The organism is Cryobacterium sp. TMB1-7 (genome assembly GCF_004402435.1).
Taxonomy (GTDB): domain Bacteria; phylum Actinomycetota; class Actinomycetes; order Actinomycetales; family Microbacteriaceae; genus Cryobacterium; species Cryobacterium zongtaii.
The window spans coordinates 226,718-282,748 of sequence record NZ_SOFZ01000022.1; the positions used below are offsets into that span (position 1 = coordinate 226,718).

The following is a 56,031-nucleotide window of genomic DNA, read 5'->3' on the forward strand; positions in this document are numbered from 1 at the left end:
TTTCCGGCGGCCTCGGCGCCGGTCTTCACGACGTCCCAAAACGCGTCGCCGGGAACCGAGTGCACCACGAGAGCGTACGTGCGGCCGGAGTCGTCGGCCGGGGCTGCGCCGGCTCCCGAGCCGGCTCCGGCGACGGGCTGGCCGGTGCAGGCGGTGAGGGCGAGCAGGGCGAAGCCGGCGCTCGCGCCCAGGAGGGTCCGGCGGGCAGAGATTCTCGACACGAGTGGCATCGTCCTTCGGGTTCGGGCGTGTAAACAGCTTGGCCTTTTCAGGCGCAGTCCACTTTAGGCGTCCGAACGGCGAACACCGCAGTCGGGCTGCAGCCCGACGGCCTCAGGCCGTGCGGGCGGCCTGCTCCACCCGGTCCCGGTAGCCGACCCACCAGCCGGCCTCTCCCGACGGCAGGTTCTCGTTTCCGGCCCGCAGCCCGGCAGCCCCGTCGATCAGTTCGCGCACGATATCGGCGTGGCCGGCATGCCGGTGGGTTTCGGCGATCAGGTGCAGCAGGATGCGGTGGAGCGTGACCACATTGCGGTCGGCGGGCCACCAGGCCACCCGGCCGGTGGCATCCAGCGGCACCTCGGTGATCGTGGTCTCCGAGTGCGCCCAGACCCGCCGGTACAGGTCGACGATCGCGTCACGGGACTCCTCCGGGGTCGCCCACATGTCGGCGTTGTCCTCGGCGGCGTCGCCCATCCAGGACAGCTCTTCCGGGAAGGTGCGGCCGAAGGTCTCACCGAGGTACCCGGCCTCGACCCCGGCCATGTGCTTGATCAGGCCCAGCAGGTTGGTGCCGGTGGGCACCACGGGCCGGCGAATGTCGTACTCGCCGAGACCCTCGAGCTTCCAGACCAGGGCTTCCCGGGCCTCCTGCAGGTAGCGGCGGAGATCTGCGGTCATGTCGGCGTCGGTCATGCCGACCAGCCTTGCAGATCGGCGAGAATGGAGCCATGAGTGCTGCCGGCGAGTTCATCAACGCCACCCTGCAGCGGGAGAGCTCCTGGGAGCGCGCCGACGCCGATCGGGCCCGGCTGGGCGGCAGCCTCACCTTCTATGGCGCATCCGTCGGCGCGATACGCGGCACGATCCGCGATGCCGGGCGGCGCTACCCCGGCCTTGGCCACGACGAGATCACGGCCCTGAGCTCCGAACTGTGGGCGGTGCCGGTCTACGAGCGCCGGCTGGCGGCCGTGGTGCTGCTGCAATCCCACGTGCGAATGCTGCGCGCCTCCGACCTCACCCGCATCGAGGGTTTCCTGCGGACCGCACAGCTGCCCGCTCTCCTGGACCCGCTCACAGCGGATGTGGTGCGGCCGCTGGTCGATGCCCTTACCGGTCCGGCGCGCAGCCGGGCGCAGATCGTGCTCGACCGGTGGGCGCAGGATCCCAGCGCCGAACTGCGCCGTGCCGCCGGCCTGCTCGGCGTCTGCGGCGGCGCGGCCCAGCGTCAGGAGTACTAGTCATCAGGAGCGCGCGCGTCAGGGTATGACGACGACCTTGCCCCGGATGCTGCCATCGGTGAGACGGCGCATGGCTGTCGCGGCCTCGGCGAGCGGATAAACCCGATCGATGACGGGCCTGATCGCGCCGCTCTCGAGAAGGCCCGCGAGGGTGTGCAGGTCATCCTGACGCACGACCGAGACCAGACCGGTGAGCTTCTGGGATACGAACGGCGACAGCAGCAGGGCCCGCAGGGCCCTCTCGAAACCGCCGGTCACCCGGCCGCCGCCTTCGCCGCCGACGAGTACCAGGGTGCCGCGGGGCGCGAGCAGTTTGCGCAGCGAGGAGACCGACCGGTTGCCGCCGGTTTCGAGCACGAGGTCGTAGCGCTCGCCCGACCGGGTGATGTCCCCGCGGGTGTAGTCGACGGCCGCATCCGCCCCGAGCGAGAGAACGTAGTCGAGCTTCGCGGTGCTGGCGATGCCCGTCACGTGCGCCCCGAAGGTCTTGGCCAGCTGCACGGCATAGCCGCCGACGGCGCCGGAGGCCCCGATTACGAGCACCCGCTCCCCCGGGCCGGCGTCCCGCAGCGGGGCGAGGGCCTGCAGGGCGGTGACGGCCGAGGTCGGCACGGCCGCGGCCTGCTCGAAGCTCAGGGCCGCCGGCTTGGGCTCGAGTTTGTCGGCCCGGGCGGTCGTGTATTCGGCCAAGGAGCCCTCACCGACACCGAACACCTCATCGCCCGGTGTGAACCGGGTGACGTTGGCGCCGACGGCCTCGACGCGACCCGCGACATCCATGCCCCGCACCCGGCTTTTCGGGGCGCGCAGGCCGACGGCGGGCCGCACGAGGTAGGGAAGCCCCGCCATCAGGTGCCAGTCACCGATATTGAGGCTCGCGGCCTCGACGCGCAGGAGAACGTCGTCGGCGCCGACGGCCGGCCGCTCGATCTCGGCGGGGTGTAGAACGTCGGCCGAGCCGTAGCTGTCGTGGACGATGGCCCTCATGATGTGCCTCCAGGTCGAGTGAGGATGGGAGTTGCCGGGTACTGGAACACGTCGTCGAGTGGTCGATTGAACACCCGGGCGATCTGGAACGCCACCTCGAGAGAGGGCGAATAGCGGCCCTGCTCGATGGCGATGATGGTCTGCCGGGTCACGCCCACCAGGTCGGCCAGCGCGGCCTGAGTCATCTCTCCGTGCGCGAAGCGGAGCCCGCGGATGTTGTTGGTCACGCTCGTCGCCTTCACCATGACTGGAATCCCCGGCGGTAGGCGATGATCTTGGCGATGGAGGCCAGGATCGACGAGAGCACGAAGGCCAGGTAGATCACGTTGGCGATCCAGAACGCGTCCAGCCCGGTGATGGCGAAGACCAGCGCGAGTACGGCCCCGAGAATCACGAAGGACTGGCCGATGTGTTCGCCGAGCCGGTTGATCTCCTTGTCGCGCTGGTCCTTCCGGCCGGCCTCGTGGGGCGACAGGATGGCCGCGATGATGTTCAGCAGGATCCCCGCGACGATCGAGCCGACGATCGTCCACAGCATCGCGGGAATGTAAGCCGCCTGCTCGAGAGGGGCGCCGTCTGCGCCACCCAGCACCAGAACCAGATAGATGCCGTACGCCACTATCGCGACGACGACCATGATCCAGGCGCGTTGTTCTTCGCGTGCCATCTGCGGCTCCCTGCCTCGATGCCGGTCCGTGCCGGCGTGTAAAAAATTGTTGACACGATGAATGTATGCCCGACCAGACACCGTGTCAAGTATTTTTTACTTACCTTTTCGCGACTTGCCGAGAAATGCCCCTTGCCGGGTCGTGAAGGAGTCTTGTGCGGCAAGTCGGTGAGCTGAGCGGCTGGTGGTGGTGCCGGCGGCTACGGCGAGCCGCGCTAGAGCCGGCGGGCCCAGTCGACGATCAGGCGGATGCCCGCGGCGAAGTCCGGTGACTTCGGCCGGTTGAGAAAGGCGTGGGCGGCATCCGTCAGTACGTGGTACTCGACGGGAACCCGGGCCGCGGCGAGTTCCTTGGCGAACTGCTCGCCGGAGGCCCGCATCGAATCGCTGTCGGCGTCGATGAGTAGCGCGGGGGGAAAGTCGGGCAGCGAGTGGCCGCCGGGGAACGCATACGGATCGGCCAGTGCGGCCCGGGTCCCGGCGTAGATGCGGTTCACCGCGTTGAGCAGCAGGGGGGTGTGTGTGAATCTGCGCCGGCCGCGCAGTCGGCTGCGCAGCTCGCGCGAGCGCTCGGGCAGGCTCGCGTGGAAGAGGCCGTAGGCGAAGAAGACCCCGCGCAGGGGCTCGGCGCCACCGTGGGCCAGCCGGAGCACGGCTCCCGCCGACAGGCAGGCGCCCGCGCTCGCTCCGCCCAGGATCACCCCGTCGCCGAACTCGCCCTGTACCGCCCGCACCACCGCGACAACGTCATCGACCGGCACCGGAAAGTGGATGCGTCCGGTCGACGCTGCCGTCCGCCCGAATCTACTCAGCCCCGGGATCGACGTGAGCCTGTAGTCGACGGTGATCACGGTGAATCCGGCGGCGGCCAGTGCCAGGGCCACCTCGTGGGTTTCCGGCAGGTCGAGGCCGCCCTTGACGAAGGCGCCACCATGCACCCAGACGATCGGCGCCGGCTCGAGCGACACCGATCCGACCAGCGCCGTGCCGACCGGCACCGCGCCGACCAGCGCCGTACCGACCGGCGGGGCATACCGGCGCACCGGAACGGGGCCGTGCGGGCCCTGAATGACAGCGTCAACACCGACATCCGCGTTCTCGGTCTCAGATGCACCGCGAGTTCTCCCGATCATCTGCACAGGCTACGGCCTGTGGACCCGCGCCGGGCTCAGGAGTGCGCGAGCAGCCAGTCCAGCGCCGGCGCGCACTCGGTGAGGATCGAGATGTGGCCGTCATCGGCACAATCCCAGAGCTCGGCGTTCGGGATGGCGTGGGCCAGCCAGGCCCCGTGCGCGGGCGGCACCACCCGGTCGCGGCCGCCCTGCGCGATGAGCACGGGCACCGAGATCGCCGTCACGTCGAATCCCCACGGCACCACGAACGCCATATCGTCGTCGATGAGCCCGTCGGGGCCGGCCGCCGAGGCCTCCCCCACGTCCGCTCCCAGCGGCGCCCAGTCACCCTTCAGGGCGGCGTAGTCCCGCTCGACGAAGCTCGCCGGATCGAACTCCGCGGTCGCCTGGTAGTGCTCGCGGGCGGGCCGGCCGGAGCAGGCGGCGCGCAACGCGCCATCCGACGCCATGCCGGCGAAGAAGTCGAGGCCGTCGGCATCGAAGGGCGCGATCGCGGCCAGGCACGCGGCGGCGGTCACCCGCTCGGGCAGCAGTGCTGCGCAGGCCAGGGCGTGCGGGCCGCCGCCGGAGGCGCCCATCACCGCGAACCGGTCCAGCTGCAGGGCGTCGGCGATGGCCGCCACATCCGTCGCCGCCGACCCGACGGTGCGGCTGGGCAGCGGCGTCGACCCGCCGTAGCTGGGCCGTCCGTACGAGATCAGCCGGATGCGCCGCTGGGCCGCCGCCGCGAGCAACGGTTCGAGCAGTGCCCCGGTCTGTGGCGAACCGTGGTGCCACAGAACGGTGAGCCGGGCCGGGCCAGGTTCGCCGACGGGGTCGTAACCGTCCAGACCGCCGTATTCAGCCGTCGCAGCGGACTCCCCGGCGAGGCCGGTACTCCCAGCACTGTCGTGCACCCTGAGCGCACGTCCGTCGGAGCGCCGCAGATACTGCACTGACACCATCGGGCCAGCGTAAGCCGGATTCATGCGCCCGGCCGGCACGGCGCGCGGGTCAGGCCACGCTTCGGTCAGATACCGCCTGGTCCGGTTCGGCGTGCTCGGCGTCCCTCGGTTCCGGCGACATCAGCGGGGTGATGTAGGAGAAGCCCGTCGCGGTGTTCTTGGTCATCGACAGGACGAGGTCCATGTACGGTTCGAGCGCGGTGACCTTGTCGAGCGGCGATCCCACGATGAGCTGGAAGCCGAGGCCCTTCCAGGCCGCGACGGCCCGGCCGGCGAACTCGGAGTCCGACTTCACGAAGCCCTCGTCGAGGAAGACCGGGGCGAACCGTGGCCGGGTGCGGCTTTCATCGCCGAGCTGGAACCGCAGGGCGGCGCCGACGACGAACGCGACGAGCTCCTGAGATTCGCCACCGCTCTTGCCGCCGAGCGACGAATAGGTGCTCACTTCCACCCCGTCCGGTGTGGTGCGCACGGCGGTGATCTCCACGTGCCTGCGCACGTCCAGGAGCAGGTCGCGGTCCGAGTCGGCCCTGGCGGCGTGGCGGGCGGCGCCGGCACGCCCCGGGCCGGCGATGTCGAGCTCGTCCGGCCGGCGGATGAGATTCATGAACGCCTGCAGCCTGGTGAACCGGCTTTCGGTCTGCTCGTCGGTGAATTCCTCGGTCGACCCCGATGAGAGCAGCTTGAGCTCCTTGCGGAACGCCGAGGCATCGTCACGGTGCAGCCGGCGCAGGGAGATCTGCAGCCGGTCGCGGCCGGCGCCGAACGGCAGCGTCCGCAGGATGTCGTTGATCGGCCGCAACCGGTCTTCGATCTCCTCGATCGAGGTGGTGAAGGCGCCGACGAGAGGAACGAGGTCCTGTCCGCTCCACGCGGAGAGGCGCCGCTTCCATTCCTGTCGGCGCTCGTAGAGGCCGAGCGTGTAGACGGCGTCGAGGATGTCGCTGTAGCTGGAGTATGACTCCATCGCCACGCCGATGTTGGGGTCGGGCCAGCGACTCTGGAAGGTCTCGAAGATGCCGATCAGGGTGTCCCTGGCACTGCGGGCGGTGTCACGGTCCTGGCTGGACTGCTCGGTGAGCCGCTCGCGGAGGCGCTTCACGCCGTTGGCGAAGGTGGCCAGCTCGGCGCTGTCGCTCACGGCGGCGAACTGCGCGTCGAGGACGGCGGCGTGTTCGTCCGGCAGACTGACCGCTTCGTCGGCGGTGAGGCGCTCGAGTCTGTCGTTCACGATGTCCTGGCGGTCCACGATCGCGGCGTGCTCCTCACCGAGCACCGCGGCCTCCCGCTCGGTCTCGTGCTTGTGCTTCTGGGCGGTCTCCAGTTCGGCGGACAGCCGCGCCTGTTCGTCCTGGAGCCCGCGCAGCACGTCGCTGCCGGCGAGCAGACGTTCCCGCTCGGCCTCCTTGGCGCCGATGCGTGCCTGGGCGCCGGCCACGTCGATGGCCGCCCACACGGTGTCGAGCACGTGCTGGTGGGCATCCTTGAGGCGCCGCAGGGCGATGATCCGGCCGGCCATGGCGGAGGCCTGCCCCGCCAGGTCGTCGGCACGTTCCTTGAGCGCGGCGAGCTCGTCGGCGATCTCGGCCAGGCGCACCCCGCTGGAGAAGCCGATGATCGAGCGCTGGTCCTTGTTCCAACCGTGTGCGCCGCGCTTGCCGTTGCGGGTCTGTCCGCTCTGGGTGACCCTGGACCCCTCACCGGCGAGGTCGGCGGGGCCGGTGACGCAGAGTGCGTCCAGGCTCGGTGTCTGCACGCGGTCCTGCACCCAGCGGCTGAACAGGGAGTCCTTGAAGACCAGCTTGCCGGAGACGTAGCGGGGGTCGGGGTGCACCTGCTGGTGCGGGTGCAGCGGCACGCCTTCGAAGTGGATGCGCACGGGAATGTGCAAAGGGTCGATGGCTGCGCCGAGGGCGGCGAGGCGCGTCTCGTCAACGAGCAGCACCCGAACGACAGAGGCGAGGGTGACCTCGGCGGCCTGTCGCCAGGCGTCCTCGCCGGGAGCGATGTCGATGAGCTCGGCCACGAACGGCAGCTCCTCGGCGGGGATCCCGGCGGCCTCGGCGATCATCAGGCGGGCGTTGTGCAGGTGCTGGGGAACCAGGCTGGCCCGGCCCTTGAGGAAGCTGTGCTCCTGCTTGAGGGTGCGGATCTGTTCCTCGAGGGGGTAGGCGGTGCGCTGCAGGCCGACCCTCTGCAGGTCGAGTTCCTGCTCGGTGGCGGTGAACCCGGCGAGGAACGACTCAGCCTGTTCTTGCGCGGCGGAGAAGGCATCCGCCGACTCGATGGGCGTGTCGATCAGCGCGATGCGCTCATCGAACCTGGCGCGTTCGGCGGCCACGTCGTCGCGCTTGCTGGCGAGCACGTCGAGGTCGTTCTGCAGGCCGGCGAGGGCGTCGCCGCCGTTGTCGCGCTGCTGGTGCACCAGGTCGGCGATCCGCACCTTCAGGTCGGTCTCGGCATCCCGGGCGGCACTGTGCTTGGCCTGGTTGTCGCGCCGGCGGGCGCGGTTGGTGTCGGCGGCGGTATCGAGCAGACCGTGCTCGGTGAGCAGCTGCCAGAGCACGAAGGGGGTGTCACCGTCGCGGTGCACGCCGAAACGGTCGATGAGGTCGGCCTTCTCGGTCGCGGTCTCGTAGTCGCGGTGCAGTTCGGGGAGGCGTTCGAGGACCTTGGCCTTCTGCGCCTCGGTGACCATGGCGCCGTAGGAGCGTTCGAGGTCTTCGAAGTGGTCGACGGCTTTGTCGGCGGCGGCGTAGGTGGCGGGCTCTTCGAGCACCATCGACTTGTACAGGCCGTCGACGGTCTTCACCTGCTGGCCGGCCTGGATGCGGGCCAGCAGTCGCAGCGCCTTGCCGCCCTCACCGTTGGCGCCGATGCCGAGCCGCGTGTACAGGGTCTGCGAGAACGCGGCATAGGTGTCGAACACGTCGAGGTCGGCAAACCGGTTTTTCAGGGCGCGCTTGTCGAAGCGGGCCTCGGTGACGTCGGCGAGGTCGCGCAGGTCGAGCCGGCCGTCTCGGGTGGCCATCTTCATGGTCACGTCGGCGAATTTGGTGGCGCCGCGCGGCACGAAGTAGGCGCGCAGCACCGTGAACCGGCGCTGGTTGTCGTCGATGAAGGTCATCGCTATCGCACCCCAGGTGGCCGAGTCGGCGCCGCGCAGCACCTGATCGTGCATCTGCCCGGTTTCGGCCTCGCGACTGGAGTCGGTCTTGCCGCGCAGGTACGTCATCAGGTTGCGCTGGTCGACGCTGCGGGCCCGCCCGGAACCGGCGTCGTTGGACGCACCGTTGAACGGGGTGTCCGAGGGCATCATCAACGCCAGGTAGGCGTCGAGCAGGCTCGACTTGCCGGTACCGGATGCGCCGGAGACCAGGGTGGCGCTGGCGGCGAAGTCCACCTCGTGGTGACCCTGGAAGCCACCCCAGTTGACCATCTGGAAGGACTCGGCACGCCACTGGGTGGTTCCCTCGGTGGCACCGTCCATGTGGAACAGCGGGGAATCGGTCATGAGACGGCCTCCAGGGCGGGGTCGGCAGGGTCGGATGTCTCGGGTTCGGGCTCACGGAATTCCTGGCCGTTCTGCTCCACCAGCCATTCCCACAGCTCGCCGAGTCGCTCGATGGGCAGCAGCACCTCGATCACGGCCGAGATGCGGAACCGGTCCGGATCGCTGGTCTTGAGCAGCACCCGCGCCTTCGCCAGGCTGTCCACGGCCGCCGCGGCGCGACGAGCGTCACCGAACCTGTCGGTGGCGTGCTCCGGCCGGAAGTGCGCGACGTTCTCGACCAGGTTGTCCCGGTCGACGATGACGATGTCGACGCCGCTGGCGCGTTCGCTGCGGAACCGCTGGCGCAACAGCACCAGCAGGATGGTCTCCTCGCGGGTGTACGCCACGTCGTGCAGCAGGGTCGGGAATCTGTCGCCGCCCTCGCCGACGGCCTGGCGCTTGAAGGCCACCTCGTAGTGCAGGTCGACGTGCAGATCGAGGAACAGATCGTTGAGCCGCGACTTGAGCAGGCTCTGCGAGGCGAGCAGGGTGCGCCACTCGGCGGGCTGCAGGGCGGCGGAGATGTAGCGGTGCTTGAGCAGCAGCACCAGGGTGCGGCGCTGCTCAACGGTCAGGCCGCCCTCGTCCCCCTCGAACAAAGAGAAGCTCGGGGCGCCGTCCTGCTCCTCGGCGGTCTCGGCGCCTTCGACAGTGTCGTCGGTCAGGTCGTCGGTCACGTCAGCGGTCACGTTGTCAGTCATGATCAGATCCATAGTTCAGGGCGGCCAGGGCCGCGGTGTCGTCGTCGGTCAAGATGATGCGCGGCACCCTGAAGGTGCGGCGGGAGCCGTCGGGCCGTACGGTTTCGAAGGCCTCGGTGTCTGACCCCGCTGTCGCGGCCGCGGCATCCGTGCGGTCGATGGCGTCGACCTGGGTGGCGATCTGCAGCAGCCCGAGGATCTCGACAGGCCGGCGCATCGCCGGGTCGAGGCTGTTGAACGCGTCACCGACGGAGGCGGCGCCGTCGATGCTGAAGGCCGTCACCATGGCATCGCGAAGCTCGGCCAGCAGCGGGCCGCCCTGGGTGCGCATCGCATCGAGGGTGGGCGGCTCCGGAGCGAACGCCGAGACGTCTTCCAGCGGCGGCGGCGCCTTGTGGGCGCCGGGGTCGTAGAACCGTTCGCGCAGGTGCTCGAGCTCCAGGGTGCCGGGCATCAGCTCGGCGGTCACCGTGGAGCGGGGCCCGGCGGTCTCCATCCAGATCGCGAGTTCCTTGTTGATCTCCCGCAGCAACCGTTCCAGTTCGCGGTCCTTGACAACGTCGTGGTTCACGATGTGCTCGCGCAGGGTGGTGGTCAGGCCGTTGCGCTGGGTGAGCACGTCGTCCACACCCTTGCGGATCAGGCTGACGGTGCCCATGAAGCTGCGCCGGTCGGCGGCGCTGAGCTGGAGGGCGAACGGGTGCAGCATGATCGACTCGAGGTCGTTCTTGAGTTCGGCAAGCAGGGCGTCGTTGCGCAACAGCACGAACGCGCCCTCGAATGCGCGGCCCTCCGCGGTCGACGACATCAGTGTGTCGGTCTTGGAGAGGTACTCGTCGAGCACCTCGCTGATCGGCCGTTCCTCGGCGCGGAAGTCGTTCACGATCTGCCGGTGCATGCCGGCGACGGACTCCTCGACACGCTTGAAATCACTGGGCAGCTGAGTGATCAGGTCGATCAGGTTGGCGTAGCCCTCGTGCATCGCATCGTTCGAGGCCGCTGCGATCTCCCCGCCGATGGCGAGTCGGTCACGTTCGGCGGTCTTCTGGGCGATCTCCAGGTCGAGCCGGCGGATGCGTTCGTCCCGGTCCGGATTCGCCTGGGTGGCGCGGTGCCGCACGGTGTCGACGATGGTGGTGAGGCGGGATTCGCTGATCAGCGCCCGGTCGCGGGAGAGCCCGTCCACGAGCAGCAGGGCCTCGAGGGCGTGTGAGGTGAGCGAGTACTGCTCCTCACCGTCCTCCCCGGTTTCGCGGTAGAGCCACTGGTCGTTCATCCACTGCACGCACAGGGCGCGACCGTTCTTGCCGGGTACATCGCTGCCCACGGAGCGGAGGTCGGCGAGGTAGGCATCCACCTGGGTGTGCAGCCTGTCGGCCTGAACACTGCGGCGGTCCCGGCTGAACGAGGACTTGAACACCGCGAGCACAAACGGCGCCCACTTGCGGTCGAGTAGCCGCAGGGTTGGTCGGTCGAAGGCGCTGTGCACCCGCGCTAATTCGGCCGCTATGTCGCTCACTCGTGCCCGATCCTTTCTCACCGGTCCGTCCCCGGACCTCCTCAACCGTAGTCGCCCCGGCGACCGCGAATCGGCGGCGTGGGTGTGCCGTGCGGTGGCCTGGCCCGGCCGGCCGAGACGCTCAGTAGTCGCTGAGGCCCTGACCGGCTGCTTCGTCGGCCTTGAGCTTGAGCAGGGCCAGATCGACGAGAACGAACATTTCGGTGCGTTCGGCCCGGCGGAGCTGATACTCGGGGTCGAGTGCGTCGATCGACAGGCGCATCAGGCGGGTGTGCATGGCGTCCTGGAGCTCATCGCTGGCCGCGTGCTGGGCGTCGCGCACGAGGCGGGCCACCTGGTCCTCGTCGTCGGCCACGGCGACCAGGGCGAGGGCGAGGAGTTTGTGCATCTTCCGGCGCAGCTTGAGCTTGTGGAGGTCCATCAGCTGGTCCTGGGTGAGGTCGTACCGCCAGGTCGACGAGGTCAGCTCCTTGCGCTGCGCGCGCACCCTCTCGCCGGACTCCTGGTTCTCCCGGGAGAGGGCGAGCATCTCCCGGCGGGCCGAATCGGCGAACCTGGCCAGGTCGTAGTCGGCATGCTCGGCCAGGCCCGCGACGATGATGTCGTTCTTGACGGCCATGCGGACCGAGGACAGCGCGATGAGCAGCCCCTCATCGACGATGCGGGATATCGGCACCCTGGCGTGCTGCGTCGCATCCGTCACAGGCCCATTTTAGTGAGTGAGAGCCACTTAGACTGCGGCCATGGGGAAAATCTGGAACGATGCTGCCGTTCGATATCTACAGGACCGGCGGATTTGCCCCCGATGTGACGCGCGACTGACCGGCGAATGGTGCCCGGGCTGCGGGGCGGACCTGAGCGGTCCGCTCGGCGGTGAGATGGTCTCGGCCACCGGACGGGTGGTCAAGGCGTTGCAGGCGCGGGACCGCCTGATCGAGCGGATACCGACGGTGGGGCCGGCAGGCACGACGGATGGCACCGCGCCGGCAGGTACAGCTCCGGCTCGTACGGCGTCGGCTGTTGCTCCGTCACAACCGAAACCGTCAGACTCGCCGCGGGTCCCCGCGGACCCGGCCCGTGCCACGGCCGTCCCGGATGCGGGCGCCCAGGTGAGCGTGCAGTCGGTGCTCGCCTTCGCCGGAGCGGCCCTGCTCGCCGTGGCCGCCCTGGTCTTCACCTTCTTCAATCCCGACCTCACGAGCTTCGCCGTGCGCACGAGTATCGTCGCCGTCATCACGGTGGTCTTCCTCGGCGGCGCCTGGCTGTTCGCCCGGCGGGGCCTGCGCTTCTCGGCCGAGTCCGTAGCGGCCCTTGGCGTGGTGTTCATCGCCCTCGATGTCTGGGCTCTCGTGCAGCTGGCGCCGGCGTCCGCGAGCGGCTGGACCTTCGCCGCGCTCGGCACCCTGCTCGGCTCCGCGCTGCTGTTCGGGCTGGGCGCCCGCTCCGGCGTGCGGGTGTGGCTGTGGGCGGCGGTCGTTGGTCTGGCCCTGTCCCCCGGGCTGTTGGGCAGCGGCGGCGGCACCTGGAGCGCGCTCCTCGGCAGCCTGGGCGTGGCCGTCGTGGCGCTCGGCCTGCACCCCGTGCTCGCGCGCCTTTCCTCCGGGCTGGGCTCCGCGCTGGGGTTCGAACGCAACACGATGACCACCCTGCAGGCGGTGGCGGTGCTCGCCGCCCTGCTGCAGTTACTGCTGCTGTCGCTGACCACGATCACCTCGCAGATCCTGGGTTATGCGGGCATCCTGGCGGTGCTGTCCGTGGTGGCGGCGCTGGGCAGTCGCAATGGGCTGCCCCGGCTCTGGAGCTTCGCGGCGGGCGCCTTCGCGGTGGCCGCGGTGGCGATCCTGCCGCTGGCCGTGCCCTTCGGCGATTCCGCCTGGTACCTGGCGTTGATCCCGGTGGCGGCCGGGGTCGCCCTGGTGGGGCTGGCCGCGTTGCGCTCGAGCCCGGTCGCCCGCCGCAGCGCCCTGACGTCCGGCGCCGTCACGGTGCTGGCGTTGGGCGCGAGCCCCGCCCTGGTGACCGCGGTCACGCAGCTGTCCGGCGCGCTGTTCGCGCCCCTGCGCTGGGCCAGCTACCGCACCGGCGGCTACCCGGGCAACGCCTCGCCCTACCCGGCCAGCGGTGACTTCGCCTTCGTCGCAGGCTCGGCCACCCCCTCTGGGTACGGGGCGGGCCTCGTCGCCCAGAACCTCGGCCTGGCCTCGATTGCCGCGCTGGCCGCCCTCGCGCTGACGGCCTGGGCGGTCGCGCTGGTGAGCCGCGAGAGCGTCGCAGCCGAGGCGTCCGTGCCCACAGCGGCCCAGACGCCGGCGCCCACGCCCGCGAGTGCGCCGTCGACGCCGATTCGACTGGCACTGTGGATGGGCGTTTTCACCCTGCTCACCGTCGCCGGTTGGGCCGGCTTCTCGCTGACCGGCCAGGCCGTCGTCGGCCTCGTTCTCGCCGGCCTGCTCATCGCAGGTCTGCTGTTCGTCCCCGCGCTCGCCGCGGCACCGGCGACGATCAGGAGTGTGCCGGTCATCGGCGCCCATCTGCTGTTGCTGCTGGCGGCGGTCACCGGCTGGCTGCAGGAGTCGACCACCGTGTGGGTCGGCGCGGCCGCCGTGCTCACCCTCGCCGCGCTCGCCCACACCCTGCCCGCACGGTGGCGCCCGGTGTACCTCGGTCTCGGCTACGCGTACGCGTTGGTGATCGTGGCCACCGCGCTCACTCTCGCCCGCGTCGACGGCATCGCGGTGCTCTGCCTCACCGCCACCCTCGGCCTGCTCTGCGCCCTCGCCGCCACCGTCACCACCTGGCTCACCCCGCGCAGCTGGTACGCGGTCCTCCTGGTGAGCGCGGTGCCGTTCGTCGCCGGGGTGGTGGGAGTACTGCTGGTGCGCAGCGGCTGGACGGCGCTGTCGACCGGCGTGGCCTTCGCCCTGGCCCTGACCCTGATGACCAGCCGGCGGCCGGGTCTGACGTTGCCGCTGCGATCCTTCGCGGCCGGCCTGCTGGTGCCCTCGCTCGCGGTCGTCGTGGTCTGTCTCGGCGCGCAGCTGTTGGCCACCAGCGGATCACCGGTGGTCCTGCCGCTGATCGCACTGATCGTCGCCGGCACCTTCGCGGCCACCGGCCCGATCACGCAGGCGCTCGAGAGGCGCGGCCTGGCGACCCTCGAAGCGGATGCCTGCCGCCGCTGGATCGAGGCCTCCGCCGCAGTCACCGGTGTGCTGGCCGTTCTACTCGCCCTCGTGCGCACCGCGGCGGGCCTGTCCACCACGGTGCTCGTGCTCGTGATCCTCGGCATTGGGGCGGCCGTCAATGCGCTGCAGACCGGCCGCCGGTCCGCCTGGTGGGCGGCCGGCGCCAGCTGGACCGGCGCCCTCTGGTGCATCTGGGCCATTCGTGGCATCGAGGTGATCGAACCGTACGTGCTGCCGCCGGCGCTCGCGATGGTGATCGTCGGCGCGATCCTCGTGACCAGGGGGCGGGCCGGCCAGACGCTGGCCACCACCGGTCTGGCCCTGGCCGTGGTGCCGAGCCTGCTGGTGCTCAGCACCAACGGGTCCGCGGGGTTCGGGGCGGCCGGTTTCGGGGCCGCCGCGTTCGGGCCGGTCACGCCGTGGCGGGCCTACGGCCTTCTGGCCGCTGCCCTGGTACTCGTGGTGATCGGGTACACGATTGTCCGCGCCACCGCAGTGAGCGGACCGGCTTCGACCACAACGACTCCGGCTGGCCAGGCACAGACCGGCCAGGCACAGACCGGCCCGGCCCCGACAGGTCTGATCGGGCTCCGCAGCCTCATCGGCGCCACTGCGGTGGTGGCCACCCTGGCCGCGGCGGCGGGCGCCGTGCAGGCCATGCGCTGGGGCCTCGGCCTCGACGACCTCACCGCCACCGCCCAGACCGGTGTCATGGTGCCCGTGCTGTTGGCCAGCGCCACGGCCACCCTGCTCGCGGTCTTCGCCGGACTCCTGGCCCAGGGAGACGCAGCACCGCACCCGAACGCCCCGTCGCGGTGGCGCTACGCCGCGGCCACGGCGTTCCTGGTCGCCGGCCCGATCACGGCTATCCGGCCCGACGCCTTCTCGATCGGCACCCTGGTGCTGCTCATGGCGATGATGCTGGGCTTCATGCTCGTGGTGTCGGCCAGGGCCCGCTCCGGTGCGATGTCGTTGCCGCCGGTGTGGTTCCTGTTCGTGCTGGCCTGGTGCACCGCCGTGGCGGGCTGGAGCGAACGGGAGCTGCGCGTCGAGGCATTCTCGATCCCCCTGGGCCTGGCCCTGCTCGGTGCCGGCGTCATCGGGATGCGCTCGGGCGCACGCGCCGTGCCGGCCAGCCTCGGCTCCTGGCCGGCCGGTTTTGCCGGCTCGTGGCGGCTGCTCGCTCCGGGCATCATCGTCACGTTCCTACCGTCGGTCCTGGCCACCGGCACCGACCCGCAGACCTGGCGCGCCATCCTGGTGATGTCCCTCGCGCTCACCGCGATCCTGATCGGCTCGACCCGGCGCCTGGCCGCCCCGTTCGTGATCAGCCTGGCCGTGCTGCCCATCGAGGTCATCGTGGTGTTCACGGTGCAGATCGGGCAGACGATCAACCCGCTGCTGTGGTGGATCACCCTGGCCACCATCGGTGCGGTGATGCTCGTGATCGCGATCACCTCCGAGCGGAAGGGTGCCGCGGGAGGCGGCTTCTCGGCCCGCCTGCGCGACCTCACCTAACTCCCCGCGAACTGTGACTCAAGCACCAGGTACTCCGGGTTTTTGGGGCCTTTATTGCTGGCGGTGGGGGTGGTCAGGCCTTCAGCAGGGCGGCGGCGCTGTCCCGGGCGGTGCGCGCCGCATCCGTGCCCGCGGCCCAGGTGAGGTAGCCGCCGTCGAGATTCACGGCGTCTCGGCCCAGCTGGGCGAGCAGCCGCACGGCGGTGTGACCGCGCTGGCCCACCTTGCAGTGCACGATCAGCCGACCCTCGGGCAGTTCCGCCTGGCGGGCACGGATGTCGTCGAGCGGGATGTTGACCGAGCCGGGGATGGCGGCCTCGGCGTACTCCCCCGCCGTGCGCACGTCGATCAGGGTGGCACCGGCCGCACGGGCCGCAGCGAGTTCGTGCCACTGCACCGACGTGGTCAGCCCTTCTTCGGCGTTGAGGGCCACGTAGCCGAGCATGTTCACCGGATCCTTGGCCGAGGAGAACTGCGGTGCGTAGGCCAGTTCGAGGTCGGCGAGTTCGGATGCCGTGATGCCGCCGGCCATGGCGGTCGCGATCACGTCGATGCGCTTGTCAACACCGTCGCCGCCCACACCCTGGGCGCCGAGGATCGCGTCGGTGTCGGCGTCGACGACGAGCTTGAGCGCCATCGACTCCGCCCCGGGATAGTAGCCGGTGTGCGAGGCCGGGTGGGTGTGCATCACCCGGATGTTCCGGCCGCGGGCCGCGAGCAGCTTCTCGTTCCAGCCGGTGGCGGCGATGGTGAGTCCCATCATGCCCACGACGGCGGTACCGAGGGCCGGGCGCACCCGAATTCTCTTGCCGGTGATCACGTCGGCGACCAGGCGGCCGTGGCGGTTGGCCAGGCCGGCGAGGGCCACCAGGCGCTGCTCGCCCGAGATCGCGTCGGTCTTCTCCACGGCGTCGCCGATGGCGTAGATGTCGGGGTCGCTGGTGCGCAACTGGTCGTCCACCGCGATGCCGCCACGTTCGCCGATCGTGAGGCCGGCGGCCTGGGCCAGCGCGGTGTCCGGCCGCACACCGATGGCAGCGAGCACGAACTCGGCCGCCACGACGCTGCCGTCGTTGAGAGTGGCGGTGTCCGCGCCGATCTCGGCGACCTGGGTGCCCAGACGCACGCTGACACCCGCGGCGCGCAGCCGCTCGGCCACCGGGCCGGCCATCTCGGGGTCCAGTGGCGGCAGAACCTGGTCACCGAGCTCCACCAGGGTGACGTCCAGGCCCCGGTGCACGAGGTTCTCCACCATCTCGAGGCCGATGAAGCCGGCGCCGATGACGAGGGCGCTTCGCGGCACCACGGACAGGGCCGACATAGCCGCGTCGACGTCGTCGATGTCGCGCAGGGTCAGCATCCGCTCGCCACCGGGCAGCGGCGGGCGCACGGGCGAAGCGCCGGGCGAGAGCACGAGGGCGTCGTAGCCCTCGGTCGACTCCCGGCCGGTGGCGAGGTCGCGTACGGTGACGGTCTTGGCCGCGCTGTCGATGCCGATGACCTCCGTACGCACCCGCACGTCAAGGTTGAAGCGGCTGGCGAGCGAGGCCGGCGTCTGCAACAGCAGGCTGGAACGTTCTTCGATGACACCACCGAGGTAGTACGGCAGGCCGCAGTTGGCGAACGAGACATGGCCGCCCCGTTCGAACACCGTGATCTGGGCGTTCTCGTCGAGGCGACGGAGGCGGGTGGCGGCGGACATGCCGCCGGCGACGCCGCCGATGATGAGATATCGGTTCTGGGTCATGATTCCAGTGTGCTATACCCCATGGGGTATGTGCAAGTCGGGGTTGAGGGTCGCGCCGCCGCCGGCACGAAAGCGTCCGGCGGCCGCACCTCATGGGTGCGGCCGCCGGACGGATGTCTCTGCTCTGCCCGGTCTCACCGGCCGCCGTCAGCGGATGTTCGCTCCGCGCACCGTCGTTACGCCGTCACACCGCGCCGGCGCAGCACCAGAACGGCGCTGCCGGTGAGCACGAGGAGTAGCGCGAGCAGTCCCGGCAGGGCNCAGCACCAGAACGGCGCTGCCGGTGAGCACGAGGAGTAGCGCGAGCAGTCCCGGCAGGGCGGGGTTCACGCCCGTGCTCGCCAGGGTGCCCGGCGCGTCCTGCGATGACGTCGCCGCAGCGCTGACGAGGATGTCGTCCCAACCGATCAGCGTGCCGTCCTCGGCCACCACAACCACGCGGTGTGCGCCGGGCGCCGTGCCGTTCGGGATAGCGACCTGCACGGTGCCCGCGGCGGTGACCGTCGTGGATGCCAGCAGCGTCGGAGTCGAGTGCAGCCACACGCGCACCGCGTCACCCGCGAACGCGCGGCCGACGGTGACCGTGATGGTGTCCCCCGGCTTCGCGGTGGCGGGCACCGATACCGGTCCCCGCTCGGACTCGACCAAAGCGGCCGTCGCCACCGGAGCCGGTGCGGCCGGCCCGGTCGTGGGAACCGGAGTCGGCTCGGTCGTCGGAACCGGGGTCGGCTCGGTCGACGGAACCGGGGTCGGCTCGGTCGTGGGAACCGGGGTCGGCCCGGTCGTGGGAACCGGAGTCGGCCCGGTCGTGGGAACCGGAGTCGGCTCGGTCGTGGGAACCGGGGTCGGCTCGGTCGTCGGAACCGGGGTCGGCTCGGTCGGTGTCAGCGGGGTGCACTCGATGCTGCCCACCCGGATCGCATGGCCGCCGGTGTTGGAGTCGTCGGCCCAGAAGACGGGCTTGGCTCCGGAGACGCAGGCACTCTGCGGGGCAAGGGCGAAGCCCTCGTTGTTGAGGTTGGGCATCGACGCCGGTCGCTCGTGCACCGTCGTGACTCCGAATCGCCCGTCGGAGGCGCCGGCCTGCGCGATCTCCAGGACCGCGGAACGTCCCGCGCAGGTGTCATCGCAGACGGCCCAGAACCGGCCGGTCGAGGCCTCGAACTCCAGGTCCATCACACCGGAGAATCCGCTGGCGATGGTGGCGACGCGGGTGTATCCGCCGGTGGCCTGGTCCAGCGCGTAGGCGTAGATCGCACCGTTGGCCTCTAGTCCGACGAAGAACAGGCCGGTGCCGTGACCGGCGTAAACAGCCGGATCGTAGGCGGCGTTGGTGCGCTCGTCGAGCATCCCCTGGGCCACCAGAAAGCTGTCCGGCACCCAGGCGATGGCCTCGAGGCCGGCGTTGGCGCCCACGACGGGCAGGTCGGCGGTGAGGTTCCATTCCATGCTCGCGGTGAGCTGGGTTCCGGTGGCGGATGCGTCATAGCGCAGCACCGCGGGCCGGCTGACGCCGCTCACGGCGTTGTTGCGCTCGCTGGCGATGAACAATCCGCCGTCAGCGCCTGCCGAGGTCAGAGCGACGCCCTCGGCGTCCACGTCGCCGGTGCCGTCGGTGTAATGCAGCGGCTTGCCCGCGCCCCAGCCGGCGGTGGTGTCCGGCACCCAGCCGGCGCCGTCGGCGACGAGCTTGTAGAGCGCGCCGGTACCGTTCTTGGCGGCCCAGAGCACGTCACCGGCAGTGCCGGCAGCGCCGGCAGCCTCATAGGCCAGTCCGCTCAGGTTGCCGCCGAGCACGCCGGCCGGGTCCACGGTGCGGACCTCGGCCGAGCCGGGCCAGGCCGCGGTGACCAGGTCGCCGGCGCAGCTGTTCGCGGCGCCCTTGGTGCTGGCGGTCGTCGCGGCGAAGTCGCCGGTGCCGTCGGCGCAGCGGCCGTAGCTGGTCGCGGCGTGCGCGGTCCATGTGTAGCTGTCGAGCAGGGTGCTGCCGTCGGTTGCGAAGAGGCGGGCGGTGTCGGCGCCGCCCAGTCCGAATCCGCCGTCCGCGTCTACGTCGATCGCGAGGTATCCCCCGGCCGCAATGCTCGTGCCGGTCGGGAGGATGACGGAGTGAGTGTCGTCGTTGTCCTTCAGGACGAAGCCGGAGACATCCGCGGCGGTCGAACCGTTGTTGATCAGCTCGAGCCAGTCACCGGGCGTGCCGCCGCTCGACTCGATCTCGTTGAGGCGAACGGGCGAGCCACAGTCGTTCGCGGCGCCCTTGGTCGAGGAGGTCATCTGGGTCAGCAGGGTGCCGCCGGGGCAGATACCCCAGGTCGTGACCGCGTGGCTGGTCCAGCTCACCGAGCTGACCAGGGTGAAGCCGTCCGGGGCGAACAGGCGGGCGGAGTCGGCCGAGCCCAGGCCGAAGCCGAGCAGGCCCTCCTCGACCACGAAGTAGCCGCCGGCGACAATCACGGAGCCGGACGGCAGCACGGCCGTGTGGGTGTCGTCGTTGTCGCGCACGATCCAGCCGGTGAGGTCGACATCACTCGCGCCGGGGTTGAACAGCTCAACCCAGTCGCCGGGCGTGCCGCCGCTGGACTCGGTCTCGGTGATGCGCACATCCGCTGTCTCGGGCACGACGCAGTCGTTGGCCGCTCCCTTCGTGGCGGTGGCCGTGTCGGCGAATTCGCCGACGCCGTCGGGGCAGCGGCCATAGGTCGATGCGGCGTGCACGGTCCACGCGTAGGAGTCGATCAGGGTGACCCCGTCGGTGTCGAACAGTCGGGCGGCGTCTCCGCCGCCGAGGCCGTAGTCCATGGTGGGTGCCTCGACGACGAGGTAGCCGCCGGCGGCTATGGTCGAGCCGACGGGCAGCACGGCCGCGTGCGTGTCGTCACTGTCCTTGAGCACCAGTCCGGAGGCGTCGACGGGAGCCGTGCCCAGGTTGACGAGCTCGATCCAGTCACCGGGGGTGCCACCGTTGGACTCGACCTCGTTGAGGCGCACGTTGTCGGCGACGGACACGTCGCAGTCGTTCGCCGCACCGCGGGTGGCTGCCGTGGTCTCACGGAACTCCCCGGTGCCGTCGGGGCAACGGCCCCAGCTGGTGGTCGCGTCCGCGGCCCAGGCATAGGAGTCGACCAGGGTGGTGCCGTCAGCCAGGAACAGGCGGGCGATGTCGGCCTTTCCGAGGCCGAAGCTGGTGGCGCCGTCGCCGTCCACATCAACGGCCAGGAACGCGCCGGGTTCGAGAACCGTGCTCGCCGGCAGCGCGAAGGTGCGCTCGTCCTTGTCGTCCTTGACGACCCAGCCGGAGACATCCGTCGCCACCTGGCCGATGTTGGTCAGTTCGATCCAGTCGCCGGGCGTGCCGCCTTCGGACTCGACTTCGTTGATGCGAACCGAGGGTGCCGGGGCCGCCATGGCCGGGCTCAGGGTGGCGGCGAGTGGAACCGCCAAGGCGAGGGTGAGGATGGCGGCCAGGCTTGGCCGACGCCAGTGAGTGCGCACAGGGATGCCCCTTCGAGGCTGTGGGTGACGAGCCTCGGATGGGCCCGGTCCACTGTGGCGATGCCAGGAAAACTCCCGGTGAACGTCGAGCGAACGCTCCTACCCGGCACTCTGCCGGAGCACCCGGCGGAACGGGATCGACGATGCGAGGACCAGCACGAGAAGCAGCGAACCGGCGAGCACGGACACCCAGGCGCCGCGTGGCTCGGTGACGGTCAGCCTGGCACCGCCGATCGCGGCCGGCATGAGCGCTATCGCCGCCAGCGCCGCACCGCTGAGCACACCGGCTACGATCCGGCCCCACAGCCGCCCGCGTCCGGAGATGGCGTAGCCACCGCCGATGCCGATCAGGGCCACGCCCACCGCAGCACCGCCGATCCCCGTCGTCACCAGCTCCACGACCGCTCCCGGCCTCAGCAATGGCGCCACCGCGAACGCGAGCGGCGCCAGGGTGAGCCACCGCCAGCCTCGGGCACCCCCGGACCGCCGCAGCGCTTCCGCCCAGCCGAGCAGCGCGCCGGCGAGGGCGCCGGGCAGCAGGATGGCGCCGAAGGTGCCGTCCCATTCGAAGATCGAGGCGATCCCGACCAGCTCGACCATGTAGGCGCGGAACCCTGCCGCCCACGCGATCCCGCAGATCGCACCGATCACGATGAGGGACGCGGCCGCCGGTTCGGCACTCTTGTCGTCCACGCTCGCCTCCACCCAGGTTGCCCCGGTCAGGTGTTCGCCGCCGACTCTAAGAGGCTTCCGGGCAATCGGCAAGGCCAACCGGCTATTGCTCCGTGCGCCTCGTGCCTATGCTGGAACGACCATGCGACTCCTCCTGATCCGTCACGGCCAGACGCCCGCCAATGTGCTCGGGCAACTCGACACCGCCCACCCGGGCCCGGGCCTGACCGAGCTCGGCGAACGACAGGCGGCCGTCATCCCCGAGGCCCTCAGGTTCGATTCCATTGACACCATATTTGCGTCGACACTGCATCGCACCCAACTCACCGCCCGTCCCCTCGCGCTCGACCGCGGCCTGGACATCCAGGTGGCCGACGGCCTGCACGAGATCGAAGCCGGCGCGCTCGAGCGACGCAGCGATCACGCCTCCATCCGCACCTACATGGAGACAGTGTTCGCCTGGGGAGCCGGCAACCTCGATGTGGGCATGCCCGGCGGGCCGGATGGCCACGCGTTCTTCGCCCGGTTCGACGCCGACATCGCCGTGGCGGCCGCCAGCGGAGCGACGGCGGCGGTGTTCAGCCACGGCGCCGCGATCCGGGTCTGGGCCGCGGCTCGGGCAACCAACGTGCCGCCGATGTTCGCCGGGCTCCACGACCTGGACAACACCGGCGTGGTCGAGCTGATCGGCTCACCCGACGAGGGCTGGACGCTGCTGTCCTGGGCGGGGGTGCCGCTGGGCGGGATGCCGCTGGTCGACACGTCCGCCGTGGATCCGACCGGCGAAGCGCTCGACGCCTCCTAGCGGGCGCCCTACTCCGCGCTATCCAGAGGAGCCCGGGGAGCCTTGGGAACCTTGGGCCGCACGAGAGCATGGCTGTCCCGCAGAAGCTGCTCCACGAGCTCGTCCTCCACGAACCCGTCGAGCACGATGGTGATCCAGTGCTTCTTATTGAGGTGGTAGCCGGGGTGGATATGCCCGGGAAACTCTTCCCGCAGCGCGCGCCCTTCTTCGGGGTCGCACTTCAGCGACACGCTGAACGGGTCACCGGCCAGCGCGCTGAGGGCGAAGATCTTACCGTTGCCGCTGGTCTTGAAGACGCTGATCTCGTCGCCGAACGGAAACGTCTCGGTGGCCTGGGGCAGGCTGAGGCAGAACTCAACGAGGGCGTCCGGGGTCATGTCTGTGACACTAGCGACTTCTCCCGGACCAGCCAGCATTCGGCGAAGTCTCAGGCCGGAACGCCGACCATCGCGCCGGCGGTCAGCTCCACGGACCGCAGCCGGTCACCGATCTGCTGCGACGCGTGGGCGAGGATCAGTTCGTCGGCCTGGGTGGAGGTGGTCAGCTCCTCGAGGAACGTGCGCACGTCCGCGGGGGTACCCACGGCCGTGTATCGCATCATGTCGGCCAGGCGGCTCCCCTCCGTGGTGGTGAGGAAGGCATCGATCTGGTCGTCGGAGTACTCCGGCGATGCCGGTCCGCGGGCGATCATGCTGCGCACCCTGGAGCGACGCATGATCTCGAACTGCTGCGTGGCATCCGCCCCGTCGTCTGCCGCGATCACGTTGGCGGCCACCATCAGGTAGGGCTCGGCGAGCTGCGCCGACGGCCTGAAGTCGCGCCGGTAGGTGGCGACGGCCTCAAACAGCGAGTCGGGTGCGAAGTGCGATGCGAACGCGTACGGCAGGCCCAGCGCGGCCGCGAGGCCGGCGCCGAAGAGGGAAGACCCCAGGATGTAGAGCGGAACGTTGGTACCGGCTCCCGGCACCGCCCGCACCCCGGGGATGATCGATTCATCGCGCAGGTACGCGGCCAGCTCCATCACGTCCTGCGGAAACTGGTCGGAGGCGCGCGGGTCGCGGCGCATCGCCCTGGCGGTGGTCTGGTCGCTGCCGGGAGCCCGGCCCAGGCCCAGGTCGATGCGGTCGGGGTACAGCTCCGCGAGGGTGCCGTACTGCTCCGCGATGGTGAGCGGCGAGTGGTTGGGCAGCATCACGCCGCCGGATCCGAGCCGGATGGTGGAGGTCTGGGAGGCGACGTGACCGACGAGCACGCTGGTGGCCGACGACGCGATCGTCGGCATGTTGTGGTGCTCGGCGTACCAGACCCGATGGTACCCGTGCTTTTCGGCGGTCTGGGCGAGCGCGACACTGGCGGCGAAGCTTTCCCTGACGGTCTGCCCGGGGGCGATAGGGGCGAGGTCAAGTATGGAGAGCGGTGTCGTCATGTTGGGGGTAACGGATTTCGGGGCCGAATCGATACCCGCATTCACCGAATCCGACCGACACCCGGCAGGAACCGACCGACCCTGGCCGCGTAGTCCGAGTAGGCGGGATGCTCTTCGAAGAGCATTTGCTCCTCCCATCGGGTCTTTCCGGCCAGGAGCCCGATCAGCGCCACCCACACCACGACGTGCATGAGGGAAGAGCCGATCACGACGAGTCCCAACCCTCCCGACATCAGCCCTGTGTAGATGGGATTGCGCACCACCGCGTAGACCCCGTTGGTGGCCAGCGGGGCGTCGTCGCGCGGTATCGGGCTGGCCGTCATGGCTGGGCCGAGCGTTGTGGATCCCTGCATCGCGAGAGCCACCCCCACCGCGATAAGCGCGATCGCTGTGGCGACGACAAACCCGTTCACCGGCCACACTGTGCCATGCGGCAGGACGAGAAGGCCTACCAGCAGCACGATCTGCACAAAGACGAGGCCGGAGGCGAGCGCACGTTTCATGCACCGAGAGTACGCCCGCCGACCCGTGCTGGGCAGGGCACCCGACGCATCCTGCCCGCACGAAAAACGGCCCGCGGATCAGATTCCGGGAGCAGTGCCCCCCAACCTGGCCCGCGGGCCGTTCAGGTGATGATTGTGCTTGGTCGGTTAGTACCAGCCCACAGACTCGGACTTGGACCAGGCCGCGCACGGCGTGCCGTAGGTACCTGAGATGTAGCCCAGGCCCCAGGAGATCTGGGTGGAGGCGTTCGTCGCCCAGTCCGATCCGGCCGTGGCCATTTTGCTGCCGGGCAGCGCCTGCGGAATGCCGGTGGCACCGCTCGAGGCGTTGTACGCGTTCACGTTCCAGCCGGACTCCTTGTCCCACAGGCTGACGAGGCAGCCGAACTGGTCGGCGCCCCAGCCGTACTTGGCGCTCATCATGTCGCGGGCGACGGCCTGAGCGCCGCTCGGGTTGGTCGGCGCCGACGGAGCGGGAGCAGTGTTGGCCTTCGGGGCGGCCTTGGCGGCCTGGGCAGCCTTTGCGGCGGCAGCAGCCTCAGCGTCGGCGGCCTCCTGGGCGGCAGCGGCCTCCGCGGCAGCGGCAGCGGCAGCGGCGGCCTCAGCGGCAGCCTGCTCGGCGGCGATACGGTCGAACTCTGCTGTTGCGGCCTGCAGGGGCGGCAGCTCTGCGTTGGTTTGCTCGACGAGCTCGTAGATGCGCTCTGGCGCGAGGTACTTGAAGTTGGTGAGCATCGCCACCGGAGTCGCCACCTGGGTGGCATCGGCCTTGTTCTCGGCCGCGGTGATCACGGTGCTCGCGCCGGTGATGGTGTCGGTGGCGGCCTTCTCGGCCCGGGCCTGCTTGATCTCGCTGTAGGCCTCGAGCTGCTCCACGTGCGCGGCCGAGACGGCCGCGGTTTTGACTGCACGATCGTTCTGGGCGGCCATCGCCGGCTCCAGCACAAATCCCGTACCGACCATCGCACCGATGGAGAGCACCGCGAGCGCGGCGGCGGAGCGACGGGTGACGCGCGTGCGATGGGTCTTCGACGCGCGGGTCTCAAGGGGCGTTGCGGGGATCACGGCTGTTGCGGATGTAGCGGGTGTCTCGGGTGTTGCTGGAGTGCTGGAAGTCACAGTTATGTATGTCTCTCACTGAGCGAATCGCATGTACGAGGGCGCAAAGCGGTTCTTATTCGACGTTCCACAGGCGGGGGCCCGCCCGGGCGAAGTCACTACACTGCAATATGTTTCTGCATGGATCCTCACCTTTTGCCGGGAAGTTCCCCCCAATCCGGGTACCCCTATTGTGTCCTGGGCGGTGCACTGGATCACTTCTCGATACCTGATGAGAACCCGATTCGGGCCTCAGAAAGCCGGTCAATCCGGTCGAAGGAGGAACCCACCGCGACCCAGAAACCCGTTAAAGATTTTCCGCAACCCCCTTGAAATGTCAGCCACCAGGTGGATAAAAACCACGATGCGTGGGAGAAAACAGGCCCCAGGACGAACAGATGCACCACTCGCCCGGCGCTGAGCCTGTGCAGGACTCGTTCGGTCGGAGGTAGGACCGACGGCGCGAGGACCCTGAATAGTCGGGTGCGGGTGAGCGGCGCGGCGAGCGAGCGAACCAGGTGCACGACGGTAGACGTGCGGCCAGTCTGGCCCCGTTGCCCCGGAGCCGCCGGCGACCCGCGTCCGGTATCGGTCATCGGCGTCACTAGAGGCTTTGGACTCCCCCGAACGGGGGTAGCGATTGTTAGCGTGAGACTCCCCGTCCACCCCGTACTACGTCCCCACCCACCAGGAGTCTGCATGCTGTCCCCCCAGTCCCACCCCCTCATCGAAGCGACGCTCCCCCTGGTCGGCGAACGGCTGCCCGCCATCGCCACCGGGTTCTATGCCCGCATGTTCACCGCGCATCCCGAACTCTTCGACGGCTTGTTCAGCCGCTCGAATCAGAAGAGCGGCGTGCAGCAGCAGGCCCTCGCGGGCAGCATCGCCGCGTTCGCCGCGCATCTCGTGAAGGACCCCACCAGTGCGCCGGAGATCATGCTCTCCCGCATCGCGCACAAGCACGTCTCCCTCGGCATCCTGCCCGAGCAGTACGACGTGGTCTACACCTACCTCTTCGAGTCCATCGCGGCCGAGCTCAGCGACGTCATCACGGCCGAGATCGCGGATGCCTGGACCGAGGTCTACTGGCTGATGGCGCACGCCCTGATCAAGCAGGAGACCGGCCTGTACGCCGCCGCGGCCAGTGACAAGCCGCTGGCGCCGTGGACGGTCACACACCGGGAGCCCGCCGGCAGCGACGCTGTGACGTTCACGCTCGTGCCGTCCGATGACACCCCGGCGTCCGTCTCCCGGCCCGGCCAGTACGTGGGGGTCACGGTGCGGATGCCCGATGGGATCCGCCAGGTGCGCCAGTACTCGCTCTCGGCCGGCACCGGCACCACGACCCGGGTGTTCACGGTGAAGCTGGACAACGACGGGGAGGTCTCCCCCGTCCTGCACCGTGACGTGCAGGTCGGCGACCAGCTGACCCTCTCCAACCCGTGCGGCGACATCACCCTGAGCACGGGCAACGGCCCCCTGGTGCTGGCGTCGGCCGGCATCGGCTGCACCCCGCTGGCGTCGATCCTGCGCTCGCTGGTGGAGACCGGGTCGGACCGGAAGGTGCTGGTGCTGCACGCCGAGAGCACCATCGAACGCTGGGCTCTGCGCGACCAGATGCGCGCCGACGTCGCCATCCTGGAAACGGCCGAGCTCGAGCTCTGGCTCGAAGCGCCGAGCGCCCTGGACACCGCTCACGACGGCTTCATGTCGCTGGATTCGGTGACCATCCCGGATGACGCCTCGGTCTACCTGTGCGGCCCGCTGCCGTTCATGCGGGCGATGCGCGCCCAGGCACTGGCGTCCGGGGTCCCGGCCGCCCGCATCCACTACGAGGTCTTCGGCCCCGACCTCTGGCTCGCGAGCGCCTAGCCACCGTTGTTCCGGCGCGGCGCCATGGTGAGGGCAGAAATCTCCGTCACCCGGGGCCGCGCCCGGCCGTCTCCCCGAACGACGCCCGTGATCCAGCGGAACCGCAGCCCCGCCGGCGTCGCCGAGACGCTGGCGAGGCAGTTCTCGAACCACGGTCCCCGGATCCCCCGCCACCGAAGCGGCGACACGGGCACCCCGGCCGACCGGGCAAGCATCTCGCTGGGCCGGTTCGCGATGGCGTAGGACAGCACGGCCGAGAACGACCGGAGTGGCAGGGCCAACGGGTTGCGGATCGGCGAACAGACGGCCTGGATGATGCGGCTGCCCGAGCTGCGCTCCACCTCGGCGACATAGGAGTAGTGCACGTCGCCGGAGAGGAACGTGATGGTGTCGGGGGCCGGGCCACGTTTGCCGTCGGCCAGGTCGGTGGCCATCTGCGCCACCCGGCGAAAGCTCGACTGGAAGGCCGCCCAGTGTTCGAGGTCGAGGGCCTGGCGGAGCTTCTCGCTGACGGCGGCCATCGGAGCACCCCAGGCGCCCTCGGCGGTCGCCTCGTTCCAGGCCTCCAGATGGTGCAGCCCCGTCGGCAGCAGGAAGGGCAACGACGTGCCCACCAGCAGGTGGCGGAACCCTCCGCGCATCCGCTCGTCTAGCCAGCCGGATTCGTCGTCGTCGATCAGGGCCCGGTCTGCGGGGTCGAGCCGCCGCGCAATGCGGGAATCGATCACGATCAGCCGGCTGTCGCCGTAGTCCCGGCAGTAGCTCCAGCGATAGCTGGCCGGCTCGGCGGCGGCGCGCTCGACGAAAGCGTCGAGCCTCTCGCTGAGGTCGAGCTCGGCGTCGCCGTCGTGGCTGGCGAGGAACCGCCAGATCTCGTCGACCTCCCGGTCGGCGGGCGACAGGTTGCCCAGGTGCTGGTACACCCAATACGAGGCCAGCCCGGAAACCAGCCTCCCGTGCCACCAGGAGGTCTGTTCCATCTCGCGCTTCCAACTGAGCGACGCGTTCCAGTCGTCGCGGATATCGTGGTCGTCGAAGATCATCGCTGTGGGCACCGTCGACAGCAGCCACCGGTTCGCCGGGTCGGACCAGGCCAGGCCGTAGAGGTGCGCGTACTCCTCGAAGTCGGCCAGCTCCTCGCCAGGCGGCTCGGTGAGGTCTCGCCGGGCGCGGATGAACTCCTGCATCTGCTCGCTCGTGGTGTCGGCATAGACCTGGTCGCCCAGAAAGAGCACGAGGTCGGGCCAGGAGAATTGGCCGGGCAGCGCGGCCATCTGCAGCGCGTAGCTGCGAAGGGCATCCACACCGTGGCTGCGGTTGCCTTTCTCGTCGTGCGGCACGCTGGTGCGGCAGGATCCGAATGCCAGCTTCAGGGGCGCGCCTGGCGTGAGCGTGCTGATGACGGATGCAGGAAAACGTGATGGCAACGGCGGCCAGACCTGCACGCCGTCGATGTCGACCGCGTATGGAGAGGTTGTGCCCGGTGCCAGGTCGTCGACCTGCACCAGAGCGTAGTGATGCCCGTGCACGGCGAAGGTTCGCGCCGACCACATCCTGGCATCGGCCCGCACCGTGACCTGCCCGGCCCGCGCGGTCTCGACCCACACACTGGCGGAGTCGGTATCGACGTAGCGCAGCATCGGACCGAGGATCAGCGCCGAGGTCGTCATGGCAGAGGCGTAAATCGCCGAGTGTAGCTCTCGGCCAGAGCGCTGAAGAAGGCCGATCGCGCCGGGTAGTAGTCCGCGAACGCGGGCGCGGTGCGGGACCCTGCAGCCGCCTGCACAGCCGTACCCCGCACAGCCGCAGCGAAGAGGTCCAGGTAGTACTCCCAGCCCGGCCCGATCTCCCCCAAGCTGTCCACCCCACTGAGATGGTGGATCAGGCTCAGGCGGGTCGACCCGGCCGTCTCGGCGAGCACCAGTTCCAGCCGCCAGTCACCCTGGTCCTCGAGCATCGACAGGGCCAGGCGGGTGGGCCGCTCGCACGCATCGACGCGCATCGGTAACCACGGTTCGCCGTCTTCGAAGCGCATCTGCACGCGGATGGTGTGGCCTGCGGCACCCTTCCCCTCCCAGGGGCCGTACCACTCCGTCGTTCGGGCGGGGTCGGTCAGGGTCGCCCAGACGCCATCGATGTCGACCGCGAAGCTGCGGCTCAAGACGAGATCAGGGCCGCTGTCCCCGCGCACCAAACGCGGATCGTCCGGGCCCGCCTGCGCCCTGTCCAGGTCGTCGGTTGTCATGTCGTCAGGCCTTCCTCATTCAGTCGGCGAGGATCAGGTATAGCGCGCGGCGCACCTCATCGAGCTTCTCGGTGGCGGCGGCACGCTGGGTGTCGGTCGCCGAGGAGCGGAACTGGTGCACAACACCGAAGAGCTTGCCGACGCTCTCGTGGAAGGCGGCGTCGGAATCCGACTGCCCGGGGGTGGCCTCCCACGCCTTCTTGAGGTCGTCGGCGTGTTCGGCCAGGTAGGCCCGGCCGGCTTCAGTGAGCTCATAGTCCGTGCGGCGCTCGGTGCCGGTCGGTGAGATGAGCTCCTCGTCGACGAGCTGCTGCAGGGTCGGGTAGATGGAGCCGGGGCTGGGGCGCCAGGCTCCGCCGGTCTTCTCCTCGATGGCCCTGATGAGCCCGTAGCCGTTGGAGGGACCGTCGGCCAGCAGCGAGAGGATCGCGGAGCGGACGTCGCCCTTGTTGGCGCGACGTGAGCCACGGGGACCGCCGGGGCCGAAGCCGGGGCCGAAGCCGCCGAAGCCGGGCCCGCCGGGCCCGAATCCCCGGCCGAAACCACGACCGTGGCCCTGGGGCGAGTCGTGGTGGGCGCGGCTCATCCCCGGGCCGCAATCAGGGGCACCGAACTCGGGACTGTCGGACTCCGGCTGGTGGTTGTGGTGAAAGCGCTTCATGATCGTTTTCGTCCTTTCGCGAGGTCGTGCTTCGCGGGTGTAGCGAGCACGCGTCGCGGAACTTCCACGACACTCAACGATATATCGCTGAGTGTCGTGGAATCAAGGAACTCAGCGGATCAACGGTCGCGCCTGTCGTCGCGCCGGTCATCCCGACGGTCGCCGCGGCGGCGTACTCCGTGGGCGACGACGGCCGCCGTTCCCACTGTGGCTGCGGTGCGGGCCACGGGTGCCCCGATCACCCCTGGGCGACCGACCCGTCTGCGTGCGAGTGGCATGTCAGGCTCCTTCCGTGTCATCGGCTTCAATGGCGGCGAGCAGAGCCTGCACCGGAATGCGCCCGCTGGCCACCAGCTGACCGCCGGCGTGACGCACCGACGCGCCGAACGGGGCGGCCCAGAGGTTCTCCCAAACCAGGAGCGCCGCGGTGCTGCCTGGCTCGATGGCCTCGGCCGCGGAGATCACGTCCTCCTCGCTGAGGAGGGTGGCCAGTTCTGTTTCGAAGGCGCGGAGTTCACCGAGTTGGCCGTCCTCGAGATCCGAGAGTTCAGCGATTTCCAATGCGCCGTCCGCGTCCTTCGTCAGGATCAGCAGGTCCAGGATCTTCACCAGGCCCCGGTCCACGAGCGACGTGATCTCCGGCGCAATCGACCCGTTGAAGGTGCTGCCCGGAAACTCCACGACGATCCAGTCCACCGGCCCGAGTTCATCGATGGTGTCAGTCATAACCCACTCCATTTCGCTTGGATGATGCGAACGATGAGCACAGCCGGGCAAGGAACCGGTGTGCGCCGTCGTCTCCGGCTGCCGGAGGTGTCAGTGTCCAGCCCTCCGGCAGCGCTCGCGTCACCCGCGATGGGTGAAGGTGGGTCAGAGGGTGGGCAGCACCTGCTCGCGCACCTTGCGGCGCAGCACCTTGCCGAGCATCGTGCGCGGGGTGTCGGTGATCTGCACGATCCGGCGGGGAATCTTGTATGCGGCCAGGTGCTCCCGGCAGTGGTCCTGCAGGGCCTCTTCGTCCAGCGTCGCGCCGGGTTCGAGCTCGACCGCGGCGACGACCATTTCACCGCCACGTTCCAGCGGCTTGCCGAACACGGCGGCATCCGTCACCGACGCGTGCAAGCGCAGTACAGTCTCCACCTCGGTGGGCGCCACGTTGAAGCCGCCGGTGATGATCAGGTCCTTGGCCCGGTCGACGATGGTGGAGAACCCGTCTTCGTCCACGGTCACGATGTCCCCGGTCCGCAGCCAGCCGTCCGGCGTCAGGGTCTTGGCGGTCTCCTCAGGGTTGTTCCAGTAGCCCTTGAACACCTGCGGACCCTTGAGCAGCAACTCTCCGGGCTGGCCCTGCTCCACCTCAACGGTCGGGTCATCGGGGTCGGTGACCTTCATCAGGGTCGAGGAGAACGGGATGCCGACGGTACCGGGGCGGCGGGTCGGGTGGAACGGGTTGCCCATCGCCACCGGCGATGCCTCGGTCATGCCGAAGCCCTCCACCAGCAGTCCGCCCGACACCGATTCCCACAGCTCCACGACATGGTCGGGCAGGTTCATCGCTCCCGAGATGCAGAAGCGGCAGGAGCGCAGCGAGATGCCACGTTCCTTCGCGGCGAGCGCGGTGCGCTCGTAGATCGGCGGCACCGCACAGTACACAGTTGCGGGGGTCTTCTTCATGGTGTCGAGCACGGTCTTCGGATCGAACTTGGGGAACAACACGATCAGGGCCTGCTTGTGGATGCCGTAGGTCAGATACAACGTGAGGCCGAACGAATGGAACATCGGCAGGATCGCGTAGAAGACCTCCTTGCGGTACTCGGCGCCGTGCATCCAGGCCTCGCCCTGCAACGCGTTGCAGTGCAGGTTGTAGTGGGTCAGCATCGCACCCTTGGGGCGACCGGTGGTGCCGGAGGTGTACTGGATGGCCGCCAGGTCGTGCAGCGCCGGACGGGGGTGGGTCGCGTCGATGCGGCCGTGGCTGAACAGGTCCTTCCACGGGGTCGTACCGGCCGCCGAGCCCGTGAGAGCCGCCCGGGACTCGCGCAGACTCTTCACCGGGAGGTAGAGGGCCAACCGTTTCACGGTGGGGAAAGCCTGCAGCAGGTTGACCGAGACGATGTGGTCGATCTCGATGTCGGCCGGGAACGCGCGCACTGTCGGGGCGACCTTGTCCCAGGCGATCACGATGCGGGCCTGGTGGTCTTCGAATTGGTGCCGCAGCTCCGGTGACGTATAGAGCGGGTTGTGTTCCACGACCACGCCGCCCAGGCGCAGGACGGCGTAGAACGCCACGACGTGCTGCGGGCAGTTCGGCAGGATCAGCGCGACCCTGTCGCCGGCCCGCACCCCGAGCAGGCGCAGCCCCTCGGCAGCCTTGTCGATCTGGGCGCCGAGTTCCGCGTAGCTGGTGCGGCGTCCGAAGAACTCGAGCGCCGGATGGTCGCCGGCCTCGGCGACCGCGTGCTCGAGCATCTCCACGAGCGAGGTGGTGGGGTAATCGATCTCGGCGGGCACGCCCGGCTGATAGTGCTTAACCCAGGGCTGTTGCTCAGTAGTGGCCATGCAGACATCCTCCCGCGATCCGCTCCAGAGGCGTGGGCACAACACGGCCCAAGGCTGAGCACGTCCGTGCAGACCCGACAGATATTCCGGCGCCAGCGGTTGACCGCCGCCCTCACCCGGTGGCACGGTGTGAGCGAGCAGCGGCGCGGTCAGTGACAGCGGACCCGTCGAGACATCGAAGGAGACACCATGCCCACAGTCAGGTCGCGCGATGGCACCACGATCGCCTTCGACAGTCTCGGTACCGGGCCCGCCCTCATCCTGGTGGACGGCGCCACCTGCTACCGCGACGCCGGGCCGATGCGCCCTCTGGCCGCCCTGATGGCCGACAGCTTCACCGTGCACGTCTACGACCGACGCGGCCGCGGCGCCAGCGGCGACACCTTGCCGTTCTCGGTCGACCGGGAGATCGATGACATCGCCGCATTGATCCGGTCGGCCGGCGGTCACGCGGCCCTCTTCGGCATGTCCAGTGGCGGCGCCCTGGCACTCGCGGCCGCCGCCCAGCTCGGTGCGGCGGTCAGCGAGCTGGCCGCCTACGAGGTGCCGGTGAGCATCGACCTGGACTCCGTCGTCACCACCTACTCCCGGAAGCTCGCCGCCGCGCTGGCCGCCGGGCGCCGCGGCGACGCCATGGCCCTCTTCCTGGCCCGGGTGGGCATGCCCGCCGAGCAGATCGAGGGGATGCGGCAGACGCCGATGTGGGCCGGGTTCGAGGCGATCGCCCCGACGCTCGCCTACGACGATGCTGTTCTCGGCGACGGCCTACTCCCCTACGACCGGATCGAAGCCGTCCAGGTCCCCGCGGTGGTGCTCAGCGGCGAATTCGCACCGGAGTTCATCCGCGAATCGGCCAGGGCCCTGGCCACCGCCCTGCCGAACGGCAGGCACGTGGAACTCCCCGGCCAATCCCACGACGTGGACATCGCCGTTCTCGCCGCCGCACTGCACGAGAGCCTGGACTCTCAAGCCAGGCGGACCGTCAATGAGCCCGAAATGCCGTCGACGACATGATCACACGGCACGGATTTCTCGCTCCCGAACGGGGTGAGCACTTCGACCGGCTACCGTAGTACTATGACGCCTCCTGATTCAACTGCACCGACCGAGGCAGCCACTGCCCGCCCGACCATCACGTTCTCCGAGCTTGGGCTCAGTGACTCCGTACTCAAAGCCCTCAAAGACGTAGGCTACGAGACTCCGTCGGCCATCCAGGCTGCCACCATTCCGCCGCTCCTCGACGGCCGCGACGTCGTCGGACTCGCCCAGACCGGCACCGGCAAGACGGCCGCCTTCGCGTTGCCGATCCTCTCCCGCCTCGACATGTCCCAGAAGAGCCCGCAGGCCCTGGTGCTCGCCCCCACCCGCGAACTCGCCCTGCAGGTCTGTGAGGCCTTCGAGAAGTACGCCGCCCACATGAAGGGCGTGCACGTGCTGCCCGTCTACGGCGGACAGGGTTACGGCATCCAGCTGTCGGCGCTGCGCCGGGGCGTTCATGTTGTCGTCGGTACTCCCGGCCGCATCATGGACCACCTCGAAAAGGGCACCCTCGACCTCACCCAGCTCAAGTACCTGGTGCTCGACGAGGCCGACGAGATGCTCAAGATGGGCTTCGCCGAAGACGTCGAGACGATCCTCGCCGACACCCCGGACGACAAGCAGGTGGCCCTGTTCTCCGCCACCATGCCCGCGCAGATCCGTCGCATCTCCAAGCAGTACCTCAATGACCCCGAAGAGATCACGGTCAAGAACAAGACCACGACCTCGGTCAACACCACCCAGCGTTACCTGCTGGTCTCCTACCCGCAGAAGGTGGACGCGCTCACCCGCATCCTCGAGGTGGAGAACTTCGAGGGCATGATCGTCTTCACCCGCACCAAGAACGAGACCGAGACGCTCGCCGAGAAGCTGCGTGCACGTGGCTACTCCGCCACCGCCATCAACGGCGACGTGCCCCAGGTGCAGCGTGAGCGCACCGTGGAGCAGCTCAAGAGCGGCAAGCTGGACATCCTCGTCGCCACGGATGTCGCCGCCCGCGGCCTCGACGTGGAGCGCATCAGCCACGTCATCAACTACGACATCCCGATTGACACCGAGTCGTACGTGCACCGCATCGGCCGCACCGGCCGCGCCGGCCGCAGCGGCGCCGCGATCAGCTTCGTCACCCCTCGTGAGCGTCACCTGCTCAACGCCATCGAGCGGGCCACCCGCCAGCCGCTCACCCAGATGCAGCTGCCCAGCGTCGAAGACGTCAACGTCACCCGGCTCGCCCGGTTCGACGACGCGATCACCGCTGCGCTGGAGGAGACCGCTCGCATCGCCGCGTTCCGCGACATCGTGGGCCACTACGTGGAGCACCACGACGTGCCCGAGGCCGACGTCGCCGCCGCACTCGCCGTGGTCGCCCAAGGAGAGACCCCGCTGCTGCTCAACGCCGACGACGTGCGTGCTGCGGCGCGTTTCGACCGGGAGCGCACCGAGCACCGCGACCGCGACCGGCCCGCACGCAACGACCGTCGGGACGACCGGGGCAGCCGCGATGACCGCGGCAGCCGGGATGACCGCCCGCTGCGCAGCGAACGCCCCGAACGCCGCTCACGCGACAGCAGCCGCGCCATGGCCTCGTACCGCATCGAGGTCGGCAAGCGTCACAAGGTGGAACCACGCCAGATCGTCGGCGCTCTCGCCAACGAGGGTGGCCTGAGCCGGGAAGACTTCGGCGCGATCCAGATCCTGCCCGAGTACTCCCTGGTGGACCTGCCCGCCGACCTGACCAGCGATGTGCTGGGCCGCCTCTCGGCGACCCGCATCAGCGGCAAGCTGATCGAGATCCACGCCGACAACGGCGCCTCGGCCGGCCGCAACGACCGGCCTCAACAGGGCGACCGCTCCGAGCGCCCGCCGCGCCGCTACTAGGTCACACCAGCTCACCCACGGGCGGGGATTCTCCCGACACCCCTCATCCGCTCGCCGGATTGACGGTGTGTCGCGAGAATCCCCGCCTTTCGCCGTAGCCGCCCTATCATCAACCCATGACGAGGGCTGCGACGGATGGTGACGCCGGGCTGGCCGCACGGCTGCGGCAACATTTGGGCCCCAGGCATCCGGTGGCCGCCGTCGCCCAGGTCTCCCCCGGCGGAGTGGTGCTGGCGAGCGTAGGCGCGGGGCTCGACGCCGACTTCGAAATCGGCTCCATCTCGAAGGGCCTCACCGGTCTGCTCTACCGTCAGGCCTGTGAGCTCGGCGAGATCGGCGCAGAGACCACTCTGGGTGATCTGCTCCCCCTGCCGCAGGGCCCGGCCGGGCCTCTCCGGCTCGCGGCCGTGAGCAAGCACGAGTCTGGACTACCCCGCCTTCCGCGCTCGGCGCAGCCGCTACGTCGCGCCCTGCGGTTCCTGCGCACCGGGGAGAACCCCTACGGCGAAGATCTCACCGAACTGCTGACACAGGCGCGCACCGTGCGACTCTCCTCCACGCGCCGGCGCTACTCCAATTTCGGCTTCGAACTGCTTGGCCATGCCGTCGCCCGCAGCGCGGGCCTCGACTACGCAACCCTGCTGCGGGAGCGACTGACCGAGCCGCTGGGTCTCACGTCGATGTACGCACCCGCGACACCGGCCGAGCTGCGACCCAGCGCGCTGCAGGGCACAAGCCGGTCGGGCCGCCCGCGGCCGGCCTGGACTGGAGAGGCGGTGGCACCGGCCGGCGGCATCCGTTCGTCGATCACCGATCTCGCCCGGCTCACCCAGGCGTTGCTGGAGGGATCCGCGCCCGGGATCTCGGCTCTCGATCCGGTGGCGCCGATCGCCCGCCGTGGGGTGAACATCGGGGCGGCCTGGATCACCCTGTCGGTCAGGGGCCGATCGATCACCTGGCACGACGGCGCCACCGGCGGCTTCCGTTCCTGGCTCGGCCTGGACCGGGCCGCCGGCACGGGGGTGGTTGTGCTCACCGCCACCTCACGCTCGGTCGACCGCCACGGCTTCGCGCTGCTGACGGAGCTCACCGACGCGCACTCTTAGCGGGTTAGTGAGCAATGCTTTAGTCTGGAAGGTGCACGGGGAGCACCAAGCGAACCCCCTGTCATGGAGCCTTCCTTGAATATCACTCCCCTGACCTGGATCATCACCATCGGCGTGACGATCGCGTTCTTCGCCTACGAGTTCTTCGCGCACGTGCGGAAGCCGCACGAGCCCACGGTGGGCGAGTCCGCCCGCTGGTCGGCCTTCTACATCGGCCTTGCCCTGCTGTTCGGGGTCGGCATCGGCGTGGTGTCCGGATGGCGGTACGGCGGCGAGTACTTCGCGGGCTACCTCACCGAGAAGGCGCTGTCGATCGACAACCTCTTCGTGTTCCTCATCGTGATGGCCGCGTTCTCGGTGCCCAAGGCGTACCAGCAGAAGGTGCTGATGTTCGGCATCATCATCGCCCTGATCATGCGTGGCGGGTTCATCGCCGTGGGCGCGGCCCTGATCGAGAACTTCTCCTGGGTGTTCTATCTCTTCGGTGCGCTGCTGTTCGTGCTGGCATACATGCAGGTGCGGGGCCACGACAGCAATCCGGCCGACAACCTCTTTGTGCGGCTGGCCCGCCGGGTTCTGCCGGTCACCGAGGAGTACGACCGCGACAAGCTCACCACCAAGATCAACGGCAAACGCTATGTCACCCCGATGCTGCTCACCATCATCGCGATCGGCTTCATCGACCTGGTCTTCGCGATCGACTCGATCCCCGCGATCTACGGGCTCACCTCGGAGGCCTACATCGTCTTCACCGCCAACGCCCTCGCGCTGATGGGCCTGCGCCAACTGTTCTTCCTCATCGGCGGACTGCTCGAGCGCCTGGTCTACCTGTCCCAGGGCCTGGCCGTGATCCTCGCCTTCATCGGCCTCAAGCTCGTCTTCCACGCCCTGCACGTCAACGAGGTGCCGTTCATCAACGGCGGCGAGCCGGTGCTGTGGGTGCCCGAGATCCCGATCTGGTTCTCGCTGGTCTTCATCGCCGCCACGGTCACCGTCGCGACCGTCGCGAGCCTGGCCAAGACCCGAGGGGACGCCGCCAAGGCCGATCGTGGCCGGGTCGACGGCGAGCCGATCACCAAGGCCGAGGACTCGCACTAGCCGAGCATGATCGCGTCGAGGTTGTCCACGCTCTCGCCGGTACTGCGTCGGCCTCGACGCACAGCCAGACCCGAAGATCACCAGCGTGAACTCGTTCGGGCCCGGCCCGGACAGGGCGTAGAAAGCAAGCCCCGTCGTCCGCCGGCAGTGGCGGCATGGCAACGTCCGTGCTGACCATCCGTACGGGTGAGAGCTCGTCCGCGGCGAACGCCACGGTGCTTCGCCGCGCGAAGATCGCTGCGGAAGGCGTACCCGGTCTCGCCGTTTCTGCACCCCTTGTGGCCGAGCGCGCCCGCTATAGCGGGCGCGGTGGGCCACACGTGGTGCACCGAGCACCACCTGGCGCCGAGGAGCAGCACCGCGCGCCCGGACACAAGCGCGCCGGTTACCGGCCGGGAAGTACGATCCGATCGTGATCCCACGGGTCGGCCCAGCCGAGCTCGTCGAACATGCGCGAGAGCACGATCGCGGTGAAACCCCAGACGAGCCGGTCACCCACGGTGAACGCCGGCGCCCGGTAGACGGCGTCGCCCACGGTGTGCTCGGTGTTCGCCCGGTTGGCCGGGTCGAGCAGATCCGCCACGGGCACCCTGAAGACATCCACGGTTTCGGCATGGTCCATCGCGGCCACCTGGGAGGGTCGGGTCCACCAGGCCGGCACCGGGGTGACGAGATGGTTGCTCACCGGCACCGGCATTGCGGGCAGCGTGCCGAGGGGTTCGAGGCCGGCTGCGTCCAACCCGGTCTCCTCGACGGCTTCCCGCAGCGCCGCCGCGATCGGGCCCGCATCGGATGCTTCGAGCCGGCCGCCCGGGAAGGCGATCTGACCCGGGTGACTGCCCAGGGTGGAGGCACGGCGCAGCAACAGCACGTCGAGATCCCTCGGAACCCGGTCTGTGCCGGCGGGCGCCTGCGCCGGCACCGCATCCAGCACACCGAACAGCACGAGAACCGCGGCCCGGCGAGCGCTGCCCAGATCGGGAAGGTCGCGGCTTCGGCCGGTCCCCCAGTCCAGCCCACGCTCGCACAGCGCCGCGAGTTCGGCGCGCGGGTCGTTCGAGATGACGAGCATGCTTCCACCATACGCAGCCCGGTCGGCACCGGGGCTTCGGCACTAACCCACCAGGCCGAGGGTGACCGCGCGGCGCACGACACCCATGCGGGAGGTCGCATCGAGCTTCGTGAAGATGTTGGACACATGCCGTTTCACGGTCCCCTCGGCAGCGAGAGCTGCAACCCGACCTCCCGGTTCGAATAGGCCAGGGCCACCATGCGCCGGGACGGCCGCTGGCGATGCGCGGTCAGCCACTACAGCAGCGCCGGATGACCGGGCGCTCGGCCCGACCTCATCACTAAGGGGTGATGTCGCCGCCACCTCCGCCGGGCTACTTTCACCCGAGAGACCCAGGAGGCCCCCGTGACGAATCCCGACCGCCATGCCCGCTCGATGCTGCCAATTCCCGACCGCCCTGCACCCGGACTCACCACCTACGACGCGAAGGACCCCGACACGCAATACCCGCCGATCGAGCCGTTGCGGCCACCGGCGGGCGCACCGAACGTGCTCGTCATCCTGATCGACGATGCCGGTTATGGCGCGTCGAGCGTCTTCGGCGGCCCCTGCGCCACACCCAACGCCGAGAAACTCGCCGCGAACGGGCTCATCTACAACCGCTTCCACACCACGGCGCTGTGCGCACCCACCCGGCAGGCGCTGCTGACCGGACGCAACCACCACTCGGTGGGGATGGGCAGCATCACCGAGACGGCCACCTCGGCGCCGGGCAACAGCTCGTTGCGGCCGAACACCAAGGCGCCGCTGGCGATGACCCTCAAATTGAACGGTTACTCCACCGCCCAGTTCGGCAAGTGCCACGAGGTGCCCGTGTGGCAGTCCTCACCGATGGGCCCGTTCGATGCCTGGCCGTCGGCCGGTGGCGGATTCGAGACCTTCTACGGCTTCATCGGCGGTGAGAACAATCAGTGGGATCCCGCGCTCTACAACGGCACGACCCCGGTGGAACCTCCGGCGACCCCTGAGGAGGGTTACCACCTCACCGAAGACCTGGCCGATCACGCCAGCAACTGGATCCGTTCGCAGAAGGCCCTGATGCCCGACAAACCGTTCTTCGTGTACTTCGCGCCCGGCGCCACCCACGCGCCCCACCACGTGCCCAAGGAGTGGGCGGACAAGTACGCCGGGAAATTCGCCGACGGCTGGGATGTGCAGCGCGAACGCACCTTCGCCAAGCAGAAGGAACTCGGAGTGATCCCCGCCGACGCGCTTCTCACCCCACGGCACGCTGAGATTCCCGCCTGGGACGACATGCCCGCCGAGCTCAAGCCCGCGCTTGAGCGGGAAATGGAGGTCTACGCCGGGTTCATGGAACACACCGATCACCACGTCGGCCGGGTGATCGACACCGTCGCCGAGCTCGGCATCCTCGACGACACCATCATCTACTACATCATCGGTGACAACGGAGCATCCGCGGAGGGCACGGTCAACGGGGCCTTCAACGAGATGGCGAACTTCAACGGGATGGCGGCGCTCGAGACGCCGGAATTCATGGCCGCCAAAATCGACGAGTTCGGCAGCCCCAGCTCCTACAACCACTATGCGGTGGGATGGGCGTGGGCGATGGACACCCCCTTCCAGTGGACCAAGCAGGTTGCCTCGCACTGGGGCGGCACCCGCAACGGCACGATCGTGCACTGGCCCACCGGGATCGCCGAGAAGGGCGGGCTGCGCGAGCAGTTCACCCACTGCATCGACATCGCCCCGACAATTCTCGAGGCCGCCGGCCTGCCCGAGCCGACGATGGTCAACGGCGTGCAGCAGTCACCCATGGAAGGTGTCAGCATGCTGTACACCTTCGACGAGCCGGCCGCCGCGGAACGTCACGACCTGCAGTACTTCGAGATGTTCGGCAACCGTGGCCTGTACTACAAGGGCTGGAGCGCGGTCACCAAGCACCGCACCCCCTGGATCATGATCGGCGGCGAGATTCCCGCCTTCGACGACGATGTCTGGGAGCTCTACGACGGCCACACCGATTACAGCCAGGCCCGGAACCTGGCCGCCGAGAATCCGGAGCTACTCGCCAAACTGCAGAGGCTGTGGCTGATCGAGGCCACCAAGTACAACGTGCTGCCGATCGACGACCGCGGCGTTGAACGAGCCACCCCGGAGGTGGCCGGCCGGCCGACCCTGATCAGGGGGAACAGCCAACTCCTGTTCGCCGGCATGGGCCGGTTGTCGGAGAACAGCGTGGTCAGCATCAAGAACAAGTCGTTCTCGGTGACGGCTGAACTGGTCATAGCCGAGGGCGGGGCGGATGGCGTGATCATCGCCCAGGGCGGCAGGTTCGGGGGTTGGAGCCTCTATGCCCAGGCCGGCCGGGCCACGTTCGTGTACAACGTCCTCGGCATCCAGGAGTTCAGGACCGAGGCCGAGCTGCCGATCCCCGCGGGACAGTGCCAGGTGCGGATGGAGTTCGCCTACGACGGCGGTGGGCTCGGCAAGGGCGGCGACGTGACGCTCTACTACGACGGCAAGCCCGTGGGCACCGGCCGGGTGGGCGCCACCCAGGCGATGATCTTCTCGGCCGACGAGACCACCGATGTGGGCTACCAATCCGGCACCCCCGTCACGGCCGACTACACCACAGCGAGCAGCCGGTTCAGCGGTCGGATCAACTGGGTGCAGATCGACCTGGGCGACGACAACAACGACCACTTCATCGACCCGGAGGAGCGGTTCCGTATCATCATGGCCCGGCAGTGAGCGGGCCGCTGCGCCGGGGAACGCCGCCTCGACCTTCCAGCAGGTCGTCACCGCACCTGCTGTGGTCTACCGCGCCCGCTATAGCGGGCGCGGCGCGCCGTGAGGGGTGCAGCGAGCGCCATCCGGGAGCTCACTGATCTGACCTCTGCGGTGCAGACTATGGGAATGACCCCACGCAGTGAGCGAACCCTCATCGTGCTCCGGCACGCCAAGTCCGACTGGTCGGGCGGCGAGGCCGACATCGACCGCACCCTCAACCCCCGCGGGCAGAGCCAGGCGCCGGATGCCGGCAGCTGGCTGGCCGAGAATGTTCCAGCCATCGACCTGGCCATCGTCTCCCCCGCGACCCGGGCTCGCGCCACCTGGGCGCTGGCCTCGGCAGAACTCAACGACAGCCCCGAGGCGCGCATCGATGACCGTGCGTATGCCGCATCCGTCAACGATCTGCTTCAGATTGTGCGAGAACTCCCCGACGAGCTTCAGAACGTGATTCTGGTGGCTCACAATCCCGGACTCGAAGACCTCGTCTACGTGCTCACCGGCGAGAGCGTCACGCTGTCGACGTCGGCCTTGGCCGTGCTGGGTGTGCCGGGTCCCTGGTCGGATCTTGTTGCCTCGACGGCCGTTCTCGTGACCAGCGGCCGTGCCAGCCGGGCGGGACTGGCCTAGGCACACGCCCAACCAGAGTCAGTCCGTTCCGGCATCCTCCGCCGTCAGCGGGAGACGGCGCTCACTCTCGAACCGATGCGTCCCGCCGTCGATCGGATCGGTGAACGCCAGCTCGCTGGCCAGGAGCTGGAGCGGCCGCCTGAAATCGAACACCTCGACACCCTGCACAACGGGGTAGAGCGGGTCGTCGATGATCGGGATGCCCAGGCCCAGCATGTGCAGACGCAGCTGGTGGGTGCGCCCGGTGCGGGGTGTCAGCCGGTACCGTCCCGCAGGCCCGTGGGCGCCCTCCAGTTCGATCAGTGACTCGGCGTTGACCGGGGCGCCGGGCACCACTTCGCCCTGCCAGTGGCCCGGCCGGGTGCGGAGGTGGTTCCGCACGATGACGGGTAGCTCGAGGTCCTGCCGCATCGGAGCCAACGCCCGGTACACCTTCTTCACCTCGCCGCGCTGAAAGAGAGTCTGGTAGGCCCCTCGCCAGCGGCGTTCGGTGGCCAGGACCAGCAGGCCGCTGGTCACCCGGTCCAAGCGGTGCAACGGGGAGAGTTCGGGCAACTCCAGCTGGGCGCGCAGGCGAACCACGACGCTCTGAACCACGTGCCGTCCCCGCGGGATGCTGGAAAGGAAGGGCGGCTTGTCGATCACCACGATCCGCTCATCCCGATAGACCAGGTGCAGAGGGCCAGGAACCACCGGTTCGTCGGCCAGATCGCGGTGAAACCAGACGAAGGTGGTGGGCCGGTAACGGTCCGCACCGGCAACGGGCGCGCCGTCTCCATAGACGAACCGGCCGTCGGCGAGGAACTCGGCCACGTTCACGGACTCGGCCAGCCGGTCCTCGAGCCAGGCGCTCATGTTCGGCCAGGTCGGCTTCGGAAAACCGGGCCGGTCGCGCTCCGGGGTGCACAGCCACGCCGCAGCGAGCCCGTGTCGTTCGGGAAGGGGCGAGCGCGGGGGCATCCCCCGATCGTACGTGCTGACCGGCTCCGCCGCCGGGCGGATGGCGGATGGCGCCCGTCAGAGCGCCCTGGCGGCCTCGAGCGCCCAGACGACCAGGTCGTGGTCGAGGTTTTCGGCCAGGCCGGACACCCCGACGGCGCCGATGAGGGAACCGTTCACCCGCAGCGGGAAGGCGCCTCCGGCGGCCACGTACTCGGCAACGGGCAGACCGGTGACCTCGTTGAAGTCCTGGCCCCTGGCGCGGTATTTGGTGCTGATCAGGAAGGACGGCGCGTTATACAGGGCCACCACGCGGAACTTCCTGTCGAGCCAGTAGTCGTTGTCTGCTGTCGTGCCCGGCCGTGCCGCGTGGAATACGCGCTGCTGGCCGAAGGACATCGCCACCGTGATACTCAGGTCATCGGCGACCGCCCGGGCCATGATCGCGCTGCCGAGCCTGAAGGCATCGTCATGATCGAAGGAGGTGAACCCGATGCTGGCGTTCTGTGCCTCCAGCAGGGGCAGGAGACCCTGGGCGGCGGGATCAGGAGTGAGCGACATGGCAGAGTCCGGTTTCGTTGGGGTGTCGACAGCGGCGCCGCACTACCGAGCACGATACCGGTTAGCGATCACAGACGCGCGGGAAACGCGGACCGGCGCCCGTACACCGTCAGCAGCAGTGCGGCCAGGCCGAAGACGACCATGACGACGGGCAGCACGAGGCCGTCGAACGGGGTCAGCAGCGCGGCACCGACGATCCCGGCGGCGAAAATCGCGAGGTTGAACGCCACGGGCAGGAACGCGTTCGCGACATCCGAGTCGGCTCCGCCCGTGCTGGTCAAAGCGGCCTGGAGCTGAGCGGATGCTCCGCCGAAGGAGAGCCCCCAGAGCACGGTGGCGGCGATGATCGCGGGCGCCGACGCGTGGCCGGCCCAGAGGATCACGGCGGCCACGATGAACAGCAGAACGCTGCCGTGCAGCAGCGGGCGCGGATGCCGGTCGAGGAGCGCGCCGGTGAGAACGATGCCGACGATCGAGGCGACACCGAAGAGGAACAGCTGCACGTCCACCGCGAGGTCGCTGCCAGTGGCCCGCAGGTAGGGGGCGATGTAGGTGTAGATGGTGTTGTGGGCGATCATCCAGGTGAAGATCACCGCCAGGATCACGGTGATGCCGGGGATCCGGAGCACCCGCACCAGGGGCAGTCTGGCGGTTCCCGGCTGGCCGTCGGCATCCGGGGCGCACAGCGCGATCAGGAGGCCGGCGATGACCGCCACCACGCTCAGACCGACGAAGGCCCAGCGCCAGTCGAACGCGGACCCCAGCCACGATCCCAGCGGGGTGCCGAGCGCGAACCCTACGGGCGCCCCGGCGGACACTATCGCCAAGGACAGACCGGACTGACGGGGCGGGCTGATCTTCCGCCCGTAGGCGGCGAGCATCCCCCAGACGATCCCCGAGAACGCCCCGGCGACGAATCGCGACCCGAGCGACAGGATGACGTCGCTGGAGACCGCCGTGACGGTGTTGGCCACGATGAGCCCGAGGATAGCACCGAGCAGCAGCCGCTTCCGGCGCATCCTCCTGGTCAGCGTGATCGCGGGAATCGTCACAATGACCGTGCCCAGCGCATACGCGCTGACGAACAGGCCGACAGCGCCCTCACTGGTGCCCAGTCCGCCGGCGATCACCGGCAACAGGCCGGCCGGCATGGTCTCCATCGCCACGAGGACGAAGCCGATGGCGGCCAGCATCAGCAGGGTGAAGATCGGCAGGCGCTGCGTTTTCTCGGCGGCCGCCGGGGCCGGCACTGTTGTCACGCTCTCCATCAGAAGGTGAGCAGGACCTTGGTGGCGCGGCGCTCGTCCATGGCCCGGTAGCCTTCGGCGGCTTCCTCGATGGGGAGGGTGAGGTCGAAAACCTTGCCCGGGTCGATGGTGCGGTCCCAGATCAACTGGATCAGGTTGGGCAGGAACCGGCGCACCGGGGCAGGTCCGCCGAGGGTGTGGATGCCGGCGAAGACCAGCTGGATGCCGGGGATCTGCACGTCGTAGTTGACCCCGACGTAGCCCAGGTGTCCGCCGCCGCGGGTCGCGCCGACGGCCTGCATGAACGATTCCTGCGTGCCGACGGCTTCGACCACGGAGTGCGCACCGAGCCCACCGGTGAGTTCCTTGATCCTGGCCACACCTTCGTCGCCGCGTTCCTCGACGATGTCGGTCGCCCCGTAGAACCTGGCGAGCTTCTGCCGTTCGGGGTGGCGCGACATGGCGATGATGCGTTCGGCGCCAAGCTGTTTGGCGGCGAGGATCGCCATCAGGCCCACGGCGCCGTCTCCGACGACGGCGACGGTCTTGCCCGGCCCGGCCTCGGCGGCCACTGCCGCGAACCAGCCGGTGCCGAGCACATCGGAGGCGGCCAGCAGCGACGGGATCAGGTCGGCGTCGGGCTGGCCGGGGGTCGCGACGAGGGTGCCGTCCGCGAGCGGGATCCGCGCCTTCTCGGCCTGCATTCCGGAGGCGAATTCGGCGTGCTCGCACCGGGACTGGAAGCCGGCCCGGCAGATTTCGCAGGTGTTGTCGGAGAGCACGAAGGATCCAACGACGAAGTCACCCACCTTGACGGTCTGCACGGCGTCACCGATCTCTTCGACGATGCCGACGTACTCGTGGCCCATCGCGGTGTGGTCGACGGGCTCGACACCCCGGTACGGCCACAGGTCCGACCCGCAGATGCAGGTGGCCGTGAGACGGATGATCGCATCGGTCGGTTCAACAATGGTCGGGTCCTGGCGGTCTTCGACCCGGACGTCGCCGGGCGCGTACATGATGACTCCACGCATGTGGATGCTCCTTTGGTCGCTGTTGGTACGTCCTCAAGCGAACCGTCGACGGTCTGTGGGCGGGAGTCCCTGCGCAGGGGTGTACCAGCAGAGCACCCCACGCCGCGACAGGGGGACGTACTGTCGTGGCTATGGACAATCAAGCCGAGGTGCGCGAATTCCTCATGTCGCGGCGCGCGAAGATCACCCCCGAACTGGCCGGCCTGCCCGCCGGCACCAATCGGCGGGTGTCCGGGCTGCGTCGCACCGAGGTTGCCACCCTGGCCGGCGTCAGCGTGGAGTACTACGCCAAGCTCGAACGCGGTGCGATCGCGGGAGCGTCCTCGTCGGTGCTCGACGCCATCGCCCGGGCGCTGCAGCTCGATGACACCGAACGCAGCCACCTGTTCAATCTGGCGCGGGCCGCCGACGGCATCCCACTGTCCGGACGCATCCGCCGGCGCGCGACGCGGAACCCGGTGAGTCGGCCGAGCCTGCAGTGGGCGCTCGGCACGATCACCGAAGGCATCGCGTTTGTGCGCGACCAGCATCAGGACCTCCTGGCGACCAACGATCTGGGCCGGGCCTTCTACTCCCCCGTCATCGGCGACGCCGGGCGCACCCCCAACCTGGCCCGGTTCCAGTTCCTCGACCCCGCCTCGCGCGATTTCTACCCGGACTGGCAGGTGTTCGCGGAGATGTGCGTGTCGATCATGCGCGCGGAGGCCGGCCGGGACCCGAACGACAAGGGGTTGCAGGACCTCGTCGGCGAGCTGTCCACCAAGAGCGACACGTTCCGCACGCTCTGGGGCGCCCACGACGTGCGCACGCACGGTGCCGGCACGAAGCGGTTCAACCATCCGGTGGTCGGCGAGCTCACCCTGGCCTATGAGGAACTCGCCATCACCGCCGATCCCGGCTCGGTGCTGATGATCTACACCGCCGAGCCCGGCTCGTCCAGCGCCGAGCGCCTGCGTCTGCTGGCCAGTTGGGCGGCCACCAGCGTCGCCGCCGACTGACCAAGCTCGGGGTCACGGCGCCTCGGGCGCCGGGGCATCCGTTTGCACCGTTCTGGTGTCGGCGAGATCGTTCTGGCGCCGGCTGGCGAGCATGATCGGAACGCCGATGAGTTCCACCAGGCCGCCGATCATCAGGGAAGCGCCGTAACCCCAGAGGTCGGCGGAGCGGCCCAGCGCCGGCTGGATGAACACGCCGCCGAGGCTGCCGAACAGCGAGTCAAACGAGAGCACGGTGGCGCGCTGCTTCGACGGGATCATGTCGTTGAGGTAGGCCTGCCGCACCGGTTCGGCGACCGCGAACACGAACCCCCAGACCATCAGGAACACCACCGCCAGCCAGAACAGGCTGTTCAGGCCGAGCACCACGAGTGAGACCACGCTGAGCAGGGACGCCGCGATCACGGTGCTGGTGCGTTTGGCGAAGAGGGTGCGGATCCGGGGAGCGAGCACGCCGCCGGCTACCTGTGCCAGCGAGAGGATCGCGGCGGCCAGGCCCGCGATGGAGTACGCCGACGGGTCGCCGTACAGCTCGAGCAGGTAGGGCTGCAGCGCGTAGAAGGCGTAGAAGCCGACGCCGGAGGCGAACGGGGCGGAGAGGATCATGTAGCGCACCGACCGCCGTTTCAGCCCGTGCTCGACCGACTCCGTGAGCACCAACCGGGTCGCCTTCAGCGGGCCCCGCGAGCGGTCCGGGGTGAAGCCGAGGTCTCTCATCACGATGAACGCGTAGATGAACATAATCACGAGCACCCCGGCGCGCACGAGGAACGGCACACCGAGGTTGGTGGCCTGGGCGATCACTCCGCCGAGCACCGAGCCGGTGAACATCGCGATACCGGTCACCACGAGCCCGCGGCCGAATACCGCCTCCAGGCTGCCGGTGTACCCGGTCGACGTGAGCGCGTCGACCAGCCAGGCTTCCACCGCACCGGAGAAGAAGGTGAAGCCGAGGCCGAGCAGCACCGACACGATGGCCCACCAGACGAACGGCGACTGCCAGACCCAGAGCATCCAGTACAGCGCGGTGGTGACCGACAGGGTGATGGTGCCCAGCAGGTAGGAGGCTTTGCGTCCCACGGTGTCGGCGACCACGCCGGTCGGGATCTCGAAAATCACCATGCCGGCTGTGAAGAACGCGTTCGCAGCGAACGCCTCGAAGTTACTCAGCCCGGCGTCGAGCAGGAACAGCGTGTTGATGCCCCAGATGAACGAGGCCGCGAGGGTGTTGCCGAGCAGCAGGATCAGGTAGATGCGCTGGACGCGCGCAGACGCCGGGTTCACGACCAGGGTCCGATCGGCGCATCGCGTTCCGTCACGAAGCAATCATCGACCCGACTGGTGCGGATGGCTAGGTCGGGACCCATCGACCGAACCGGCAGACACTCGGTCGACGGGCCTCACGTGCTGGTTGCCCGTATCGCTAGTGCACGAGCACCTTCAGCAGGATCATGGCGATGCCCAGCGTCGAAGTCCCCAGACAGCCCAGGATGCGAATCACCCACGGGCTTCCTCGAAATGCGAACGCGCTGTAGCCGATGGCTCCGAGTATGGCTACGCCGAGCCACAGGGCGGTCCACACCGCAACGTCGTCGGGCACAGCCCGCAACGCGCCGAGCAGCAGCACGATGGACGGTGGGATCGCGGACGTGAGGAAGCCCAGCGAGTGCCGCAGCGAGAGGCGCACGGCGGTGGCCATCGTCGAATCCTGAGCCTGGTTCAGACCGTATTCGACCACCGCACCGGCGTACACGTGCGCGGCCCAGAACACGAAAACCGTGCCGATCACGCCTAGAAAGGTCTGCCAGGAGGTTGCCCCATAGCCGCCGGCGACCACGATCATGCCGCTGACCAGGATGGTGCCATAGACCGAAGCCTCGGTCACGAAGCCGCCCGGAAACCGCCGGTTAGCCGTGGAGGATTGCACTTTCGCCTCGATTTCTGTTCTCGGCGAGCAGCGTCGCTCCGGTTTGACGAAGGAACACGATCAGCCAGCTGAAGATCATCACGAATGCCACCAGTTCGACGGCGGTGAGTGTGTAGTACCCGGTCAGGAACCACACTGCCAGCACGACAAGAACTCCCACGTAGAGATACCCGAGAAGAAGGAACACCCGTGACATGGTGGGGATCCACGATCGGAGGCGGACGACGACAGTGATGAAAACCACGATCATTCCGGTCGCGGATACATTATGCGCTGCCATGTTTTGATCGAGCGGGAAGATTCCCACACCAGCCAAAAGCACGCCGATGAGAACCAGCGCCCCCCGCACGAGCGCGCGTCCTCGCACTTCTTCTGGCGTGGCAGCCGGGATGGCCGCGGTCGCGTAATGAGCCAGGGTGGTGACGATGATCCCCGCGATCAGGACCGTGAGGTTGAAGGCCAGCGCCGAGATGTCGTCGGAAATGCCCAGGGTGCTGAGGTTCTCCTGCCACCACAATGGGTCGCTGGCGCTCAACATGCTCGCAAAAGTGCCCACCACCACGAACACGGCGAGGATGACCGACATCAGAATCGGGGTCAGGCCAACGGCGGAGAGGAAAACACTGTAGGCCGTGACTGCGATGGCGACCGCGGCCAGCAGCGTCGCGGAGGCGGGGAAGACGACGGCACCGATGAAGCTGCGGCTCAGCAGGCCCGCAACCGCGAGCCACGCCAACAGCGAGATCACTGCGTGCGCCAGCGCAAGCGCACCGATGTCGTACCACCGGAGCTGCCCGCCGTGGCCGGGTGGCCCGGGGTCCAGCAGGGTGCCTGCCGCCCGACTGGCGTGCATCACGGCACGCGTGGTGACGAAGATCACCGCCGCCGCCGCCGCGCTCGCCAAAGCGACGAACTGCCCGACCGAGCCGGGACCCGCGATAGGAACGTCGTCACCCCAAAAGGTGATCGCCGACGCCAGCGCGCCGACCAGGAAGACGGCCGCGCCCACCAGCAGCGCGGCCGATTCCCGCGACTGGGCGTTGGCGACCGGGTGCCGAAGCAACCAACTGATGGGTGCGGGCCGGCTCATCCGAGACCTCCTGTCGCTGCGTCACCGGACCGGTGGTCGAGGCGGTGGCAGCGACAATATCTCGTCTGCACCGATCCCGAAACGTCCACAGGGCCGAACCCTGGCCAGCGCACCGGTTGTTCCATCGACAATTGCCAGGACGATGCACCGGCAATCGCCCACAGATTCAAAACGGCACTACGCTGCCGCTGAACGCCGCGAGATTCTCCGGCCGGAATCCCCGATGAAAGGTCACACCATGAGTGAAGTTGAGAGCGCAACACTCGAAAAGGCCGCCGCGGTGTCGATCGACGGCCGGCATTTCCAGTTCGTCGGCGCCACCGGCTCCCGATTCGAGCCGGGCGGTCTGGTGATCCTCCGGTCCACTGATGAGGGCGAGGAGGAGACGGACCAGCTGGGCCAGGTTGAGGAGGTCACCGTCACGATCGGCGGCGCCCCGCACGGCTCCGGGCGCATCCTGGGTCTGCTCAATGGAGATGGCCGGCACCTCGATGTTCGGCGCTCCGTCGCGTTCGGATCGGCCACGCTCCGACCCGCGGATGCCCGCACGACCGAACTGCTCTACGGCGATGCCACGGCGTCCCTGCCCATCGGCTCCTTCCTGGCCTCCCAGCACATCCCGGCCCGGCTCCTTGCCCAACGCTTCAACCGGCACACCTTCTGGTGCGGGCAGAGCGGATCGGGCAAGACTTACGCCCTGGGCGTGGTGCTGGAACAGCTGCTGATCCACACGGCGCTGCCCATGGTGATCTTCGATCCGAACGCGGACTTCGTGCACATACGGCAGGCCCATCCCGCGGGTGAATCGACGGATGCGCAACGGGCGCTGGCCGAGCGGGACATCCGGGTGCTGCGCCCATCGGCTGCCTCCCCCGATGCTCTCCGGGTGCGGTTCCTGGACCTGTCGTTGCGGGCGAAGGCGGCCGTCTTTCGGCTCGACCCGCTCGATGATCGTGCCGAACACAACGAGCTGATGCACATCGAGGACACCGTGGGTCTGATCGAGCCGACGAGGGTCGTCCCCGGCCTGCTGGACCGGGGCACCCCGGCGGCGCGCGAACTGGCGGCACGCACCGAGAATCTCCGGGTGACCGACTGGAGCATCTGGGCGCAGGGCCTGGCGGCCGTGACCGACATCCTGGAGACCCGCCCCGACGCCACGGTGCTCGACCTCGGCGGCTTCGCCTACCCGGAGGAGTCGCTGGTGGTGGCGTTGGCAGTGCTCGACGACCTGTGGGACAAACGGGAGCAACGCCGTCCGCTCCTGATCGTGATCGACGAGGCGCACAACTTCTGCTCGCCCGACCAGACCAGCCCGTTACACGTGGCGGTGCGGGAGAGAATCGTGCAGATCGCGGCGGAAGGACGCAAATTCGGCCTTTGGCTGCTGCTGTCGACCCAGCGACCGTCTCGGGTGCACCCCAGCATCATCTCGCAGTGCGACAACTTGGCGCTGATGAAGATGACGTCTCCGGTGGACCTCGACGAGCTCGCCACCATCTTCGGTTTCGTGCCGCCGGCCATGCTCGCCCGGGCTTCACGGTTCCGACAGGGCGAGGCCCTCTTCGCCGGCGGTTTTGTGCCCGCTCCCACCATGGTCACCATGGGACCGCGTCTCACCCGGGAGGGCGGCGCCGACGTAGCCGTGCCCCTGCGCCAAGCCCGCGAACTGTGAGAAAAGCCCCGAAAAACCGAAAACTCTGAGGCTCTTCTCACAGTTTGCGGGCCAGATAGCCGGCTCGCACCGGCTTGTCGAGCTTCTCGGTGGCGGCGCGCAGGGTCAGCCTCGGCAAGCCGGCCGCGTTGTCGTCGAGGAAGCCGAGGAGCGCGTCCCGGTCGACGTCGCCGAGGTAGCGCAGCATCCAGCCGGTGGCCTTCTGCACGTAGTCGTTCCCGTCGCTGCCGAGCATCCGCGCCAGCTGCAGGGTGTCGGTGATGTCGCCCCGGCGCAGGAATGCGGCTGTCGCGACCAAGGCGGTGCGGCGCTCCGGCCAGAACGACGACGCCGCGAGGGAGTAGAGCGGGTCACGTGGCTTGTCGACGAGCCAGCCGCCAACCACCTGATACGCGACCAGGTCCACAAGATCCCAGGTGTCGATCCGGTCGTGGCGGCGCAGGTACAGCTCGTAGAGCTCCTCACGCCGTTCGACGCCGGTCTTACGGTCCGTCGCCGCCTTGCCCATAATCGAGCACGCGCCGACCCGCACCTCGTGGGTCGGGCTCTCCAGCAGCGTCTCGATGTCCGGCAGCGGCATAGCGAGCGCCCGGCCGGCCAGGGCGAACACGTCGCCCATCCGCACGCCGATGAACGAGTCGTCGCCCGGGAAGTACCGGGTGTACTTCTGCCGCTGCTCCGGGGTGGCCAGGGCCACCAGGCTCTTCTGAAAGTCGGCAGCGGTGGTCTCATCCGTCATGCAGTCAGGATGCCACCGGTCTTGGCAGATTGGAGGGTCGCGGTGCCTATTGACAGACCCGGCCCTGTGTGTCGCGTTCGGCAGCCCAGTGTCTGTGTGGGCTCGGCCCGGTCTGCTGTGTCATTCCGTGGCGTCGGCCAGCGGGCAGACGTCGGCCGGCCTCAACGCTCGCGTTTGGCCCGGCGGCGTTCCCGCCAGGTCATCGCGGCCAGCGCCGCCTCCTGGCGTTCCCGCGCCGCGTCCCGCTCGATGCGTGCGGCGTTGCGGCGTTCCTGCCAGCGGGCAACCTCCGCATCGACATCGCGAAGCGCCGTGACGACGGGCGGGCCCCCGCGCAGCTGCCGGCGGGCCTCGATCACGCGGCGGTTGAAGTCGTCGAGGATCTCCCGCACCGCTCGCTCGGCGACCACGGCGTCGAGGCTGGCGTCGAGTCCGGCGTCTTCGGAACGCAGGGTGAGGGCAGCCGGGCCCAGTCCGGTGATCTGCTCACGCTCGATCTTCTGGCGGATCCACCAGTCCGGGTCGTACGGGGCGGTGAGGCCCGGGATCGGCTTGCCCGTGCCGGGCAGGTTGTCGAAGTCGCCGCGACGCATCGCCTGCTGGATCGCGATCTCCACGTACTGGGCGCGGGCATCCATCATGGCCTGGCCGGCCTCGTTGGTGTCCGGCTCGGCGACCTCGGGTCGTTCGGGTGCAGGAATCTCGCGGTTGATCTTGTACCGCGCCACATTGAGCGGCGTATCGCTGGGTTCGCGTGGACCAGTCATGCCACCAGCCTAGGTTCACCCACACGCTGACGGGCCGCTCCGCGTACACTGACCGGCATGTTCCGACACCCGCGCCGCGCGCTCGAAGGCGGACCCCTGTGAAGGCCGTTGTCCACGACCGGTACGGGCAGCCCGACCTGCTGAGGGTCGAGGAGATCCCGAAGCCCTCGCCGGGCCCGAACCAGGTACTCATCGAGGTCGCCGCGACGTCCCTCAATCTGTCCGACTGGGAGGGCCTGACCGGATCCCCGGGGTACGCCCGGATCGGCGGGTTGCGCGCCCCCAGGCGCCGGGTGTTGGGCTCCGACATCGCCGGTCGGGTCGCCGCGGTCGGCTCCGGCGTGACCCGGTTCCGCGTGAATGATGACGTGTACGGCGACAACATGGGCCTGTTGGGCGGTTTCGCCGAGTTCGCTGTGGCGCCGGTCGCGGCCCTCGCCCACAAACCTGCGGAGTTGACCTTCGCCGAGGCGTCGGCCCTGCCCCAGGCCGGAGCGATCGCGCTGCAGGGAACCGCCCGTGTTCGCCGCGGGCAGCGTGTGCTGATCAACGGGGCGGGCGGCGGGTCGGGGTCGTTCGCGATTCAGCTGGCCAAACACTCCGGAGCGCACGTGACCGGCGTCGACAACGCGCGAAAGCTCGACTTCATGCGCGGGCTCGGCGCCGACGAGGTCGTCGATTACACCACCTCGGACTTCACCCGGCTGGAACCGTTCGACCTGATCCTCGACCTCGTGGCGCACCGGTCAGTGTTCGCCTACCAGCGGGCATTGGCCCGCGGCGGTCGTTACCTCTGCGTCGGCGGCACCGTACGCAGCGTGCTGCGGGTCGTGACAGTCGGCGCGGCGCTCGGCGTGGTAACCGGGCGCCGGCTGGGGCTACTCATCGCCAGGGAGGGCCCGGCCTACTTCGAGCCCGTCGCCGAGCGGTGCGTCGCGGGCGAGCTGAGCATCAACATCGACCGCACCTATCCGCTCGACGAGGCGGCGCGGGCGCTCGCCTACCTCGGCGAGGGACGTGCTCTCGGCAAGATCGTCGTCACGGGCTAGGGGACGAATGCAATCGACGGAGAATATGCGCATCGTGGTGGAGGACGGGATGGTGTCGGCCGCCTTCGCCCGACCGGCGGACGCGTTCGCCACGCTCGTCATGGCACCGGGAGCGGGGTCCAGCTTCGACCATCCGTTCCTCGTCGGGTTCAGCGAGGCGCTGAACGCCGCCGGGTTGGCGACCCTGCGGTTCAATTTCCCGTACCGGGAGGCCGGCCGCCGGCTCCCCGACCGGGCGCCCCGGGCGATCGCCGCCTGGCGGGCGGCGATGGACGCTGCGGCTGCCCGGTCGGCGGGTCAGCCCGTTTGGGCGGCCGGTAAGTCCTTCGGCGGGCGGATGGCCTCCATGGCGGTGGCCGCCGGCATGCCGGCAGCGGGCCTGGTCTTTCTCGGCTACCCGCTGCATCCGCCGGGCAAGCCGGAGAAGCTGCGCGATGAGCACCTGTACGGGATCGACCGGCCGATGCTGTTCGTGCAGGGCACGCGTGACCCGTTCGCCGCCCCGGACGAACTCACCCCGGTGGTCGGGCGAATCGGCACGGCGACACTCGAGTTGATCGACGCGGCGAACCACTCTTTCGAGGTTCGGGGAGCCAAGCGCCCGGCCGTTGATGTGGGTGCAGGGCTTGCTCCTATGGTCGCCGAGTTCGTGCGCGCCAGCGTGGCCTAGGCTGCGTTACTCAGCGGACGGCCGCTGCCGTTGCGCTTTCGTCGCCGAGCGCTGCTGCTTGGCGGCGAGGTGCCGGCGGCCGGAACCCCGGGTGGGTTTGGTCGCCCGGCGGCTGGGCCCGTCGGGGGCCAGGCCCGCGGCCACGAGCTCCGCGAGCTTCGTCAGCGCGATCTCACGATTGCGCAGTTGGGAACGCTGTTCGGAGGCGGCCATGGTGACCACCCCGTTGATCAGGCGCCGGTCGAGTCGGGTGAGAAGCAGCATCCGCTGCTCGTCGGTGAGAACCGCAGACTCGACGACATTCCAGGACACCTGCACGCGGCTGTCCGAGGTGTTCACGTGTTGCCCGCCGGGGCCGGACGACCGGGAGAACCGCCACCCGAGTTCCGTCGCCGGAATCGTGAGCGTGGGCGATACCTCGAGATCCATGCTTCAAGGGTCCCACGATGTGGGCGCGGTCGGCGCCGTTCTGCGGGAATCGGTGGCCGGGACCGTCAGAACAGCGGCCAGGGCACCGCGGGCATCCGGCCCTCAGGGGCCGGGAAGCGGGCTTCGGTGCGCAGCCGGTCGCAGCGGGCGGCGAGGGCGACGATCTCGGCGGGAGTGAGCAGGCCGGCGAGTTCGCGCCCGAGCCCGACGGTGAGATCGGCGCTGACCCTGTCGATCCCGGCCAGCTCGTCGATGCTGAGCTCCTCGCCCAGCCAGCCCCAGAGCACGGTGCGCAGCTTGTGGTCGGCGTGGAAGGTGAGCCCGTGGTCGACGCCGTGTCGGTGCCCGTCGGGCATGGCCAGGATGTGGTCTCCCTTGCGGTCGGCATTGTTCACGATGATGTCGAACACGGCCATCCGGCGCAGTGCCACGGAGTCCTCGTGGATGAGTGACACCAGCCGGTCCTGCTCGTCCTGGCCGTCGAGCACGTGCCGCCAGCCCTGCTCAGGCATGGCCTCGGCCGGGATCAGGTCCACGGCATCCTGGCCGGGGTCCCGCTCCTGCCAGAGCTGCGCCATGCCGG

At 69.1% G+C, this 56,031-nt stretch carries 51 protein-coding genes (2 of these 51 only partly in view); 14 read left to right on the plus strand and 37 right to left on the minus strand.

Annotated elements, in window-relative coordinates:
• Positions 1-221 carry the 5' portion of a sugar ABC transporter substrate-binding protein gene (locus tag E3O60_RS09970; RefSeq protein ID WP_241980244.1) on the minus strand. The gene continues 772 nt to the left of window position 1, outside the view, so the window shows 221 of its 993 coding nt (coding positions 1-221); its start codon is at positions 219-221; its stop codon lies off the left edge, out of view.
• Between the two features lie 112 nt (positions 222-333).
• Entirely contained in the window at positions 334-915 is a 582-nt protein-coding gene (locus E3O60_RS09975; protein ID WP_134497957.1) for a DinB family protein, read from the minus strand.
• 35 nt (positions 916-950) lie between these two features.
• Between E3O60_RS09975 and E3O60_RS09980 the strand changes: the two genes are divergently transcribed.
• A complete protein-coding gene (locus E3O60_RS09980; RefSeq protein WP_134497959.1) occupies positions 951-1,460 on the plus strand; it encodes a DNA alkylation repair protein in 510 nt (169 codons plus the stop codon).
• 18 nt (positions 1,461-1,478) lie between these two features.
• Here E3O60_RS09980 and E3O60_RS09985 read toward each other — a convergent pair whose 3' ends face one another.
• From E3O60_RS09985 to E3O60_RS10025, 9 genes are all read right to left on the minus strand, one after another.
• A complete protein-coding gene (locus tag E3O60_RS09985; protein ID WP_134480697.1) occupies positions 1,479-2,447 on the minus strand; it encodes an NAD(P)-dependent alcohol dehydrogenase in 969 nt (322 codons plus the stop codon).
• Complete coding sequence (locus E3O60_RS09990) at positions 2,444-2,692, minus strand: helix-turn-helix transcriptional regulator (RefSeq protein WP_088455883.1); 249 nt, start codon at positions 2,690-2,692, stop codon at positions 2,444-2,446. The genes E3O60_RS09985 and E3O60_RS09990 overlap by 4 nt, the downstream gene beginning before the upstream one ends.
• Entirely contained in the window at positions 2,686-3,114 is a 429-nt protein-coding gene (locus tag E3O60_RS09995) for a hypothetical protein (protein WP_088455882.1), read from the minus strand. The genes E3O60_RS09990 and E3O60_RS09995 overlap by 7 nt, the downstream gene beginning before the upstream one ends.
• A gap of 215 nt (positions 3,115-3,329) precedes the next feature.
• Positions 3,330-4,247: an alpha/beta hydrolase gene (locus E3O60_RS10000; RefSeq protein ID WP_134497961.1), complete on the minus strand. Its 918-nt coding sequence runs from the start codon at positions 4,245-4,247 to the stop codon at positions 3,330-3,332.
• Between the two features lie 35 nt (positions 4,248-4,282).
• Positions 4,283-5,191, minus strand: a complete 909-nt coding sequence (locus E3O60_RS10005) for an alpha/beta fold hydrolase (protein ID WP_134497963.1) — start codon at positions 5,189-5,191, stop codon at positions 4,283-4,285.
• A 49-nt stretch (positions 5,192-5,240) separates the two neighbouring features.
• On the minus strand, positions 5,241-8,705 hold the full coding sequence (locus E3O60_RS10010; protein WP_134497965.1) for an ATP-binding protein: 3,465 nt from the start codon (positions 8,703-8,705) through the stop codon (positions 5,241-5,243).
• Positions 8,702-9,445 carry a DUF4194 domain-containing protein gene (locus E3O60_RS10015; protein ID WP_166788885.1) on the minus strand — a complete coding sequence of 248 codons (744 nt, stop codon included), beginning with the start codon at positions 9,443-9,445 and terminating at the stop codon, positions 8,702-8,704. The genes E3O60_RS10010 and E3O60_RS10015 overlap by 4 nt, the downstream gene beginning before the upstream one ends.
• Positions 9,438-10,964 (minus strand): DUF3375 domain-containing protein, encoded by a 1,527-nt coding sequence (locus E3O60_RS10020; protein ID WP_166788982.1) that lies wholly within the window; start codon positions 10,962-10,964, stop codon positions 9,438-9,440. Before E3O60_RS10020 ends, E3O60_RS10015 begins: the two co-directional genes overlap by 8 nt.
• 121 nt (positions 10,965-11,085) lie before the next feature.
• Positions 11,086-11,667: a hypothetical protein gene (locus E3O60_RS10025; protein WP_134409122.1), complete on the minus strand. Its 582-nt coding sequence runs from the start codon at positions 11,665-11,667 to the stop codon at positions 11,086-11,088.
• A 175-nt stretch (positions 11,668-11,842) separates the two neighbouring features.
• Here E3O60_RS10025 and E3O60_RS10030 point away from each other — a divergent pair, with 175 nt between their 5' ends.
• Complete coding sequence (locus E3O60_RS10030; RefSeq protein WP_134497969.1) at positions 11,843-15,667, plus strand: SCO7613 C-terminal domain-containing membrane protein; 3,825 nt, start codon at positions 11,843-11,845, stop codon at positions 15,665-15,667.
• Between the two features lie 73 nt (positions 15,668-15,740).
• Here the strand turns inward: E3O60_RS10030 and E3O60_RS10035 are convergent, their stop codons facing one another.
• From E3O60_RS10035 to E3O60_RS10055, 3 genes are all read right to left on the minus strand, one after another.
• Positions 15,741-17,414 (minus strand): FAD-dependent oxidoreductase, encoded by a 1,674-nt coding sequence (locus E3O60_RS10035; protein WP_088455874.1) that lies wholly within the window; start codon positions 17,412-17,414, stop codon positions 15,741-15,743.
• Positions 17,415-17,561: 147 nt separating this feature from the next.
• Positions 17,562-20,909 carry a lamin tail domain-containing protein gene (locus E3O60_RS18735; protein WP_198415703.1) on the minus strand — a complete coding sequence of 1,116 codons (3,348 nt, stop codon included), beginning with the start codon at positions 20,907-20,909 and terminating at the stop codon, positions 17,562-17,564.
• A 99-nt stretch (positions 20,910-21,008) separates the two neighbouring features.
• Positions 21,009-21,602 (minus strand): hypothetical protein, encoded by a 594-nt coding sequence (locus tag E3O60_RS10055; RefSeq protein WP_134497971.1) that lies wholly within the window; start codon positions 21,600-21,602, stop codon positions 21,009-21,011.
• 121 nt (positions 21,603-21,723) lie between these two features.
• Between E3O60_RS10055 and E3O60_RS10060 the strand changes: the two genes are divergently transcribed.
• A complete protein-coding gene (locus E3O60_RS10060) occupies positions 21,724-22,386 on the plus strand; it encodes a histidine phosphatase family protein (RefSeq protein WP_088455872.1) in 663 nt (220 codons plus the stop codon).
• 8 nt (positions 22,387-22,394) lie between these two features.
• Here E3O60_RS10060 and E3O60_RS10065 read toward each other — a convergent pair whose 3' ends face one another.
• The 4 genes from E3O60_RS10065 to E3O60_RS18660 form a co-directional block, all read right to left on the minus strand.
• Entirely contained in the window at positions 22,395-22,763 is a 369-nt protein-coding gene (locus E3O60_RS10065) for an MmcQ/YjbR family DNA-binding protein (RefSeq protein WP_134408593.1), read from the minus strand.
• Positions 22,764-22,813: 50 nt separating this feature from the next.
• Complete coding sequence (locus E3O60_RS10070; RefSeq protein WP_134497973.1) at positions 22,814-23,812, minus strand: LLM class flavin-dependent oxidoreductase; 999 nt, start codon at positions 23,810-23,812, stop codon at positions 22,814-22,816.
• 41 nt (positions 23,813-23,853) lie between these two features.
• The gene (locus E3O60_RS10075; RefSeq protein ID WP_134497975.1) at positions 23,854-24,315 is read right to left on the minus strand and encodes an isoprenylcysteine carboxylmethyltransferase family protein; all 462 of its coding nucleotides are present in this window, start codon (positions 24,313-24,315) and stop codon (positions 23,854-23,856) included.
• Positions 24,316-24,462: 147 nt separating this feature from the next.
• Complete coding sequence (locus E3O60_RS18660; protein ID WP_174845058.1) at positions 24,463-25,380, minus strand: hypothetical protein; 918 nt, start codon at positions 25,378-25,380, stop codon at positions 24,463-24,465.
• 732 nt (positions 25,381-26,112) lie between these two features.
• On the opposite strand from E3O60_RS18660, the gene E3O60_RS10085 reads away from it, so the two are divergent.
• Entirely contained in the window at positions 26,113-27,285 is a 1,173-nt protein-coding gene (locus tag E3O60_RS10085; RefSeq protein ID WP_088455868.1) for a globin domain-containing protein, read from the plus strand.
• On the opposite strand, the gene E3O60_RS10090 is transcribed toward E3O60_RS10085, so the two are convergent.
• The 6 genes from E3O60_RS10090 to E3O60_RS10110 all read right to left on the minus strand — a co-directional run bounded on the left by E3O60_RS10090 (position 27,282) and on the right by E3O60_RS10110 (position 32,750).
• On the minus strand, positions 27,282-28,955 hold the full coding sequence (locus tag E3O60_RS10090) for an alkaline phosphatase D family protein (protein ID WP_134497977.1): 1,674 nt from the start codon (positions 28,953-28,955) through the stop codon (positions 27,282-27,284). The two genes, E3O60_RS10085 and E3O60_RS10090, sit on opposite strands and share 4 nt — an antisense overlap.
• Positions 28,952-29,530 (minus strand): SRPBCC domain-containing protein, encoded by a 579-nt coding sequence (locus tag E3O60_RS10095; protein ID WP_134497979.1) that lies wholly within the window; start codon positions 29,528-29,530, stop codon positions 28,952-28,954. Before E3O60_RS10095 ends, E3O60_RS10090 begins: the two co-directional genes overlap by 4 nt.
• Before the next feature lie 19 nt (positions 29,531-29,549).
• Positions 29,550-30,191, minus strand: a complete 642-nt coding sequence (locus E3O60_RS10100; RefSeq protein ID WP_088455865.1) for a PadR family transcriptional regulator — start codon at positions 30,189-30,191, stop codon at positions 29,550-29,552.
• Positions 30,192-30,310: 119 nt separating this feature from the next.
• Entirely contained in the window at positions 30,311-30,469 is a 159-nt protein-coding gene (locus E3O60_RS18495) for a hypothetical protein (RefSeq protein ID WP_165787908.1), read from the minus strand.
• Position 30,470: 1 nt separating this feature from the next.
• Complete coding sequence (locus tag E3O60_RS10105; protein WP_088455864.1) at positions 30,471-30,917, minus strand: DUF6325 family protein; 447 nt, start codon at positions 30,915-30,917, stop codon at positions 30,471-30,473.
• Positions 30,918-31,061: 144 nt separating this feature from the next.
• A complete protein-coding gene (locus E3O60_RS10110) occupies positions 31,062-32,750 on the minus strand; it encodes a long-chain-fatty-acid--CoA ligase (RefSeq protein ID WP_134497981.1) in 1,689 nt (562 codons plus the stop codon).
• Between the two features lie 189 nt (positions 32,751-32,939).
• Here E3O60_RS10110 and E3O60_RS10115 point away from each other — a divergent pair, with 189 nt between their 5' ends.
• The 4 genes from E3O60_RS10115 (at position 32,940) to E3O60_RS10130 (ending at position 37,870) form a co-directional block, all read left to right on the plus strand.
• Positions 32,940-33,764, plus strand: coding sequence for an alpha/beta fold hydrolase (locus E3O60_RS10115; protein ID WP_134497983.1), 825 nt, complete (start codon positions 32,940-32,942; stop codon positions 33,762-33,764).
• 63 nt (positions 33,765-33,827) lie between these two features.
• Complete coding sequence (locus E3O60_RS10120; RefSeq protein ID WP_088455861.1) at positions 33,828-35,666, plus strand: DEAD/DEAH box helicase; 1,839 nt, start codon at positions 33,828-33,830, stop codon at positions 35,664-35,666.
• 116 nt (positions 35,667-35,782) lie between these two features.
• Positions 35,783-36,772, plus strand: a complete 990-nt coding sequence (locus E3O60_RS10125; protein ID WP_088455860.1) for a serine hydrolase — start codon at positions 35,783-35,785, stop codon at positions 36,770-36,772.
• A 75-nt stretch (positions 36,773-36,847) separates the two neighbouring features.
• On the plus strand, positions 36,848-37,870 hold the full coding sequence (locus tag E3O60_RS10130) for a TerC family protein (protein ID WP_134497985.1): 1,023 nt from the start codon (positions 36,848-36,850) through the stop codon (positions 37,868-37,870).
• 385 nt (positions 37,871-38,255) lie between these two features.
• Here the strand turns inward: E3O60_RS10130 and E3O60_RS10135 are convergent, their stop codons facing one another.
• Both E3O60_RS10135 and E3O60_RS10140 read right to left on the minus strand, forming a co-directional pair.
• Positions 38,256-38,942, minus strand: a complete 687-nt coding sequence (locus tag E3O60_RS10135; protein WP_088455858.1) for a CoA pyrophosphatase — start codon at positions 38,940-38,942, stop codon at positions 38,256-38,258.
• Between the two features lie 42 nt (positions 38,943-38,984).
• Positions 38,985-39,080, minus strand: coding sequence for a response regulator transcription factor (locus E3O60_RS10140; protein ID WP_134408588.1), 96 nt, complete (start codon positions 39,078-39,080; stop codon positions 38,985-38,987).
• Between the two features lie 237 nt (positions 39,081-39,317).
• Here E3O60_RS10140 and E3O60_RS10145 point away from each other — a divergent pair, with 237 nt between their 5' ends.
• Positions 39,318-41,657 (plus strand): arylsulfatase, encoded by a 2,340-nt coding sequence (locus E3O60_RS10145; protein ID WP_088457945.1) that lies wholly within the window; start codon positions 39,318-39,320, stop codon positions 41,655-41,657.
• Between the two features lie 165 nt (positions 41,658-41,822).
• Positions 41,823-42,326, plus strand: a complete 504-nt coding sequence (locus E3O60_RS10150) for a histidine phosphatase family protein (protein ID WP_198415061.1) — start codon at positions 41,823-41,825, stop codon at positions 42,324-42,326.
• An 18-nt stretch (positions 42,327-42,344) separates the two neighbouring features.
• On the opposite strand, the gene E3O60_RS10155 is transcribed toward E3O60_RS10150, so the two are convergent.
• From E3O60_RS10155 to E3O60_RS10170, 4 genes are all read right to left on the minus strand, one after another.
• Positions 42,345-43,286 carry a pseudouridine synthase gene (locus tag E3O60_RS10155; RefSeq protein ID WP_134497987.1) on the minus strand — a complete coding sequence of 314 codons (942 nt, stop codon included), beginning with the start codon at positions 43,284-43,286 and terminating at the stop codon, positions 42,345-42,347.
• 57 nt (positions 43,287-43,343) lie between these two features.
• Positions 43,344-43,826, minus strand: coding sequence for a heme-degrading domain-containing protein (locus E3O60_RS10160; RefSeq protein WP_134408585.1), 483 nt, complete (start codon positions 43,824-43,826; stop codon positions 43,344-43,346).
• A gap of 68 nt (positions 43,827-43,894) precedes the next feature.
• Positions 43,895-45,094 carry an MFS transporter gene (locus tag E3O60_RS10165; RefSeq protein WP_166788983.1) on the minus strand — a complete coding sequence of 400 codons (1,200 nt, stop codon included), beginning with the start codon at positions 45,092-45,094 and terminating at the stop codon, positions 43,895-43,897.
• Entirely contained in the window at positions 45,094-46,107 is a 1,014-nt protein-coding gene (locus tag E3O60_RS10170) for a zinc-dependent alcohol dehydrogenase family protein (RefSeq protein WP_174845059.1), read from the minus strand. The genes E3O60_RS10165 and E3O60_RS10170 overlap by 1 nt, the downstream gene beginning before the upstream one ends.
• A 131-nt stretch (positions 46,108-46,238) precedes the next feature.
• Between E3O60_RS10170 and E3O60_RS10175 the strand changes: the two genes are divergently transcribed.
• A complete protein-coding gene (locus E3O60_RS10175) occupies positions 46,239-47,105 on the plus strand; it encodes a helix-turn-helix transcriptional regulator (protein ID WP_088455854.1) in 867 nt (288 codons plus the stop codon).
• Between the two features lie 12 nt (positions 47,106-47,117).
• On the opposite strand, the gene E3O60_RS10180 is transcribed toward E3O60_RS10175, so the two are convergent.
• The 3 genes from E3O60_RS10180 to E3O60_RS10190 all read right to left on the minus strand — a co-directional run bounded on the left by E3O60_RS10180 (position 47,118) and on the right by E3O60_RS10190 (position 50,119).
• Complete coding sequence (locus tag E3O60_RS10180) at positions 47,118-48,386, minus strand: MFS transporter (protein ID WP_088455853.1); 1,269 nt, start codon at positions 48,384-48,386, stop codon at positions 47,118-47,120.
• Positions 48,387-48,525: 139 nt separating this feature from the next.
• Complete coding sequence (locus tag E3O60_RS10185; protein ID WP_088455852.1) at positions 48,526-49,029, minus strand: hypothetical protein; 504 nt, start codon at positions 49,027-49,029, stop codon at positions 48,526-48,528.
• Entirely contained in the window at positions 49,010-50,119 is a 1,110-nt protein-coding gene (locus tag E3O60_RS10190; protein ID WP_134497989.1) for a hypothetical protein, read from the minus strand. The genes E3O60_RS10185 and E3O60_RS10190 overlap by 20 nt, the downstream gene beginning before the upstream one ends.
• 238 nt (positions 50,120-50,357) lie before the next feature.
• Between E3O60_RS10190 and E3O60_RS10195 the strand changes: the two genes are divergently transcribed.
• Entirely contained in the window at positions 50,358-51,794 is a 1,437-nt protein-coding gene (locus E3O60_RS10195; RefSeq protein WP_134408582.1) for an ATP-binding protein, read from the plus strand.
• 37 nt (positions 51,795-51,831) lie between these two features.
• On the opposite strand, the gene E3O60_RS10200 is transcribed toward E3O60_RS10195, so the two are convergent.
• Together E3O60_RS10200 and E3O60_RS10205 are read right to left on the minus strand one after the other, a co-directional pair.
• Positions 51,832-52,533: a DNA alkylation repair protein gene (locus E3O60_RS10200; protein WP_134408581.1), complete on the minus strand. Its 702-nt coding sequence runs from the start codon at positions 52,531-52,533 to the stop codon at positions 51,832-51,834.
• Between the two features lie 161 nt (positions 52,534-52,694).
• Positions 52,695-53,300: a DUF1992 domain-containing protein gene (locus E3O60_RS10205; protein ID WP_134408580.1), complete on the minus strand. Its 606-nt coding sequence runs from the start codon at positions 53,298-53,300 to the stop codon at positions 52,695-52,697.
• A gap of 98 nt (positions 53,301-53,398) precedes the next feature.
• Here E3O60_RS10205 and E3O60_RS10210 point away from each other — a divergent pair, with 98 nt between their 5' ends.
• Both E3O60_RS10210 and E3O60_RS10215 read left to right on the plus strand, forming a co-directional pair.
• Entirely contained in the window at positions 53,399-54,349 is a 951-nt protein-coding gene (locus tag E3O60_RS10210; protein ID WP_134408579.1) for an NAD(P)-dependent alcohol dehydrogenase, read from the plus strand.
• Between the two features lie 7 nt (positions 54,350-54,356).
• Positions 54,357-55,019 (plus strand): alpha/beta family hydrolase, encoded by a 663-nt coding sequence (locus E3O60_RS10215; protein ID WP_134408578.1) that lies wholly within the window; start codon positions 54,357-54,359, stop codon positions 55,017-55,019.
• Positions 55,020-55,025: 6 nt separating this feature from the next.
• On the opposite strand, the gene arfB is transcribed toward E3O60_RS10215, so the two are convergent.
• Together arfB and E3O60_RS10225 are read right to left on the minus strand one after the other, a co-directional pair.
• Entirely contained in the window at positions 55,026-55,448 is a 423-nt protein-coding gene (arfB, locus tag E3O60_RS10220) for an alternative ribosome rescue aminoacyl-tRNA hydrolase ArfB (protein WP_088455847.1), read from the minus strand.
• Positions 55,449-55,513: 65 nt separating this feature from the next.
• Positions 55,514-56,031, minus strand: partial view of an SCO1664 family protein gene (locus E3O60_RS10225; protein WP_134408596.1) — the 3' portion only. 250 nt of this gene lie beyond the right edge of the window; the window shows 518 of its 768 coding nt (coding positions 251-768); the start codon falls outside the window, past its right edge; it ends in the stop codon at positions 55,514-55,516.

What these genes read in the sequence shown, in the direction of transcription:
- E3O60_RS09975 (WP_134497957.1), bottom strand. Translation starts at nt 915, where the DNA reads ATGACCGACGCCGACATGACCGCAGATCTCCGCCGCTACCTGCAGGAG.
- E3O60_RS09980 (WP_134497959.1), top strand. Translation starts at nt 951, where the DNA reads ATGAGTGCTGCCGGCGAGTTCATCAACGCCACCCTGCAGCGGGAGAGC.
- E3O60_RS09985 (WP_134480697.1), bottom strand. Translation starts at nt 2,447, where the DNA reads ATGAGGGCCATCGTCCACGACAGCTACGGCTCGGCCGACGTTCTACAC.
- E3O60_RS09990 (WP_088455883.1), bottom strand. Translation starts at nt 2,692, where the DNA reads ATGGTGAAGGCGACGAGCGTGACCAACAACATCCGCGGGCTCCGCTTC.
- E3O60_RS09995 (WP_088455882.1), bottom strand. Translation starts at nt 3,114, where the DNA reads ATGGCACGCGAAGAACAACGCGCCTGGATCATGGTCGTCGTCGCGATA.
- E3O60_RS10000 (WP_134497961.1), bottom strand. Translation starts at nt 4,247, where the DNA reads ATGATCGGGAGAACTCGCGGTGCATCTGAGACCGAGAACGCGGATGTC.
- E3O60_RS10005 (WP_134497963.1), bottom strand. Translation starts at nt 5,191, where the DNA reads ATGGTGTCAGTGCAGTATCTGCGGCGCTCCGACGGACGTGCGCTCAGG.
- E3O60_RS10010 (WP_134497965.1), bottom strand. Translation starts at nt 8,705, where the DNA reads ATGACCGATTCCCCGCTGTTCCACATGGACGGTGCCACCGAGGGAACC.
- E3O60_RS10015 (WP_166788885.1), bottom strand. Translation starts at nt 9,445, where the DNA reads ATGACTGACAACGTGACCGCTGACGTGACCGACGACCTGACCGACGAC.
- E3O60_RS10030 (WP_134497969.1), top strand. Translation starts at nt 11,843, where the DNA reads ATGGTCTCGGCCACCGGACGGGTGGTCAAGGCGTTGCAGGCGCGGGAC.
- E3O60_RS10035 (WP_088455874.1), bottom strand. Translation starts at nt 17,414, where the DNA reads ATGACCCAGAACCGATATCTCATCATCGGCGGCGTCGCCGGCGGCATG.
- E3O60_RS10060 (WP_088455872.1), top strand. Translation starts at nt 21,724, where the DNA reads ATGCGACTCCTCCTGATCCGTCACGGCCAGACGCCCGCCAATGTGCTC.
- E3O60_RS10065 (WP_134408593.1), bottom strand. Translation starts at nt 22,763, where the DNA reads ATGACCCCGGACGCCCTCGTTGAGTTCTGCCTCAGCCTGCCCCAGGCC.
- E3O60_RS10070 (WP_134497973.1), bottom strand. Translation starts at nt 23,812, where the DNA reads ATGACGACACCGCTCTCCATACTTGACCTCGCCCCTATCGCCCCCGGG.
- E3O60_RS10075 (WP_134497975.1), bottom strand. Translation starts at nt 24,315, where the DNA reads ATGAAACGTGCGCTCGCCTCCGGCCTCGTCTTTGTGCAGATCGTGCTG.
- E3O60_RS10085 (WP_088455868.1), top strand. Translation starts at nt 26,113, where the DNA reads ATGCTGTCCCCCCAGTCCCACCCCCTCATCGAAGCGACGCTCCCCCTG.
- E3O60_RS10090 (WP_134497977.1), bottom strand. Translation starts at nt 28,955, where the DNA reads ATGACGACCTCGGCGCTGATCCTCGGTCCGATGCTGCGCTACGTCGAT.
- E3O60_RS10095 (WP_134497979.1), bottom strand. Translation starts at nt 29,530, where the DNA reads ATGACAACCGACGACCTGGACAGGGCGCAGGCGGGCCCGGACGATCCG.
- E3O60_RS10100 (WP_088455865.1), bottom strand. Translation starts at nt 30,191, where the DNA reads ATGAAGCGCTTTCACCACAACCACCAGCCGGAGTCCGACAGTCCCGAG.
- E3O60_RS18495 (WP_165787908.1), bottom strand. Translation starts at nt 30,469, where the DNA reads ATGCCACTCGCACGCAGACGGGTCGGTCGCCCAGGGGTGATCGGGGCA.
- E3O60_RS10105 (WP_088455864.1), bottom strand. Translation starts at nt 30,917, where the DNA reads ATGACTGACACCATCGATGAACTCGGGCCGGTGGACTGGATCGTCGTG.
- E3O60_RS10110 (WP_134497981.1), bottom strand. Translation starts at nt 32,750, where the DNA reads ATGGCCACTACTGAGCAACAGCCCTGGGTTAAGCACTATCAGCCGGGC.
- E3O60_RS10115 (WP_134497983.1), top strand. Translation starts at nt 32,940, where the DNA reads ATGCCCACAGTCAGGTCGCGCGATGGCACCACGATCGCCTTCGACAGT.
- E3O60_RS10120 (WP_088455861.1), top strand. Translation starts at nt 33,828, where the DNA reads ATGACGCCTCCTGATTCAACTGCACCGACCGAGGCAGCCACTGCCCGC.
- E3O60_RS10125 (WP_088455860.1), top strand. Translation starts at nt 35,783, where the DNA reads ATGACGAGGGCTGCGACGGATGGTGACGCCGGGCTGGCCGCACGGCTG.
- E3O60_RS10135 (WP_088455858.1), bottom strand. Translation starts at nt 38,942, where the DNA reads ATGCTCGTCATCTCGAACGACCCGCGCGCCGAACTCGCGGCGCTGTGC.
- E3O60_RS10145 (WP_088457945.1), top strand. Translation starts at nt 39,318, where the DNA reads ATGCTGCCAATTCCCGACCGCCCTGCACCCGGACTCACCACCTACGAC.
- E3O60_RS10150 (WP_198415061.1), top strand. Translation starts at nt 41,823, where the DNA reads ATGACCCCACGCAGTGAGCGAACCCTCATCGTGCTCCGGCACGCCAAG.
- E3O60_RS10155 (WP_134497987.1), bottom strand. Translation starts at nt 43,286, where the DNA reads ATGCCCCCGCGCTCGCCCCTTCCCGAACGACACGGGCTCGCTGCGGCG.
- E3O60_RS10160 (WP_134408585.1), bottom strand. Translation starts at nt 43,826, where the DNA reads ATGTCGCTCACTCCTGATCCCGCCGCCCAGGGTCTCCTGCCCCTGCTG.
- E3O60_RS10165 (WP_166788983.1), bottom strand. Translation starts at nt 45,094, where the DNA reads ATGGAGAGCGTGACAACAGTGCCGGCCCCGGCGGCCGCCGAGAAAACG.
- E3O60_RS10170 (WP_174845059.1), bottom strand. Translation starts at nt 46,107, where the DNA reads ATGCGTGGAGTCATCATGTACGCGCCCGGCGACGTCCGGGTCGAAGAC.
- E3O60_RS10175 (WP_088455854.1), top strand. Translation starts at nt 46,239, where the DNA reads ATGGACAATCAAGCCGAGGTGCGCGAATTCCTCATGTCGCGGCGCGCG.
- E3O60_RS10190 (WP_134497989.1), bottom strand. Translation starts at nt 50,119, where the DNA reads ATGAGCCGGCCCGCACCCATCAGTTGGTTGCTTCGGCACCCGGTCGCC.
- E3O60_RS10195 (WP_134408582.1), top strand. Translation starts at nt 50,358, where the DNA reads ATGAGTGAAGTTGAGAGCGCAACACTCGAAAAGGCCGCCGCGGTGTCG.
- E3O60_RS10200 (WP_134408581.1), bottom strand. Translation starts at nt 52,533, where the DNA reads ATGACGGATGAGACCACCGCTGCCGACTTTCAGAAGAGCCTGGTGGCC.
- E3O60_RS10205 (WP_134408580.1), bottom strand. Translation starts at nt 53,300, where the DNA reads ATGACTGGTCCACGCGAACCCAGCGATACGCCGCTCAATGTGGCGCGG.
- E3O60_RS10215 (WP_134408578.1), top strand. Translation starts at nt 54,357, where the DNA reads ATGCAATCGACGGAGAATATGCGCATCGTGGTGGAGGACGGGATGGTG.
- arfB (WP_088455847.1), bottom strand. Translation starts at nt 55,448, where the DNA reads ATGGATCTCGAGGTATCGCCCACGCTCACGATTCCGGCGACGGAACTC.